50 protein-coding genes, 1 rRNA gene and 1 pseudogene are annotated in these 56407 nt (G+C 72.7%); 38 read left to right on the forward strand and 14 right to left on the reverse strand.

What is annotated here, in order from left to right; translation table 11 throughout:
* From rrf to ACZ4VK_RS19845, 3 genes and pseudogenes are all read left to right on the forward strand, one after another.
* Positions 1–105, forward strand: a 5S ribosomal RNA gene (rrf, locus tag ACZ4VK_RS19835); the annotation flags it as partial.
* Between the two features lie 139 nt (positions 106–244).
* A pseudogene (locus ACZ4VK_RS19840) lies at positions 245–1189 on the forward strand (hypothetical protein); the annotation flags it as partial.
* A 438-nt stretch (positions 1190–1627) separates the two neighbouring features.
* Positions 1628–2419: a tetratricopeptide repeat protein gene (locus ACZ4VK_RS19845; protein ID WP_468354316.1), complete on the forward strand. Its 792-nt coding sequence runs from the start codon at positions 1628–1630 to the stop codon at positions 2417–2419.
* A 67-nt stretch (positions 2420–2486) separates the two neighbouring features.
* Here ACZ4VK_RS19845 and ACZ4VK_RS19850 read toward each other — a convergent pair whose 3' ends face one another.
* Positions 2487–3782: a DUF1015 domain-containing protein gene (locus ACZ4VK_RS19850; protein ID WP_468353674.1), complete on the reverse strand. Its 1296-nt coding sequence runs from the start codon at positions 3780–3782 to the stop codon at positions 2487–2489.
* Between the two features lie 84 nt (positions 3783–3866).
* On the opposite strand from ACZ4VK_RS19850, the gene ACZ4VK_RS19855 reads away from it, so the two are divergent.
* The gene (locus ACZ4VK_RS19855) at positions 3867–4946 is read left to right on the forward strand and encodes an HAD hydrolase-like protein (RefSeq protein WP_468353675.1); all 1080 of its coding nucleotides are present in this window, start codon (positions 3867–3869) and stop codon (positions 4944–4946) included.
* Between the two features lie 54 nt (positions 4947–5000).
* Positions 5001–5858 (forward strand): ABC transporter ATP-binding protein, encoded by an 858-nt coding sequence (locus tag ACZ4VK_RS19860; protein WP_468353676.1) that lies wholly within the window; start codon positions 5001–5003, stop codon positions 5856–5858.
* On the opposite strand, the gene ACZ4VK_RS19865 is transcribed toward ACZ4VK_RS19860, so the two are convergent.
* Complete coding sequence (locus ACZ4VK_RS19865) at positions 5847–6194, reverse strand: SCP2 sterol-binding domain-containing protein (protein ID WP_468353677.1); 348 nt, start codon at positions 6192–6194, stop codon at positions 5847–5849. The two genes, ACZ4VK_RS19860 and ACZ4VK_RS19865, sit on opposite strands and share 12 nt — an antisense overlap.
* Positions 6195–6237: 43 nt before the next feature.
* Between ACZ4VK_RS19865 and ACZ4VK_RS19870 the strand changes: the two genes are divergently transcribed.
* The 6 genes from ACZ4VK_RS19870 to ACZ4VK_RS19895 all read left to right on the forward strand — a co-directional run bounded on the left by ACZ4VK_RS19870 (position 6238) and on the right by ACZ4VK_RS19895 (position 11999).
* The gene (locus tag ACZ4VK_RS19870; protein ID WP_468353678.1) at positions 6238–6507 is read left to right on the forward strand and encodes a hypothetical protein; all 270 of its coding nucleotides are present in this window, start codon (positions 6238–6240) and stop codon (positions 6505–6507) included.
* Between the two features lie 7 nt (positions 6508–6514).
* Complete coding sequence (locus tag ACZ4VK_RS19875) at positions 6515–7330, forward strand: TlyA family RNA methyltransferase (protein ID WP_468353679.1); 816 nt, start codon at positions 6515–6517, stop codon at positions 7328–7330.
* Positions 7327–8250, forward strand: coding sequence for an NAD kinase (locus ACZ4VK_RS19880; protein WP_468353680.1), 924 nt, complete (start codon positions 7327–7329; stop codon positions 8248–8250). Before ACZ4VK_RS19875 ends, ACZ4VK_RS19880 begins: the two co-directional genes overlap by 4 nt.
* Before the next feature lie 89 nt (positions 8251–8339).
* Positions 8340–10082, forward strand: coding sequence for a DNA repair protein RecN (gene recN / locus ACZ4VK_RS19885; RefSeq protein WP_468353681.1), 1743 nt, complete (start codon positions 8340–8342; stop codon positions 10080–10082).
* The gene (locus ACZ4VK_RS19890; RefSeq protein ID WP_468353682.1) at positions 10079–10798 is read left to right on the forward strand and encodes a hypothetical protein; all 720 of its coding nucleotides are present in this window, start codon (positions 10079–10081) and stop codon (positions 10796–10798) included. The genes recN and ACZ4VK_RS19890 overlap by 4 nt, the downstream gene beginning before the upstream one ends.
* A gap of 109 nt (positions 10799–10907) precedes the next feature.
* A complete protein-coding gene (locus tag ACZ4VK_RS19895; protein WP_468353683.1) occupies positions 10908–11999 on the forward strand; it encodes a glycosyltransferase family 4 protein in 1092 nt (363 codons plus the stop codon).
* A gap of 64 nt (positions 12000–12063) precedes the next feature.
* On the opposite strand, the gene ACZ4VK_RS19900 is transcribed toward ACZ4VK_RS19895, so the two are convergent.
* On the reverse strand, positions 12064–13686 hold the full coding sequence (locus ACZ4VK_RS19900) for a PucR family transcriptional regulator (RefSeq protein WP_468353684.1): 1623 nt from the start codon (positions 13684–13686) through the stop codon (positions 12064–12066).
* 161 nt (positions 13687–13847) lie between these two features.
* Here ACZ4VK_RS19900 and ACZ4VK_RS19905 point away from each other — a divergent pair, with 161 nt between their 5' ends.
* Positions 13848–15368 carry an APC family permease gene (locus tag ACZ4VK_RS19905; protein WP_468353685.1) on the forward strand — a complete coding sequence of 507 codons (1521 nt, stop codon included), beginning with the start codon at positions 13848–13850 and terminating at the stop codon, positions 15366–15368.
* A 28-nt stretch (positions 15369–15396) separates the two neighbouring features.
* Positions 15397–17037 (forward strand): flavin monoamine oxidase family protein, encoded by a 1641-nt coding sequence (locus ACZ4VK_RS19910; protein ID WP_468353686.1) that lies wholly within the window; start codon positions 15397–15399, stop codon positions 17035–17037.
* A 20-nt stretch (positions 17038–17057) separates the two neighbouring features.
* Here ACZ4VK_RS19910 and ACZ4VK_RS19915 read toward each other — a convergent pair whose 3' ends face one another.
* Both ACZ4VK_RS19915 and ACZ4VK_RS19920 read right to left on the reverse strand, forming a co-directional pair.
* Positions 17058–18446, reverse strand: a complete 1389-nt coding sequence (locus ACZ4VK_RS19915) for an FAD-binding oxidoreductase (RefSeq protein WP_468353687.1) — start codon at positions 18444–18446, stop codon at positions 17058–17060.
* A 69-nt stretch (positions 18447–18515) separates the two neighbouring features.
* Positions 18516–20318 carry a glycoside hydrolase family 15 protein gene (locus tag ACZ4VK_RS19920; RefSeq protein WP_468353688.1) on the reverse strand — a complete coding sequence of 601 codons (1803 nt, stop codon included), beginning with the start codon at positions 20316–20318 and terminating at the stop codon, positions 18516–18518.
* Positions 20319–20860: 542 nt separating this feature from the next.
* Between ACZ4VK_RS19920 and ACZ4VK_RS19925 the strand changes: the two genes are divergently transcribed.
* The 14 genes from ACZ4VK_RS19925 to ACZ4VK_RS19990 all read left to right on the forward strand — a co-directional run bounded on the left by ACZ4VK_RS19925 (position 20861) and on the right by ACZ4VK_RS19990 (position 36524).
* Positions 20861–22510, forward strand: a complete 1650-nt coding sequence (locus ACZ4VK_RS19925) for a CTP synthase (protein WP_468353689.1) — start codon at positions 20861–20863, stop codon at positions 22508–22510.
* Between the two features lie 80 nt (positions 22511–22590).
* On the forward strand, positions 22591–23217 hold the full coding sequence (locus ACZ4VK_RS19930) for an NUDIX domain-containing protein (RefSeq protein WP_468353690.1): 627 nt from the start codon (positions 22591–22593) through the stop codon (positions 23215–23217).
* A 282-nt stretch (positions 23218–23499) separates the two neighbouring features.
* Positions 23500–25485: a tetratricopeptide repeat protein gene (locus ACZ4VK_RS19935; protein WP_468353691.1), complete on the forward strand. Its 1986-nt coding sequence runs from the start codon at positions 23500–23502 to the stop codon at positions 25483–25485.
* A 149-nt stretch (positions 25486–25634) separates the two neighbouring features.
* On the forward strand, positions 25635–26750 hold the full coding sequence (gene ald, locus ACZ4VK_RS19940; RefSeq protein WP_468353692.1) for an alanine dehydrogenase: 1116 nt from the start codon (positions 25635–25637) through the stop codon (positions 26748–26750).
* Between the two features lie 447 nt (positions 26751–27197).
* Positions 27198–28223 carry a ParA family protein gene (locus tag ACZ4VK_RS19945; RefSeq protein ID WP_037637819.1) on the forward strand — a complete coding sequence of 342 codons (1026 nt, stop codon included), beginning with the start codon at positions 27198–27200 and terminating at the stop codon, positions 28221–28223.
* Positions 28220–28705: a hypothetical protein gene (locus ACZ4VK_RS19950; RefSeq protein ID WP_468354319.1), complete on the forward strand. Its 486-nt coding sequence runs from the start codon at positions 28220–28222 to the stop codon at positions 28703–28705. The genes ACZ4VK_RS19945 and ACZ4VK_RS19950 overlap by 4 nt, the downstream gene beginning before the upstream one ends.
* 45 nt (positions 28706–28750) lie before the next feature.
* The gene (locus tag ACZ4VK_RS19955) at positions 28751–29953 is read left to right on the forward strand and encodes a segregation and condensation protein A (RefSeq protein ID WP_468353693.1); all 1203 of its coding nucleotides are present in this window, start codon (positions 28751–28753) and stop codon (positions 29951–29953) included.
* On the forward strand, positions 29950–30555 hold the full coding sequence (gene scpB / locus ACZ4VK_RS19960; RefSeq protein WP_468353694.1) for an SMC-Scp complex subunit ScpB: 606 nt from the start codon (positions 29950–29952) through the stop codon (positions 30553–30555). The genes ACZ4VK_RS19955 and scpB overlap by 4 nt, the downstream gene beginning before the upstream one ends.
* Entirely contained in the window at positions 30555–32027 is a 1473-nt protein-coding gene (locus ACZ4VK_RS19965; RefSeq protein ID WP_468353695.1) for a pseudouridine synthase, read from the forward strand. The genes scpB and ACZ4VK_RS19965 overlap by 1 nt, the downstream gene beginning before the upstream one ends.
* A 123-nt stretch (positions 32028–32150) precedes the next feature.
* A complete protein-coding gene (pnuC, locus tag ACZ4VK_RS19970) occupies positions 32151–32804 on the forward strand; it encodes a nicotinamide riboside transporter PnuC (protein ID WP_468353696.1) in 654 nt (217 codons plus the stop codon).
* 116 nt (positions 32805–32920) lie between these two features.
* Complete coding sequence (locus tag ACZ4VK_RS19975; RefSeq protein ID WP_468354321.1) at positions 32921–34000, forward strand: AAA family ATPase; 1080 nt, start codon at positions 32921–32923, stop codon at positions 33998–34000.
* A complete protein-coding gene (locus ACZ4VK_RS19980) occupies positions 33997–34734 on the forward strand; it encodes an NUDIX hydrolase (protein ID WP_468353697.1) in 738 nt (245 codons plus the stop codon). Before ACZ4VK_RS19975 ends, ACZ4VK_RS19980 begins: the two co-directional genes overlap by 4 nt.
* Positions 34731–35762 carry an ADP-ribosylglycohydrolase family protein gene (locus ACZ4VK_RS19985; protein WP_468353698.1) on the forward strand — a complete coding sequence of 344 codons (1032 nt, stop codon included), beginning with the start codon at positions 34731–34733 and terminating at the stop codon, positions 35760–35762. Before ACZ4VK_RS19980 ends, ACZ4VK_RS19985 begins: the two co-directional genes overlap by 4 nt.
* A 3-nt stretch (positions 35763–35765) precedes the next feature.
* A complete protein-coding gene (locus ACZ4VK_RS19990) occupies positions 35766–36524 on the forward strand; it encodes a nucleotidyltransferase domain-containing protein (RefSeq protein WP_468353699.1) in 759 nt (252 codons plus the stop codon).
* Here the strand turns inward: ACZ4VK_RS19990 and ACZ4VK_RS19995 are convergent.
* Both ACZ4VK_RS19995 and ACZ4VK_RS20000 read right to left on the reverse strand, forming a co-directional pair.
* On the reverse strand, positions 36521–37210 hold the full coding sequence (locus ACZ4VK_RS19995; RefSeq protein WP_468353700.1) for a nucleotidyltransferase domain-containing protein: 690 nt from the start codon (positions 37208–37210) through the stop codon (positions 36521–36523). The genes ACZ4VK_RS19990 and ACZ4VK_RS19995 overlap by 4 nt on opposite strands.
* A 10-nt stretch (positions 37211–37220) precedes the next feature.
* Positions 37221–37688, reverse strand: a complete 468-nt coding sequence (locus tag ACZ4VK_RS20000; RefSeq protein WP_468353701.1) for a Rieske (2Fe-2S) protein — start codon at positions 37686–37688, stop codon at positions 37221–37223.
* Positions 37689–37979: 291 nt separating this feature from the next.
* Here ACZ4VK_RS20000 and aroH point away from each other — a divergent pair, with 291 nt between their 5' ends.
* The 5 genes from aroH (at position 37980) to der (ending at position 42745) form a co-directional block, all read left to right on the forward strand.
* Positions 37980–38342, forward strand: a complete 363-nt coding sequence (aroH, locus tag ACZ4VK_RS20005) for a chorismate mutase (RefSeq protein WP_468353702.1) — start codon at positions 37980–37982, stop codon at positions 38340–38342.
* Positions 38339–39427 carry a prephenate dehydrogenase gene (locus ACZ4VK_RS20010; RefSeq protein ID WP_468353703.1) on the forward strand — a complete coding sequence of 363 codons (1089 nt, stop codon included), beginning with the start codon at positions 38339–38341 and terminating at the stop codon, positions 39425–39427. Before aroH ends, ACZ4VK_RS20010 begins: the two co-directional genes overlap by 4 nt.
* A 483-nt stretch (positions 39428–39910) precedes the next feature.
* Complete coding sequence (gene cmk, locus ACZ4VK_RS20015; protein ID WP_468353704.1) at positions 39911–40585, forward strand: (d)CMP kinase; 675 nt, start codon at positions 39911–39913, stop codon at positions 40583–40585.
* Positions 40540–41226: a lysophospholipid acyltransferase family protein gene (locus ACZ4VK_RS20020; protein WP_468353705.1), complete on the forward strand. Its 687-nt coding sequence runs from the start codon at positions 40540–40542 to the stop codon at positions 41224–41226. The genes cmk and ACZ4VK_RS20020 overlap by 46 nt, the downstream gene beginning before the upstream one ends.
* 70 nt (positions 41227–41296) lie before the next feature.
* Positions 41297–42745: a ribosome biogenesis GTPase Der gene (der, locus tag ACZ4VK_RS20025; RefSeq protein WP_468353706.1), complete on the forward strand. Its 1449-nt coding sequence runs from the start codon at positions 41297–41299 to the stop codon at positions 42743–42745.
* 73 nt (positions 42746–42818) lie between these two features.
* Here the strand turns inward: der and ACZ4VK_RS20030 are convergent, their stop codons facing one another.
* Together ACZ4VK_RS20030 and ACZ4VK_RS20035 are read right to left on the reverse strand one after the other, a co-directional pair.
* Entirely contained in the window at positions 42819–43148 is a 330-nt protein-coding gene (locus ACZ4VK_RS20030) for a hypothetical protein (RefSeq protein ID WP_468353707.1), read from the reverse strand.
* Positions 43149–43312: 164 nt separating this feature from the next.
* Complete coding sequence (locus tag ACZ4VK_RS20035) at positions 43313–44095, reverse strand: hypothetical protein (RefSeq protein WP_468353708.1); 783 nt, start codon at positions 44093–44095, stop codon at positions 43313–43315.
* 216 nt (positions 44096–44311) lie between these two features.
* Here ACZ4VK_RS20035 and ACZ4VK_RS20040 point away from each other — a divergent pair, with 216 nt between their 5' ends.
* Complete coding sequence (locus ACZ4VK_RS20040; protein ID WP_468353709.1) at positions 44312–44914, forward strand: LysM peptidoglycan-binding domain-containing protein; 603 nt, start codon at positions 44312–44314, stop codon at positions 44912–44914.
* 51 nt (positions 44915–44965) lie between these two features.
* Here ACZ4VK_RS20040 and ACZ4VK_RS20045 read toward each other — a convergent pair whose 3' ends face one another.
* The 3 genes from ACZ4VK_RS20045 to ACZ4VK_RS20055 are packed head-to-tail and all read right to left on the reverse strand — an operon-like array spanning position 44966 to position 48683.
* The gene (locus tag ACZ4VK_RS20045) at positions 44966–45646 is read right to left on the reverse strand and encodes an ATP-binding cassette domain-containing protein (RefSeq protein WP_468353710.1); all 681 of its coding nucleotides are present in this window, start codon (positions 45644–45646) and stop codon (positions 44966–44968) included.
* Positions 45643–48288, reverse strand: a complete 2646-nt coding sequence (locus tag ACZ4VK_RS20050; protein ID WP_468353711.1) for an ABC transporter permease subunit — start codon at positions 48286–48288, stop codon at positions 45643–45645. Before ACZ4VK_RS20050 ends, ACZ4VK_RS20045 begins: the two co-directional genes overlap by 4 nt.
* Positions 48276–48683, reverse strand: a complete 408-nt coding sequence (locus tag ACZ4VK_RS20055) for a hypothetical protein (protein ID WP_468353712.1) — start codon at positions 48681–48683, stop codon at positions 48276–48278. Before ACZ4VK_RS20055 ends, ACZ4VK_RS20050 begins: the two co-directional genes overlap by 13 nt.
* Before the next feature lie 136 nt (positions 48684–48819).
* Here ACZ4VK_RS20055 and ACZ4VK_RS20060 point away from each other — a divergent pair, with 136 nt between their 5' ends.
* The 4 genes from ACZ4VK_RS20060 to ACZ4VK_RS20075 all read left to right on the forward strand — a co-directional run bounded on the left by ACZ4VK_RS20060 (position 48820) and on the right by ACZ4VK_RS20075 (position 53028).
* Positions 48820–49350, forward strand: coding sequence for an MTB12 C-terminal domain-containing protein (locus tag ACZ4VK_RS20060; RefSeq protein WP_468353713.1), 531 nt, complete (start codon positions 48820–48822; stop codon positions 49348–49350).
* On the forward strand, positions 49328–50620 hold the full coding sequence (locus tag ACZ4VK_RS20065; RefSeq protein ID WP_468353714.1) for an ABC transporter substrate-binding protein: 1293 nt from the start codon (positions 49328–49330) through the stop codon (positions 50618–50620). The genes ACZ4VK_RS20060 and ACZ4VK_RS20065 overlap by 23 nt, the downstream gene beginning before the upstream one ends.
* Before the next feature lie 90 nt (positions 50621–50710).
* A complete protein-coding gene (locus tag ACZ4VK_RS20070) occupies positions 50711–51985 on the forward strand; it encodes a glycosyltransferase family 4 protein (RefSeq protein ID WP_468353715.1) in 1275 nt (424 codons plus the stop codon).
* Positions 51986–52041: 56 nt separating this feature from the next.
* Positions 52042–53028: a helix-turn-helix transcriptional regulator gene (locus ACZ4VK_RS20075; protein WP_468353716.1), complete on the forward strand. Its 987-nt coding sequence runs from the start codon at positions 52042–52044 to the stop codon at positions 53026–53028.
* Here ACZ4VK_RS20075 and ctaD read toward each other — a convergent pair.
* Entirely contained in the window at positions 52967–54679 is a 1713-nt protein-coding gene (gene ctaD, locus ACZ4VK_RS20080; protein ID WP_468353717.1) for an aa3-type cytochrome oxidase subunit I, read from the reverse strand. The two genes, ACZ4VK_RS20075 and ctaD, sit on opposite strands and share 62 nt — an antisense overlap.
* Positions 54680–54998: 319 nt before the next feature.
* Here ctaD and ACZ4VK_RS20085 point away from each other — a divergent pair, with 319 nt between their 5' ends.
* On the forward strand, positions 54999–55214 hold the full coding sequence (locus ACZ4VK_RS20085; RefSeq protein ID WP_468353718.1) for an I78 family peptidase inhibitor: 216 nt from the start codon (positions 54999–55001) through the stop codon (positions 55212–55214).
* 71 nt (positions 55215–55285) lie between these two features.
* Here the strand turns inward: ACZ4VK_RS20085 and ACZ4VK_RS20090 are convergent, their stop codons facing one another.
* Positions 55286–56101, reverse strand: a complete 816-nt coding sequence (locus tag ACZ4VK_RS20090; protein WP_468353719.1) for a phosphatase PAP2 family protein — start codon at positions 56099–56101, stop codon at positions 55286–55288.
* Positions 56102–56407 lie beyond the last annotated feature (306 nt).

Here is a 56407-nt window from a genome sequence, read left to right on the forward strand (position 1 = left end):
AGCGTTAGGGAAACGCCCGGTTACATTCCGAACCCGGAAGCTAAGCCTTTCAGCGCCGATGGTACTGCAGGGGGGACCCTGTGGGAGAGTAGGACACCGCCGAACAATTCTTCAGGACCCCTGGTCCCAGCGTTCACGCTGGGACCAGGGGTCCTTTTGTTTTTTGCTCGACTTTTTTCCGATGCGCGGCAGAGTGCCGGCTGCGCGAGAATGACTGCAGTACCCGAAGACAGGAGTCACGTCGATGTCCACCAACTCTCCCGACGACCGTCCGGAGCGCGAACCGCGACGCAGGGACGGTGCCGGCGGTGACCGGGGCGGCTTCCGTGGACCGCGCCGGGACGACAACCGTGGTGGCGGCGGTGGTTTCCGCCGTGACGACCGTGGCGGTGACAACCGTGGCGGCGGTGGCTTCCGTCGCGATGACAACCGTGGTGGCGACAGCCGCGGCGGTGACACGCGTGGCGGTGGCGGTTTCCGTCGCGATGACAACCGTGGTGGCGACAGCCGCGGCGGTGACACGCGTGGCGGCGGTGGCTTCCGTCGCGATGACAACCGTGGCGGTGACAGCCGCGGCGGTGATACGCGTGGCGGTGGCGGTTTCCGTCGCGATGACCGTGGTGGCGACAACCGTGGTGGCGTCGGCGGTTTCCGCCGTGACGACCGTGGCGGTGACAACCGTGGTGGCGGCGGTGGCTTCCGTCGCGATGAGCGGCCTTCGTTCCCGCGTGACGATCGCGGTGGCGACAACCGTGGTGGCGGCGGCTTCCGCCGTGACGACCGTGGTGGCGACAACCGTGGTGGCGGCGGCGGGTTCCGGCGCGATGAGCGGCCCTCGTCGTTCCGTCGCGATGAGCGGCCTTCGTTCCCGCGTGATGACCGTGGTGGCGACAACCGTGGTGGTGGCGGTGGTTTCCGTCGCGATGACCGTGGTGGGGACAACCGTGGTGGTGGCGGCGGTTTCCGTCGTGACGACCGTGGTGGGGACAACCGTGGTGGCGGCGGTGGTTTCCGTCGCGACGACCGTGGCGGTGACAACCGTGGTGGTGGGTTCCGTCGCGATGAGCGGCCTTCGTTCCCGCGTGACGATCGCGGTGGCGACAACCGTGGTGGCGGCGGCTTCCGCCGTGACGACCGTGGTGGCGACAACCGGGGTGGTGGCGGCGGTTTCCGTCGCGATGACCGTGGTGGGGACAACCGGGCTGGCGGCGGTGGTTTCCGCCGTGACGATCGCGGTGGTGACAACCGTGGTGGTGGGTTCCGTCGTGATGAGCGTCGTGATGAGCGGCCTTCGTCGTTCCGTCGGGACGACCGGCCTTCGTTCCCGCGTGATGACCGCAGCGGCGGCTTCCGTCGCGACGAGCGGCGTGACGACCGCCCCTCCTTCCCGCGTGACGACCGTGGCGGCAGCGGGTTCCGTCGGGACGATCGCGGTGGCGACAACCGGGGTGGTGGCGGTGGTTTCCGCCGTGACGACCGTGGTGGGGACAGCCGTGGCGGTGGGTTCCGTCGCGACGACCGCGGTGGCGAGCGCGGTGGGTTCCGGGGCCGGGACGACCGGGGTGGATACGCGCGCCGTGACGACCGTGGGGACCGGGAGCGGAGTGACCGCGCGCCCATCAAGCGGCTGCCGATCCCGCCGGAGGTCACCGGTGAGGAGATCGACCCGGATGTGCGCCAGGAGCTCATGAGCCTGCCCAAGGGTCTCGCCGAGGACGTCTCCCGCAACCTCGTCATGGTCGCCCAGCTGATCGACGAGGACCCGGAGAGGGCCTACGGGTACTCCAGGGTCGCCCTGCGGCTCGCGTCCCGTGTCGCCGCCGTGCGCGAGGCCGCCGGCTTCGCCGCGTACGCGACGCAGAAGTACTCCGAGGCGCTGGCCGAGTTCCGTGCCGCCCGCCGGATGAGCGGTGGTGTCGAGCTGTGGCCCGTCATGGCCGACTGCGAGCGCGGTCTCGGCCGCCCCGAGCGTGCGCTGGCCATGGCCGGTGAGGCCGAGGTGCAGAAGCTGGACAAGGCCGGGCAGGTCGAGATGCGCCTCGTGGCCGCCGGCGCCCGCCGGGACCTGGGGCAGCTCGACGCGGCCATCGTGACGCTGCAGAGCCCCGAGCTCGCCTCCAGCGCCGTTCACCCGTGGACCGCGCGTCTGCGGTACGCGTACGCCGACGCGCTGCTCGCCGCCGGCCGTGACCGCGAGGCGCGGGAGTGGTTCGCCAAGGCCCTCGAGGCCGACAAGGACGGGGCGACGGACGCCTCGGACCGGCTGGCCGAGATGGACGGTGTCGAGTTCGTCGACGCGTTCGACGACACGGACGAGGAGTCGGACGACGTCGTCGCGGTCGAGGACGACCTTGACGATGACGATGACGAGGACCTCGACGAGGACGACAGCGACGACAGCGTCGGCGACAAGGGCTGACTCGTTGATGTGTGAATGAGAAAGGCGGCACCCTCCGGGTGCCGCCTTTCTTCGTTCTCCGTGGGTCTCAGTCCAGCGCCAGGCTTCGCAGGACCAGGCCCGTCGCCGGCTTCGGGCCGAAGGAGGTCGACTTACGGGGCATCGTGACGCCCTGCCGGGCGAGGTCCCGTACGACCTCCTCGCGCACCGGGTGCATGAGGACCGCCGTACCGCCGCGGCGTTCCGCCTGGGCGACCGCGGCCTCCGTGTCGTGGATGTAGCTGATGTCCTCGGAGGCGTCCGGGATCTGCCAGACGTGCTCCAGGAGGGTGGAGTGCAGGACCGTCGCGTCCAGGGTGCGCCAGGCCTCGGGGCGGTCCGTGCGGATCGTCCGGTCGAGGAGGGCGGGGTCCGGCCTGTCGACGAGGTGGAATCCGCCGTCTCCGGCCAGGAGGAAGGCGTTTCCGTCCGCCGTGGCGGCCGCCAGGGACTCCATGGCCGTCGGGAGGGGGCGGTCGACGCGGCGTACCCGGAAGCGGCCGTCGAGGGCCGCCAGGGCGTCCGACAGCGGCAGACGGTTGAGGAGACGGTGGATCGCGCGGACCCGGAGGGGGTAGCGGGCGCTGTCGATGAGGAGGACCAGGCCGTAGTTCCACGGGCCCGGCGTGGGGTGTTCCTCGCGGAGGCGGAGGTACGTCGCCCAGCGGTGGTGGCCGTCGGCGATGAGGGCCTGGTGGCGGGAGAGGCCGCCCGCGATCGTGGCGAGCTCGGCGGGGTCCGTGACCGACCAGAGGCGGTGGTGGAAGCCGTCCTCCGTGGTGGTGGAGAGCAGCGGGGTGCGCTGGACGGTCCGCTCGATGACCGCGTTGGCGCCGTCCTCGTCCCCGTCCACGTACGTGAGGAGCAGGGGTTCCAGGTTCGCGGCCGTGGTGCGCATCAGGGCGGCGCGGTCCTCGACGACGTGCGGCATGACGTCCTCGTGGGGGAGGACGACTCCCTCCGCCGGGGTGGAGAGCTCCAGGGCGCCGATGATGCCGCGCTGGAGGATGCCGTCGCCGCGCTGCTCGTACACGTAGAGCGCGGGTTCCGGGTCCGGGGCGAGCACGCCGTCCGCGAGCCAGCGGTCGAGGGTGACGGCGGCCTTGCGGTGGCGGGTCCCGGCGGTGATGGCCTGCGGGAGGATCAGCCGGACGATGTTGTGGGGATCGGCCGATTCCAGATGCAGCAGTCCGTCAGGTCGTACGACGACGTCATAGGGCGGAGACGTCACCGCGGCGAGACTGCCGACGCGTTCGGGGACGTAACGGAGTCCGCGGAACGGGGCCAGGCGCAGCCCGGCGGCGGCGTCGCGGACGTCAGCGGCCGCGTGACCTGAGGTGTTCATCTCGTCATCGTAAGTGGGCGGTGGTGATGAGCGATGATCGGGGGAGCGGGGGAGTTTTCCACCCGGTGAGGCGAGGAGTGTGCGGTGACGGTGCGGAGCGGCCAGGGACAGCAGGGCGGCGGCAGGAAGCGGCCTGGCGGGAGCGCGGCGCCGCTGAGCGAGGCGTACGACACGGCGCTCCTGGATCTGGACGGTGTCGTGTACGCGGGCGGGGTGGCCGTTCCGTACGCCGTGGAGGCGCTGGGGGCGGCACGGGCCGGTGGGATGCACCTGGCGTACGTCACCAACAACGCGCTGCGGACGCCGGGCGCGGTGGCGGAGCACCTCACGGAGCTCGGGGTGCCGGCGGAGGCCGGGGACGTGATCACCTCGGCCCAGGCGGTGGCCCGGCTGATCGCCGACGAGGTGCCGGGCGGCTCGCGGGTGCTGGTCATCGGCGGCGAGGGGCTGCGGGTGGCGCTGCGCGAGCGGGGTCTGGTGCCGGTGGAGTCGGCGGACGACGAGCCGGCGGCGGTCGTGCAGGGGTACGGGGGGCCGGAGATGCCGTGGGGGCGGTTCGCGGAGGCTGCCTACGCGGTGGCGCGGGGGGTGCCGTGGTACGCGTCCAACACGGACCTGACGATTCCCGGGGCGCGGGGGATCGGGCCGGGCAACGGCGCGGCGGTCGAGGTCGTGCGGATCGCCACGGGCGGCCGGGTGGAGCCGAAGGTCGCGGGGAAGCCGCTGCCGCCGATGCACCGGGAGACGGTGCTGCGGACGGGGGCGCGGCGGCCGCTCGTGGTCGGGGACCGGCTGGACACGGACATCGAGGGCGCGTTCAACGGTGGGGTCGACTCGCTGCTCGTCCTGACCGGAGTGACCGATGTGGCGCAGCTGTTGGCGGCGGTGCCGGAGCACCGGCCGACGTATGTGGCGGCTGATCTGCGGGGGATGCTCGTGGGGCAGCCGGAGGTCGTCGCCGACGGGGACGGGTTCGTGTGCGGGGTGTGGCGGGCGTCGGTGAGCGGCGGTTCGCTGGTGCTCGAGGGGCCTGAGGGTTCGGCGGTCGGCGCGGGGGACGTGATGGACGGGGTGCGGGCCCTGTGCGGGGCGGCCTGGTCGGCGGCGGACGCCGTCGGAGCCGTACCGGACGCGGAGAAGGCCCTCGCACGGCTCGGGATCTGAAATTGGGTAGGCTAACCTAACTTCATTTGGGCTGAGGGCACGGGAGTACGGGTCATGGACGGTCGGCAGCAGCGGCTGAGCGCGGAATCGGTCACCCTGGCGTACGAGCAGCGGGTCATCGCCCGCGAGCTGTCCGTCCAGATCCCCGACAACTCCTTCACCGTCATCGTCGGGCCGAACGCCTGTGGCAAGTCCACGCTGCTCCGCGCCCTCTCCCGGATGCTGAAGCCCAGCGAGGGGCGCGTGCTGCTCGACGGGCAGTCGATCCACTCCCTGCCCGCCAAGAAGGTCGCCAAGACCCTCGGCCTGCTGCCCCAGACCTCCGTGGCGCCCGACGGCATCACCGTCGCCGACCTCGTCGCCCGTGGCCGCTACCCCCACCAGGGGCTGCTGCGCCAGTGGTCGCCCGAGGACGAGCGCGTCACACGGGAGTCGATGGAGGCGACCGGGGTCGCCGAGCTGGCCGAGCGGTACGTGGACGAGCTCTCGGGCGGTCAGCGCCAGCGCGTCTGGATCGCCATGGCGCTCGCCCAGCAGACCCCGCTGCTCCTGCTCGACGAGCCGACCACGTACCTCGACATCCAGCACCAGATCGACGTCCTCGACCTCTGTGCCGAGCTGCACGAGGACCAGGGGCGGACGCTCGTCGCCGTGCTGCACGACCTCAACCACGCGGCCCGGTACGCGACCCACCTCATCGCCGTCCGTGACGGCGAGGTGGTCGCCGAGGGAGCGCCGGCCGAGGTCGTGACCGCCGAGCTCGTGGAGCGGGTCTTCGGGCTGCGCTGCCAGGTCATCGACGACCCGGAGACGGGGACGCCGCTCGTCGTGCCCGCCGGGCGCAAGACCCGCGTCCCGCGGCCCGTGGCGACGCCCGAGGCGGCCGCGCAGGAGCCCGCGCTACAGAAGTGAGCGCAGCCGCAGCAGGTCGCGGAAGCCCGCCTCAAGCCTGACGCGGCCGGAGGCCCAGGCCTTCGCGAAGTTCAGCCGCCCGTCCACCATCGCCACCAGGTCGTCGCCGGTCATCGCGAGCCGGATCTGCGCCTTGGCCGACGGGGGGCCGTCCGCCGTGGACTCCACCAGGATCCGGCCGTCCGCGAGACGGCCGGTGAACGTGGTGTCCAGGTCGGTGATGTGGCAGCTGAGGGTGCGGTCGAGCGCCGCGGCCCCGCGCACGTCGCCGTCCGCCCGCGCGAGGCCGTCCGAGAGTCTGTCCAGTGCCGTGCGGCACTCCGTGATCGTCGCCATCGCCGTCGACCGTACCCCAGGCGTTCGCGGTAGCGTCGGGTGCATGAACGACGCGCTTCCCGAACCGGAGCCCGCGGACCCGGCGGCTCCGCAGGGCGCCCACGAACCCGCCGCGCCGGCGCCGCTCGGGGTCGGGCGGGAGCCCACCGGGCATCCCGGCGTCGACGCCCGTCTGGAGCGTCTCGCCGAGGTGGACCACCTCCCGGCGGACGGACACCTGGAGGTGTACGAGGATGTACACCGTGGACTGCGTGCGGAGCTGACCTCGCTCGACGCGCACCCCGCCCCTCGTCCGTACGACAACAGGAGCTGAACCCACCGTGGCAGGAGTGGCACGTCGCCGTCTCGACGCCGAGCTGGTCCGGCGCAAGCTCGCGCGCTCGCGCGAGCACGCCGGCCAGCTGATCGCCGCGGGCCGGGTGACCGTCGGCAAGACCGTCGCCACCAAGTCCGCCACCCAGGTCGAGACCGCCGCGGCCATCGTCGTCGTCCCGGACGACTCCGACCCCGACTACGTCTCGCGCGGCGGCCACAAGCTCGCCGGAGCCTTCGCCGCCTTCGTCCCCCTGGGGCTGAAGGTCGAGGGCCGGCGCGCCCTGGACGCCGGAGCCTCCACCGGCGGCTTCACCGACGTCCTGCTGCGCGCGGGCGCCGCCCACGTGATGGCCGTGGACGTCGGCTACGGACAGCTCGCCTGGTCGCTGCAGAGCGACGAGCGCGTGACGGTGAAGGACCGCACGAACGTGCGCGAGTTGACACTCGAAGCGATCGACGGCGTCCCCGTCGACCTCGTCGTCGGCGACCTGTCCTTCATCCCGCTCGGTCTCGTCCTGCCCGCCCTGGTCGCGTGCACGGCGCCGGGCGCCGACCTCGTGCTGATGGTGAAGCCGCAGTTCGAGGTGGGCAAGGAGCGGCTCGGCACCGGCGGAGTCGTCCGTTCCGCCGAACTCCGCGCGGACGCCGTGAAGAACGTGGCCCGGCGGGCCGCCGAGCTCGGGCTCGGTGTCCTGGGCGTCACCGCCAGCCCGCTGCCGGGACCCTCGGGCAACGTCGAGTACTTTCTGTGGCTGCGGGCAGGCGCGCCCGCGCTGGATCCGGCGGATGTCGACCGCGCCGTGGCGGAAGGACCTCGTTGAGCTCAACGGCAGCAGCATCAGAGACCGCACCACGTACCGTCTTCCTGCTCGCGCACACCGGCCGGCCGGCCGCCGTGCGCAGTGCCGAACTGGTCGTCCTCGGACTGCTGCGCTGCGGCATCGGCGTCCGGGTCCTGGAGGCCGAGGCCGCGGACCTGCCGCTGCCGCCGTCCGTCGAGAAGGTCCCCGAGGCCTGTTCCGACGCCCTCGACGGCTGTGAACTCCTCGTCGTCCTCGGCGGCGACGGCACGCTGCTGCGCGGCGCCGAGTTCTCCCGCGCCTCCGGCGTCCCGATGCTCGGGGTCAACCTGGGCCGCGTCGGCTTCCTCGCGGAGGCCGAGCGCGACGACCTCGACAAGGTCGTCGACCGTGTGGTGACGAGGGCGTACGAGGTCGAGGAGCGGATGACCCTCGACGTCGCCGTCTACGAGAACGGCGACGTCCTGTACCGCGACTGGGCCCTCAACGAGGCCGCCGTGCAGAAGGTGTCCCCGGAGCGGATGCTGGAGGTCGTCCTCGCGATCGACGGGCGCCCGGTGACCGGCTTCGGCTGCGACGGGGTGATCTGCGCGACACCCACGGGATCCACCGCGTACGCCTTCTCGGCCGGCGGCCCGGTCGTCTGGCCGGAGGTCGAGGCGCTGCTCATGGTCCCGATCGGCGCCCACGCCCTCTTCGCCAAGCCCCTGATCACCACCCCCCAGTCGGTCCTCGCCGTCGAGGTCGAGCCGCACACACCGCACGGGGTGCTGTGGTGCGACGGGCGGCGGACGGTGGAACTCCCCGCGGGCGCGCGGGTCGAGGTGCGGCGGGGTGCCGTGCCGGTCCGGCTCGCCCGGCTCCACCACGCCTCCTTCACGGACCGGCTCGTCGCCAAGTTCGCCCTGCCCGTCTCCGGCTGGCGCGGCGCCCCGCACTGATCCCGCTCGGGGAGGGCACGCCGTCAACGATCGGCGCGCCGGAGGGTGACGTCCGGGGGCGATGTCGCGTCGCGGCAGGGAAACCTCGTATGGTCTGGGGCGTGCTGGAGGAGATGCGGATACGGTCGCTCGGGGTCATCGACGACGCGGTGGTCGAGCTGTCGCCCGGCTTCACCGCGGTGACCGGTGAGACCGGTGCGGGCAAGACCATGGTGGTGACCAGCCTCGGGCTGCTGCTCGGCGGCCGGGCCGACCCGGCCCTGGTGCGGATCGGCGCGGCCTCGGCCGTCGTCGAGGGGCGGATCAGCGTGCCCGCGGGCTCGCCCGCCGCCGTACGCGCCGTGGAGGCCGGGGCGGAGCTCGACGAGGGCGTCCTGCTCGTCAGCCGTACCGTCTCGGCCGAGGGACGCTCACGGGCCCACCTGGGCGGGCGCTCCGTGCCCGTCGGGCTGCTCGCCGAGCTCGCCGACGAACTCGTCGCCGTCCACGGCCAGACCGACCAGCAGGGCCTGCTCAAGCCCGCCCGGCAGCGCGGTGCGCTCGACCGGTACGCGGGCGAGGCCGTCTCCGTACCGCTCGCCGCCTACGGCGAGGCGTACCGGCGGCTGCGCGCCGTCACCGGAGAGCTGGACGAGATCACCACCCGGGCCCGGGAGCGGGCCCAGGAGGCCGATCTGCTGCGGTTCGGGCTCGGCGAGATCGAGGCCGTCGCCCCGCGCGCCGGGGAGGACGTCGAACTCGCCGCCGAGGCGGAGCGGCTCGGGCACGCCGAGGCGCTCGCCTCCGCCGCCGCGCTCGCCCACGCCGCGCTCGCGGGCGTGCCCGAGGATCCCGAGTCCATCGACGCCACGACCCTGGTCGCGGGCGCGGGACGGGCCCTGGAGGGCGTACGGGCGCACGACCCGGCGCTCGCCGCACTCGCCGACCGGATGGGGGAGATCTCCATCCTGCTCGGTGACGTGGCCACCGAGCTCGCCGGATACGCCGACGACCTGGACGCCGATCCGCTGCGGCTCGCCGCCGTCGAGGAGCGGCGCGCGGCCCTCACCCAGCTCACCCGGAAGTACGGCGAGGACATCGCCGCGGTCCTGGCGTGGGCCGAGGAGAGCGCGGGCCGGCTCGGCGAGCTGGACAGCGACGACGACCGCATCGAGGAACTCACCGCCGAGCGGGACCGGCTGCGCGACGACCTGTCGGTGCTCGCGCAGCGGCTCACCGACGCCCGTACGGAGGCGGCCGACCGGTTCGCCGGGGCGGTCACCGCCGAACTGGCCTCGCTCGCCATGCCCCACGCGCGCGTGTCCTTCGACATCCGGCAGGCCGAGGACCCCGAAGGCGTCGAGGTCGGCGGCCGCCGGGTCGCGTACGGTCCGTCCGGGGCCGACGAGGTCGAGCTGCTGCTCGCCCCGCACCCCGGCGCCCCGCCGCGGCCCATCGCGAAGGGCGCGTCCGGCGGTGAGCTGTCCCGGGTGATGCTCGCGGTCGAGGTCGTCTTCGCCGGGGTGGATCCGGTGCCGACGTACCTCTTCGACGAGGTCGACGCCGGTGTCGGCGGCAAGGCGGCCGTGGAGATCGGCCGCCGGCTCGCCAAGCTCGCCAGGACCGCCCAGGTCGTGGTCGTCACCCACCTCCCGCAGGTCGCGGCCTTCGCCGACCGTCAGCTGCTCGTGGAGAAGACCAACGACGGGTCCGTGACCCGGTCCGGCGTCACCGTCCTGGAAGGCGAGGAGCGGGTGCGGGAGCTGTCCCGGATGCTCGCCGGCCAGGAGGACTCGGAGACGGCCAGGGCCCACGCGGAGGAGCTGCTCGCGACGGCGCGGGCGGACGCGTGAGACGCCTCGCCGCCCTCGGCATCGCCGCGGGCGTGAGCCGGGCGGTGTACGAGGGGCTGCGGCGGGCCCCGGAGAACGACCGGTGGACCCGGACGAACCACGCGGGGCGGAGCGTCGACCTGTACGCCGGACCCGCCGTCGCCTTCGGTGCGGCGCTCGGGACCGGGAGCGGGCCCGCCGCGTTCGCCGTGCTGGCCGCCGGGGCCTGCGGGGCGTACGACGACGCAAGGAAGGACCACCGGCGGGGCTTCCGGGCGCACCTGGCGGCGCTGCGGGACGGCGAGGTGACCAGCGGGGCCGTCAAGCTCCTCGGCATCGGCGCCGCCTCGCTCGTGGCCGGGGCGCTGCTCAAGGAAAGGGCCGTGGACAAGGTCCTCGCGGGTGTCGTCATCGCCGGCACCGCCCATCTGGTGAACCTCGTGGACGTACGGCCGGGGCGCGCGGGTCTCGCCGTGCTCGCGATCGGCGCGCCGGGGCTGCTGCGCGGTCCGCTCGCCGCCGCACCGATGGGTGCCGCCGCGGCGGTCCTCGGGGACGACCTCGGTGAGCGCACCATGCTCGGCGACACGGGCGCGCACGCGCTGGGTGCCGCCCTCGGCAGCGCCATCGCCGTCGGGAACGGGCGGCTCGGACTCGCCGCGCACGCGGCCGCGTTGATCGCCGCCGCTACCTGGGGGGAGTGCGAGGCCGTCTCGCGCGCTCACCCGAGTGAGTGAACCCGTGGGGTGAGTCCCGGAGCGGTACGCCTCCCGTGCGGGGGAACGACGCCATTTCGCTGCCGGAACGTGCGTACGGTCAGGGGTTCGTGCTGGCATCCTTGGGCGCGTGACACAGCTCCGTACGGTCCAAGTGCTGGGCGGCGACAGCGCGGGCAGCAGCGCTCACGTCCGATCACTTGCCTCGGGGCTCGTGGCGAGGGGCGTGCGGGTGACCGTGTGCGCCCCGGCCGAACTCGACCGCGTCTACGACTACCTGGGCGTCGGCGCGCACTTCGTGCCCCTGCCGCGCCTCGGCGACCCAGCGACGGTCACCGCCCTCCGTAACGCCTGCATCGGGGCCGATGTCGTCCACGCGCACGGGCTTCCGGCGTCCGTACGGGCCGCGCTCGCGCTGTCCGGCGTGGGCGGGAGCGGCGGTCGCGCGCCGCTCGTCACGACCTGGGACAGCCGGGTCCACGTGGACGGGGCGCGCGGCGGGATGCTGCGGCTCCTGGAACGCAGGACCGTACGGGCCGCGACCGTCGTCCTCGCCACCTCCTCCGAACTCGTCGACCGGGCCCGGCGGCGCGGGGCCCGGGACGCCCGGCTCGCACCCGTCACCGTGCCCGCCGCGCGGGGGCCCGTCTGCCTCCACGACGGCAAGGCCCGCGCTGAACTCGGCGCCGTCGACCGGCCGTTGCTGATGGCGGTCGGCGCGCTCGAACGGGGCCGGGGCTACCGGACGCTGCTCGACGCGGCCCGGGAGTGGCGGGAGCTCGACCCGCAGCCGCTCCTCGTCATCGCGGGTGAGGGGCCCGCGCGGGCCGCCCTCCAGCGGCGGATCGCCGAGGAGGATCTGCCGGTGCGGCTGATCGGACGGCGTGAGGACGTGGCGGAGCTGCTCGCGGCGGCGGACGTGGCCGTGCTCCCGTCCCGCTGGGAGGCGCGGTCCCTGCTGGCGCAGGAGGCGCTGCGGCTCGGTGTGCCGCTCGTCGCCACGGCGGTCGGAGGCGTACCGGAACTCGTCGGGGACGCCGCGGAGCTGGTGCCGTACGGGGACGCGGCGGCGCTCGCGGGGGCGGTGCGGGGGCTGCTCGAGGACGTGGAGCGGCGGATGGATCTGGCGGCGGCGGGGCGCGTGCAGGCGGGGACGTGGCCTACGGAGGACGAGACCGTGGCGCATGTGTTGAGCGTGTACGACGAGGTGGTGGGGCGGTGAGGGGGGCCAGGAGCCGAATGGTTCGCGGGCGGGCGTTCCGCCCTGCGGAACGCCCGCCCACCTCCTAGGGCGTGTGGCGGCGGGCCCTCAGGGCCAGGGAGAGGGCCAGGACCGTCTGGGGGTCGTCCAGGTCCGTGCCCAGGAGTTCGGAGATGCGGGCCAGGCGGTTGTAGAGGGTCTGGCGGTTGAGGTGGAGTTCCCTGGCCGTCTCCGCCTTGCGGCCCGCGTGCGCCAGATACGTCTCCAGGGTCGGCAGGAGCGGCGGGCGGGACGTCCGGTCGTGGTCCCTCAGGGGGCCGATCGCGCGGTCCACGAACGCCGCCAGGTCCGGGTGCTCGCGCAGCCGCCAGAGCAGCAGGTCGATGTCGAGGCGGCGGGCGTCGTACCAGGGAAGCTCCGAGAGGCCCTGCGCCGCCGTCGCCGTCTCCGCCGCGTGCCGCAGGCCCGCCGAGGCCGCCGCCCAGCTGCCCGCGACGCCCACGACGACGACCGGCGGGTGCACCCCGGCGCGTTCGAGGCCGGCCCGCTCCACGCCCGCGCGCAGCGCCGCCGCGACCCGGTCCGCTACCGCCGTGCGCTCCGACTCCGAGCGGAGACCCAACAAAAGAGGCACTCGGCCTTCCACCGGGCGGACGCCCAGGAGCGCCGGGACGCCGACGGAGGCCAGTTCCTCCAGGACCGCACGGGCGAGGAGCGCCCAGTTGCCCGAGGGGAAGAGCTCGGAGGCCAGCCGCATCACCACCGGCAGGAGCGGGCCTTCGCCCGGCTTGAAGCCGAGGACCCGGGCCTGCGCCGGGGCGTCCTCGGCCGCGATCCTGCCCTCGGCCAGGTCGGTGAGGAAGTCGCCCCGGCCGCGCGCGGCCAGTTCCTCCTCCTGGCGGGCCTGCATGAGGACGACCGCGAGGAGACCGGCCGCGCGTTCGGCCGCCATCCGGTGCACGGGGGAGAGGGGCCCGGAGACCGAGAGGAGCACGAGGCGGGCCCGCACCGAGCCCGTACCGGGGCCGCCGCCGGGCACGTCGACGAGGACCGTGCCGGTGGGCGGGCCGGACTCGCGGGCCGCCCGCTGACCGCGCAGCCCGTCCCACACCTGGAGCGGGTCGGCGGGAGCGGACTCGGTGCCCGCCGCGTACAGCAGCTGTCCGTCGGCGGTCTCCAGGAAGACCGGGTTGGCGGCGAAGTCGGAGAGGATGCGCAGCACCTGCGGAACCCCACCGCCGCCGAGCAGCGCCTCCGTGCACTGCCGGTGGACCTCCTCGGCCTGCCGCTGGAGTGCGTAGTGGCCGTTGACGATCTCGGTGTGGATCTCCTCCGTGACGGCGACGAACGGCACCTCGCGGTGGAGCTGCACCAGGGGCAGCCCGGCCGCCCGCGCGGTCTCCACTATCGTCGCCGGGAGGCGCGCGAACCGCGGGCCGAGTTCGACGACGAGCGCCGCGATGCCCCGGTCCGCGAGCCGGCGGACGAAAGCGCGTTGTTCGGCCGGGCGCGTGCCCAGACCGAGCCCCGTCGTGAGCAGCAGTTCGCCGCCCTTGAGCAGCGACGCGATGTTCGGCACCTCACCCGCGTGCACCCAGCGCACCGTGCGGTGCAGCCGGTCGGCGCCGGTGACGACCTCCGGGAGCCCGCCGCGCAGCCCCGGGAGTTCGAGCGCCCGCTGCACGGTGATCCCGCCCTGACTGTCCATGGGGCCGGACGCTACCCGCGTCCGTGTTGCGGGGACATCACCCCACGGTCACGGGACCGGACACTTCGCACACCAGGGCGACAACTCGTCGTGCCCTGGCCTGAATTGCGCGACCGCCTGTCGATTGTGGCCTGCGTCACTCGCGAGGATGCTCTCGCGCCATGGCAGAGAACTCCACCCCAGAGGTCCACCGGCTGAAGGCCAACTCGGTCGGGCTCGTCGGCGTCGTCTTCATGGCCGTGGCCACCGCGGCCCCGATCACCGCGATGACCGGCAACCTCCCCATCGCCGTCGGCTTCGGCAACGGCACCGGCGCACCCGCCGGCTATCTCTTCGCGACGCTCGTCCTGACCGTCTTCTCGGTCGGCTATGTCGCCATGGCCAAGCGGATCACGGCCGCCGGCGCCTTCTACGGCTACATCTCGCACGGCCTCGGCCGGATCGCCGGCATGGCGTCCGGCATGCTCGCGGTCCTCGCGTACATCGTCTTCGAGGCCTCCATCGTCGGCGTCTTCGCGTACTTCGCCCAGACGACGGTCGCCGACCAGCTCGGCGTGGACGTGCCGTGGATCCTGTACGCGGCCGTCATGCTCGCCGTGACGGCCGTCCTGTCGTACTTCGACATCAACCTGACCGCCAAGGCGCTCGGCGTGATGCTGATCGCCGAGATCGCCGTCCTCTTCGCGGTCGCCACCGCCGTCCTCATCGCCGGCGGCGGCCCCGAGGGCATCCCCGTCGAGCCGATCAACCCGATGAACGCCTTCACCGGCACCTCCGCGGGCCTCGGTCTCTTCTTCGCCTTCTGGTCCTGGGTCGGCTTCGAGTCGACCGCCATGTACGGCGAGGAGTCGCGCGACCCCAAGAAGGTCATCCCGCGCGCCACCCTCATCTCGGTCATCGGCGTCGGCGTCTTCTACATCTACGTCTCGTGGATGACGATCGCCGGCAACGGCCTCGCCGGGTCCGTGAAGCTGTCCGCCTCCTCCTCGCCGCTCGACCTGTTCTTCGCGCCCACCCAGAGCTTCATCGGCGCCTGGGCCGTCGACGCCTTCCAGTGGCTGCTGCTCACCGGCTCCTTCGCCTGCGGAATGGCTTTCCACCAGTGCGCCTCGCGCTATCTGTACGCCATCGGCCGTGAGGGCTTCCTCCACCCGGCGCTCGGCCGGACGCACGCCAGGCACGGCTCGCCGTACATCGCCTCGTACGTGCAGAGTGCGATCGCCGTCGGCCTCGTCGCCGCCTTCTGGCTCACCGGCCAGGACCCGTACATCCACCTCTACACGCTGCTCGCGATCCTCGGCACGATGGCGATCCTCATCGTCCAGACGCTCTGCTCCTTCGCCGTCATCGGCTACTTCCGCAAGAACCACCCCGAGGACCGGCACTGGTTCAAGACCCTCACCGCCCCGCTCCTCGGCGGCGTCGGCATGATCGCGGTCGTCGTCCTGCTGGTCATCAACATGGAGACGGCGGCCGGTCTCGCCGCCGACTCCCTCTTCTTCAAGGCGATCCCCTGGATCGTCGGCCTCGTCTTCTTCGGCGGTCTCGGCCTCGGCTTCTACCTCAAGGCCAAGCGGCCCGAGCGGTACGAGATCATCGGCCGGATCGTCCTGGAGGACGCCGCCGAGCGCGACGACGAACCCCGCCCGGAACCCGCCGCCGCCCCCGTGTCCCAGAGCTGAATCCCCCTCCCTCCTCCAGGAGCGCCCCATGGCACGCACCAACCCGATGCACCTCCTGAAGCGCCTCGCCGCCGAGCACGTCGACGCCCGACGGCTCCGCCTCCCCGTCGACGAGCTCCGCGGCATGAGAGCCGACGCCCCCGGGCGCCGGACCCTGCTCAAGTACGCCGCGGCGGCCGGTGTCGCCGTCGGCGTCGGCGCCGGCGCCGCCGTCCCCGCCCATGCCACGACCCCCGACCGGCCCCTCGACAGCACCGCCCGGGTCGCGGTCGTCGGGGCCGGGATCTCCGGCCTCACCGCCGCCCTCACCCTCCAGGACGCCGGCGTCAGCCCCGTCCTGTACGAGGCCAACCCGTCCAGGGTCGGCGGCCGCATGTGGACGCAGCGCGCCCACTGGGCGTACGGCCAGACGTCCGAGATCGGCGGCGAGCTGATCGACACCAGCCACAAGAAGATCCTCGAACTCTGCCGCCGCTTCGGCCTCGACGTCGAGGACTTCCTCGGCGGCGGACCCATCGGGGCCGAGGAGGTCCTCTGGTTCGACGGCGCCTACTACCCGCGCCACCAGGCCGACGAGGACTTCAAGGCGGTCTACCAGGCCCTGCGCCGCGACCTCTCCGAGGCGGGGGAGGTCCTCTGGAACCAGACCACTCCCACCGGCACCGCACTCGACAACATGTCGATATACGAGTGGATCGAGACCCGGGTGCCCGGCGGCCACGCCTCCCCGCTCGGCCAGTTCATCGACGTCGCCTACAACGTCGAGTACGGCGCCGACACCACCGAACAGTCCTCGCTCGCCCTCGTCCTGCTCATGGGCTACCAGACCAATCCCGGCAACTTCAACATCTGGGGCCTGTCCAACGAGCGGTACCACATCATCGGAGGCAACGACCGGCTCCCGAACGCCATCGCCGGGGCGCTCGCCCCCGGCACCCTGCGCCAGGGCTGGTCCCTGACCGCCGTACGGGCCAACGCGGACGGCACCCAGACGCTGACCTTCACCGAGGCCGGCGCCACCAGGACCGTCACCGCCGACCACACGGTCCTCTGTCTCCCGCTGCCGATCCTCAAGCAGCTCGACCTCTCCCTGGCCGGCTTCGACCCACTCATGAGGAACCTGCTGCGCGACGCGCGGATGGGGCACTGCACCAAGCTGAACATGCAGTTCGGCACCCGCCCCTGGCGCGGCACCGGCGCCTGGCCCGGCGTCTCCGCGGGCGACTGCTTCACCGACACCGAGGTCCAGCAGACCTGGGACACCACCAAGATCCAGGGCGGCACCGGCGGCATCCTCATCCAGTACGGCGGAGGCAGCCTGGCCAAGGCACTGAACCCGGCCGGGCCGTTCTCCACGGAGTCCGATCCGTACGTACGGAGCCTCGTCACCCGCTACCTGGCGGGCATCGACGCCTTCTTCCCCGGCACCTCAAGGGCGTACACGGGCCGGGCCCAGCTCTCCGCCTGGCACAAGAACCCGTACTCGCTCGGCGCGTACTCCTGCTGGCCCGTCGGCTACCTCCACCGGTACGCCGGCTACGAGGGCACCGCCCAGGGCAACGTCCACATCGGCGGCGAGCACTGCTCGTACGACTTCCAGGGCTTCATGGAAGGCGGGGCGACGGAGGGCGAGCGGGCCGCGCGGGAGGTGATCGACGCGCTGAGGTGACCCGCTGACGGGTCATGCCCTCAGGCGGCCGGTGCGATGTTGTGGTTGAAGCGGAAGACGTTGTCGGGGTCGTAGGCGGCCTTGACGGCGGCGAGCCTGCGGTAGTTCTCGGCACCGAAGCCGGCGACGACCCGCTCCTCGCCCTCGGAGCCGATGAAGTTGAGATAGACGGCTCCGGTCGACCACGGCCTCGCATCGGCCCGCACGTCCCGCACCCACCGCACGGCGCGCTCGTCATCGGCCGGGTCCACCCAGGTCGCGAAGGGGTGGACGACCCAGGGGGCGGAGCGCCACGGGACCGGGTAGTCGGTGGGGCCCGACGCCACCGCGCCGCCCATCATGAACAGCACGTGCTGGGTGGCGGTCGGCATCGGGATCTGCTCCGCGCGTGCGCAGAAGAGGTCCACGGCCTCGTCGGGGAAGCCGGTCAGATACTCCGCCGACCAGTAGTTCCGCAGCCCCGGCGGGTCGTCGATCATGCACTGCAGATCCGCGTACGAGACGTCCGCGACCATCTCGATCGCGGGCTTGAGCGCGAACAGCGGCGCCGCGAGTTCACGCACCTCGGCGACGGGACCGGCGCAGGTGAGCATGGTGCCGCAGACCAGCTCGCCCACCAGGTGCTCCGGGACGAACGGCTCGGGCGGTGCGGGGAAGTAGATGACTCCGCCGCCCACCTCGTCGGGCGCGGACGATGCCAGGTCACGGAAGACACGGACCACCTCGGGGGCCTGCTCGGGCAGGAACAACAGCAACGCCATGCTCATCGCCGGCAGCTCGTGCAGACGCAGCGTCAGCGAGGTGGCCACCCCGAAGTTCCCGCCGCCACCGTGCAGCGCCCAGAACAGTTCGGGGTTCGTCTCCGCGTCGGTGTGGACGTGCTTCCCCTCGGCGGTGATCAGCTCCGCCGCCACGAGGTTGTCGCAGGCGAGCCCGAACTTCCGCTCCAGCCACCCCGAACCACCGCCGAGCGTGAAACCCCCGACGCCCGTGGTGGACACCCGGCCGCCGGTCGTCGCCAGACGGAACGGCTGACAGGCGCGGTCGAGATGGCTCATGGTCGCGCCGCCCTCGACCCGTACCGTCATGTGCTCGGGATCGGCCACGACCGCGTGCATCCGGCGCAGGTCGACGACGAGACCGTCGTCGACGACGGACGTGCCGGCGACACTGTGCCCGCCGCCGCGCACCGCGATCGGCAGCCCGGTCTCCCGGCCGAAGACGATCGCGTTGGAGACGTCCTCCTGGCTCGCGCACTGCGCGATGACCGCCGGACGCCGGTCGATCATGCCGTTGTGGACCGTCCGCGCCTCCTCGTACCCCGGATCACCGGGGACGAGGACCGCACCGGCCAGATCCTCGCGGAGTCCGGCGAGAGCTGACTGCGGGACGCTGATCTGGGGAGCCATGGGGAAGCCCCCCTTTCCGAGGGGGGACAGGGCTCTTCCAGCGTATTCCCGCGGGCGGCTCCCGTCGCCTCAGCCGCCGTACGCTCCGCTCGCCGTCAGCCGCAGCGCCGTGTCGATCAGCGGGACGTGGCTGAAGGCCTGCGGGAAGTTGCCCACCTGCCGCTGGAGCCTCGGGTCCCACTCCTCCGCGAGCAGCCCCAGGTCGTTGCGGAGCGCGAGCAGCTTCTCGAAGAGGGTGCGGGCCTCGTCCACCCGGCCGATCATCGCCAGGTCGTCCGCCAGCCAGAACGAGCACGCGAGGAACGCGCCCTCGTCGCCCTCCAGACCGTCGACCCCGGCCTCCTCGCCGGCCGTCGGATAGCGCAGCACGAACCCGTCCTCCGTGGACAGCTCCCGCTGGATCGCCTCGATCGTGCCGATGACCCGCTTGTCGTCCGGCGGCAGGAAGCCCATCTGCGGGATCAGCAGCAGCGAGGCGTCCAGCTCCCTGGAGCCGTACGACTGTGTGAAGGTGTTCCGCTCGGGGTCGTAGCCCTTCTCGCAGACGTCCCGGTGGATCTCGTCGCGCAGCGCGTGCCAGCGCTCCAGGGGGCCGTCGGCGTCCCCGGACTCGATGAGCTTGATCGTGCGGTCGACGGCCACCCAGGCCATCACCTTCGAGTGGACGAAGTGCCGGCGCGGACCGCGGACCTCCCAGATGCCCTCGTCGGGCTGGTCCCAGTGCTTCTCCAGGTAGTTGATCAGCTTGATCTGGAGGAGCGAGGCGTAGTCGTTGCGGGAGAGGCCCGTCATGTGCGCGAGGTGGAGGGCCTCGGTGACCTCGCCGTAGACGTCCAGCTGGAGCTGGTTGGCGGCGCCGTTGCCGACCCGGACCGGGCCGGAGTTCTCGTATCCCGGCAGCCAATCCAGCTCCGCCTCGCCGAGTTCCCGCTCGCCCGCGATGCCGTACATGATCTGGAGGTTCTCCGGGTCGCCCGCGACCGCGCGGAGCAGCCAGTCCCGCCAGGCGCGGGCCTCCTCGCGGTAGCCGGTGCGCAGCATCGACGAGAGGGTGATCGCCGCGTCCCGCAGCCACGTGTAGCGGTAGTCCCAGTTGCGGACGCCGCCGATCTCCTCGGGGAGCGAGGTGGTCGGCGCGGCCACGATCCCGCCGGTCGGCGCGTACGTCAGCGCCTTCAGGGTGATCAGGGAGCGGATCACGGCCTCCCGGTAGGGGCCGTGGTACGTGCAGTGCTCGACCCACTCGCGCCAGAACTCGGCGGTGGCCTCCAGGGAGCCCTCGGGGTCGGGCAGCGCCGGCGGCTCGCGGTGGGAGGGCTGCCAGGAGATCGTGAACGCGATCCGGTCACCGGGATTGACGGTGAACTCGGAGTACGTCGTGAGGTCCTTGCCGTGGGTCTCGGCCTCGGTGTCCAGCCACACGGAGTCGGGCCCCGCGACGGCGACCGTGCGGTCGCCGACCTTGTGGACCCACGGCACGATCCGGCCGTAGCTGAACCGCATCCGCAGCGCCGAGCGCATCCGCACCCGGCCGGAGACGCCCTCCACGATCCGGATGAGCTGGGGCGCGCCGTCGCGCGGGGGCATGAAGTCGGTGACCCGGACCGTGCCGCGCGGGGTGTCCCACTCGGATTCCAGGATCAGCGAGTCGCCGCGGTAGCGACGCCGGTCGGCCGCGGGCGGTTCGGCGTCGGCGGGCCCGGCGGGGCCCACCCGCCAGAAACCGTGTTCCTCGGTGCCGAGCAGTCCGGCGAAGATCGCGTGCGAGTCGAAGCGGGGGAGACACAGCCAGTCGACGCTGCCGTCGCGGCAGACCAGTGCGGCGGTCTGCATGTCTCCGATGAGTGCGTAATCCTCGATGCGCCCGGCCACGTGCTTCACTCCAGTCGAACGGCCACGTCCGCCCCGCAGGGCGCTTGCTCCAGATGCTCCGGCTGGTGTCGGCCGGGTCTGCGTGTGTCAGCGGTCAAGGTCTTCGACGAGCTCTTGGTCCGGATGACGGGCGGGATGGTTCCGCTGGCCGGCCGGCTCGGCGGGCTATGTCCGAGCAGGATACGTCGGACCCCGCCGCGGCGGTGATCACGTCCGTGACGGCATTGCTCCGTTCGGGTGAACGGGGCCTCCTCCCCGTCCCCCGTACCACCGGGAGGCCCGTTCCGTCCCTGATCAGAGCTCCTCCCCTTCGCCGTGGGAGTGTCCGCCCCCACCCTCGCGTCGCCGTCCGTGAACACCCGACTGCCCCGTGTGGCCGGAAGCGGTCTCCCGATCTCGCTGATACCCTGGTACCCCGTGGACCGGTGGGAAACGGCGACAGCCGAGGACCCCGAAACCGCAGCGACGGCACCCCCCGATTCTTCCGGAGGGCACGCCGGTACGCACCTCCAGAACGCGACCACGGGAGCCCCCTCTTGGCGATGCCGCCCAAAACCACGACGACCAAGCACATCTTCGTCACCGGGGGTGTCGCCTCCTCCCTCGGCAAGGGCCTGACCGCCTCCAGCCTGGGTGCGCTCCTCAAGGCCCGGGGCCTGCGGGTCACGATGCAGAAGCTCGACCCGTACCTCAACGTCGACCCGGGCACGATGAACCCCTTCCAGCACGGCGAGGTGTTCGTCACCAACGACGGCGCCGAGACCGACCTGGACATCGGCCACTACGAGCGCTTCCTCGACGTCGACCTCGACGGCTCGGCCAACGTCACCACCGGCCAGGTCTACTCGCAGGTCATCGCCAAGGAGCGGCGCGGCGAGTACCTCGGTGACACCGTGCAGGTCATCCCGCACATCACCAACGAGATCAAGTCCCGCATCCGCCGCATGGCGACCGACGACGTGGACGTCGTCATCACCGAGGTCGGCGGCACCGTCGGCGACATCGAGTCCCTGCCGTTCCTGGAGACCGTCCGCCAGGTCCGCCACGAGGTCGGCCGCGACAACGTCTTCGTCGTGCACATCTCGCTGCTGCCCTACATCGGCCCCTCCGGCGAGCTGAAGACCAAGCCGACCCAGCACTCCGTCGCCGCCCTGCGGAACATCGGCATCCAGCCCGACGCGATCGTGCTGCGCGCCGACCGCGAGGTCCCGACCGCCATCAAGCGCAAGATCTCGCTGATGTGCGACGTCGACGAGGCCGCGGTGGTCGCCGCGATCGACGCCAAGTCGATCTACGACATCCCGAAGGTGCTCCACACCGAGGGCCTGGACGCCTACGTCGTCCGCAAGCTCGACCTGCCGTTCCGCGACGTGGACTGGACCGTCTGGGAGGACCTCCTGGACCGCGTCCACAACCCGGAGCACGAGGTCACCGTCGCGCTCGTCGGCAAGTACATCGACCTGCCCGACGCCTACCTCTCGGTCACCGAGGCCATGCGGGCCGGCGGCTTCGCCAACAAGGCCCGCGTCAAGGTCAAGTGGGTCACCTCCGACGACTGCAAGACCCCGGCCGACGCCGAGAAGCAGCTCGTCGACGTCGACGCGATCCTCGTCCCCGGCGGCTTCGGCGACCGTGGTGTGAGCGGCAAGGTCGGCGCGATCCGGTACGCCCGCGAGAACAAGGTGCCGCTGCTCGGCATCTGCCTCGGCCTCCAGTGCATCGTCATCGAGGCCGCCCGGAACCTGGCCGACATCCCCGAGGCCAACTCCACCGAGTTCGACCCCGCCACCGCGCACCCCGTCGTCTCCACGATGGAGGAGCAGCTCGCGTACGTCGAGGGCGCCGGCGACCTGGGCGGAACGATGCGCCTCGGTCTCTACCCGGCGAAGCTCGCCGAGGGCTCGATCGTCCGCGAGGTCTACGACGACCAGCCGTACGTGGAGGAGCGTCACCGTCACCGCTACGAGGTGAACAACGCCTACCGCGCGGAGCTGGAGAAGAAGGCCGGTCTGGTCTTCTCCGGCACCTCCCCGGACAACAAGCTCGTCGAGTACGTCGAGTACCCGCGCGAGATCCACCCCTACCTGGTCGCCACCCAGGCGCACCCGGAGCTGAAGTCCCGCCCGACCCGCCCCCACCCGCTGTTCGCGGGCCTGGTCAAGGCGGCCGTGGAGCGCAAGACGGCGAAGTAGTACGGCGCGTTAACGTTGCCGGGGTACGGGTCCCTTTCCGGGGCGCGTACCCCGGCTTTCGCATGTACGGAGGACTTCTGATGCAGGTGCAGGACACCCCGGAGGAGTGGCGGGTCGTCGCGACGGCGACCCCCTTCCAGGGCAACAAGACCAGCGTCCGCACGGACGACGTGGTCATGCCGGACGGCACGGTCGCGCGCCGCGACTACCAGGTCCACCCCGGCTCGGTGGCCGTCCTCGCCCTCGACGAGCAGGACCGGGTCCTGCTGCTCAAGCAGTACCGGCACCCGGTGCGGCAGAAGCTCTGGGAGATCCCGGCGGGACTCCTCGACGTGCCCGGTGAGAACCCGCTGCACGCGGCGCAGCGCGAGCTGTACGAGGAGGCGCACGTCAAGGCCGAGGACTGGCGGGTCCTCGCCGACGTCTACACGACGCCCGGCGGCTGCGACGAGGCGGTACGGATCTTCCTGGCGCGGGACCTGTCGGAGGCGGAGGGCGAACGCTTCGAGGTCGCGGAGGAGGAGGCCGACATGGAGCTGGCGCGGGTGCCGCTCGCGGACCTCGTGCGGGGGGTCCTCGCGGGCGAGCTGCACAACAACTGCCTGGTGGTGGGGGTGCTGTCGCTGGCGGCGGCGCGGGTGGGGGAGGGGGTGGGGGCGCTGCGTCCGGCGGACGCGGAGTGGCCGGCCCGGCCGTTCGAGTCGTAGCCGAGCCTTGTGCGGGGCCTTCGGTCCGGGGCCTTCGCCGGCCGCGCGTGCGGGGCCTTCGGTCTAGGGCCTCCGCCGGCCGCGCGTGCGGGCAGCCGTCCCGCCGGGGCGGTGGCGCCGGGGGGCCACCGTGGGGGTGGTGTGACGATCTGTTGATCCGATTGGGGGACGTGTCCGTCGTGCTCCGACGGGTCCGTGTCGTGCCCTGAACTACGCTCGGGAACGCCCGTGCGGAGACCCCCGCGGGATCGGCTCGTGTGCAGGTGGACGGGAGCGTGGCCCGTGACGGATCAGGCGGTGGCGGCGGCCGGCAGCCGCCAGTTCTTCGGGCGGCAGCGGGAGTTGAAGGCCCTGCGCGCCGACATCGAGCGGACCGGCCTCGACACCCTCACCGGCCGCAAGGCCCCCCGCGCCCGGGTCCTGCTGATCGCCGGCAAGCCCGGCTCCGGACGTACCGCCCTCGCCGAGGAACTCGCCGCCGGCCTCGCCGACCGCTACCCCGACGGGATCTTCCGGGCCCGGCTCACCGAGCCCGGCGGCACCCCCGTGCCGACCGCCCGGGTCGCCCAGGAGCTCCTCGCCGCGCTCGGCGTCGCCGAACCCCCCGGGGCCGGTGAGGACGAGCTGACCGAACTCGTCAGGAACGCCCTGGGCGAGCGCCGGGCCCTCCTCGTCCTGGACGACGCCGTCGACGCCGAACAGGCCGACCCGCTGATCCCCGACAACCCCGCCGTCCTGGTCGTGGGCGTCGCCCGCGGACCGCTCACCGGCATCCCCGACGTACGGCCGTGCACGCTGGGCGGGCTCGACCCCAAGTCGGCCATCGAACTGCTCACCGCCTTCACCGGCTCCGTACGCATCACCGTCGATCCCCAGGCCGCCGAGACCCTCGTCGAGGAGTGCGGCGGGCTGCCCGGCGCGGTCGTCCTCGCCGGCGGCTGGCTCTCCACCCACCCCAAGGTCTCCGTCGCCGATCTCGCGAAGAGGCTGCGCGGGCTCTCCGGCGACCCCCTCACTCGGGCCTTCCTCCTTGTCCACGAGGCGCTGCCCGCCACCGCCGCCCGGATACTGCGATTCCTCGCGCTCGCCCCGCTCGGCCGGGCCGACGCCCACACCGCCTCCGCCCTGGCCGGCTGTTCGGTGTCGGCTGCCGCCACCACCCTCGCCGACTTCGCCGCCCTGGGGCTCGTCTTCCACGGCGAGGACGGGCAGTACGAGGTCCCCGGCCATCTCGTCCCCCTCCTGCGCGACCGGCTCGAGGAGTGCGACCGGCCCGCCGAGGTGCAGCTCGCGCGGGCCCGGATGCTGGAGCGGACCGTACGGCTCCTCCAGTCCTGCCGTGCGGTCACCGAGCCCGAGGGCTCGGCCGCGCGCCGGAAACTGGCCGGCCTGCCGCGCGCCCTGCGCTTCCCCAGCGCGGCCGAAGGGGCCGTCTGGCTCCGCTCACGGCAGCCCGTCCTCCTCGCCTCCGCCCGGCTCGCCGTCGCCGACGGGGAGCTCGACACCCTCGCACGGCGCCTCGTCGCGTCCCTGGTGCGGGCGCTCGCCGCGCACCGGGGGGCCGAGGCCGCGGCGCCCGAGCTGTACGGCCTGCATCAGCTGGTCCTGGACGTGGCCGAGCGGCGCGGACTGCACCGGGAGCGGGCCGCCGCCCTGCTCAACCTGGCCGATCTCGACGCCCGCACCGGACGGACCAAGGACGCTCTGCTGCGATATCGGTCGGCTTTGGACGCAGGACGCGCAGCAAATGACCCGTACGCCACCGGCCGCGCGATGGAATCCGTAGGAGGGGCGTATCAGGAACTGGGGGACTGGCAGCGGGCCGGTGACTGGTACGGGAGGGCGCTCGCCCAGCGCCTCGCCCGCGACGAGCGGGCCGACCAGGCCCGGCTCTACACGCGCCTCGGCGCCGTACAGACCTACGCGGGCCGGTACGGCGAGGCCCTGCGGAACTGGCGTGCCGCCGCGGCCGGCTATCGGCGGCTCGCCGATCTCCCGGGCTACGCACGGTCGTTGAGCGAGGCGGCCCGGGTCCAGGAGTACGCCGGACGGCCCGAGGAGTCCCTGCGGACCTGCGAGGAGGCGGTGGAGTGGGCGCGGCGGGCGCAGGACACCCGGCTCCAGGCCGCGCTCCAGCTGCGCCTGGCCGACACCCTCGACCGGCTGGGCGACCCGGCTGCGGCCCGGCTGCGCCGGGCCGCAGCGGAGAGACTGTTGGAAACGGAAAGATCCGCCTACGAAATCCGCAGTGTCTCCGTCGAAGATTAGTACTTTGAAAGGCTAGACAGAGGGAACTCCTTCATTAGACTGGGTTGCGCCGCGTTCGAACGTGGTCTGCCCCGGTGCGCCCCCGTGCATCCGGGTATGTATCGCAGTGCCCCATGTATCCCTCCCTGATTCAAGGACCGTGATCGACGATGAAGGTCGGCATCCCCCGCGAGGTCAAGAACAACGAGTTCCGCGTGGCCATCACCCCCGCCGGTGTCCACGAGCTCGTCCGCCACGGCCACCAGGTCTTCATCGAGCAGAACGCCGGTGTCGGCTCCTCGATCACGGACGAGGAGTACGTCGCCGCCGGCGCCGAGATCCTCCCCACCGCCGACGAGGTCTGGGCCACCGCCGACCTGCTGCTCAAGGTCAAGGAGCCGATCGCGGAGGAGTACCACCGTCTCCGCAAGGACCAGACGCTCTTCACCTACCTGCACCTCGCCGCCTCCAAGGAGTGCACGGACGCGCTCCTGGCCTCCGGCACCACCGCCATCGCCTACGAGACGGTCGAGACCGCGAACCGCGCGCTCCCGCTGCTCGCCCCGATGTCCGAGGTCGCGGGCCGGCTGGCCCCGCAGGTCGGCGCGTACCACCTGATGCGCTCGGTCGGCGGCCGCGGTGTCCTCCCCGGCGGCGTCCCCGGCACCCACGCCGGCGAGTGCGTCGTCATCGGCGGCGGCGTCTCGGGCTGGAACGCCACCCAGATCGCCGTCGGCATGGGCTTCCACGTGACCCTGCTCGACCGTGACATCAACAAGCTCCGCGAGGCCGACAAGATCTTCGGCACCAAGGTGAAGACGATCGTCTCCAACGCCTTCGAGCTGGAGAAGGCCGTCGTCGAAGCCGACCTCGTCATCGGCGCCGTCCTCATCCCGGGCGCCAAGGCCCCGAAGCTGGTCACCAACGAGCTCGTCGCCAAGATGAAGCCCGGAAGTGTCCTTGTCGACATCGCGATCGACCAGGGCGGCTGCTTCGAGGACTCGCACCCGACCACCCACGCCGAGCCGACCTTCCAGGTCCACGACTCGGTCTTCTACTGCGTCGCCAACATGCCCGGCGCGGTCCCGAACACCTCCACCTACGCCCTCACCAACGCCACGCTGCCCTACATCGTGTCGCTGGCGAACAACGGCTGGGTCGAGGCGCTGCGTCGCGACGCCGCGCTCGGTCTGGGCCTCAACACCCATGACGGCAAGGTGGTTTACAAGGAGGTCGCCGAGGCGCACGGTCTCGAGCACGTCGAGCTGGGCACCCTCCTGGGCTGACCCTCACGGCACCGCCGTCAACGCGTGCCGTCAATCCGCGCACCGGCCGGACCTTGTTCGACAAGGTCCGGCCGGATGCGTGTCCGGACCCGGAGGAACGTTCGGCCAACTCGCCTCGAACGTAACTGTTTAACCGTTTCGCACACCCCTGAAACGTGTGGATGCATGCCTGCGCGCCCTTGACAGAGACGTGTTCGGTTGCCGACACATCGGGCCGGGTCCGGCGGATTGTGTTGCTGCGGAGCGGTGACACGCCATAGAGTCGCCAACCGTCGGCATGGTGCCACGCTGACCTATCGATAAATGTTCCTGGTGACATCCAAGGAGGTAAGACGACTTGTGAATGAGTCGACAATTACTCCCGGGAGCGGTGCGCCAGGTGCTCCGATCGGCTCCGTCGCGGTGCGGACCTTCGCGACGCACCAGCCCATGACGACAGCCCACACGATGAAGACGATGGACGGCCTACACGTGAACGCCACGGCCGGCAACGAGATGGGCCGAGAGTCCACCCACTTCGCCGCCTTTGACGAGGTGCCCGAGGGGCACTTCTACGACCCCGACGCCGAGTACGAGCCCGACCCGGAGTACGCGGCCACCCTCGCACCCGACGCTGCCCGGCAGCGCCGCGAGCGGATCGGCCCCACCGGACGGCCGCTGCCGTACTTCCCGATCCCGGGTCCCCTGACCGACCACGGACCCGCGAAGATCATCGCGATGTGCAACCAGAAGGGCGGCGTCGGCAAGACCACGTCGACCATCAACCTGGGTGCCGCGCTCGCGGAGTACGGACGACGGGTGCTGCTCGTCGACTTCGACCCGCAGGGAGCCCTGTCGGTCGGCCTCGGCGTGAACCCGATGGAGCTCGACCTCACCGTCTACAACCTGCTCATGGAGCGGGGCATGTCGGCCGACGAGGTCCTCCTCAAGACCGCCGTGCCCAACATGGACCTGCTGCCGAGCAACATCGACCTCTCGGCCGCCGAAGTCCAGCTCGTCAGCGAGGTCGCGCGCGAGTCCACGCTCCAGCGCGCCCTGAAGCCGCTGATGAACGACTACGACTACATCGTGATCGACTGTCAGCCCTCGCTCGGCCTGCTGACCGTGAACGCCCTGACGGCGGCTCACAAGGTCATCGTGCCGCTGGAGTGCGAGTTCTTCGCGCTGCGCGGTGTGGCCCTGCTGACCGAGACCATCGAGAAGGTCCAGGAGCGGCTCAACCCCGAGCTCGAACTCGACGGCATCCTCGCCACGATGTACGACTCGCGGACCGTGCACAGCCGTGAGGTCCTCGCGCGCGTCGTCGAGGCCTTCGACGACCACGTGTACCACACGGTCATCGGGCGGACCGTGCGCTTCCCGGAGACCACGGTCGCCGGCGAGCCCATCACCACCTACGCCTCCAACTCCGTGGGCGCCGCCGCCTACCGTCAGCTCGCCAGGGAGGTGCTCGCCCGGTGTCACGCCGAGTGAGTCTGCCCGGCGCCGACGAACTCTTCCGTACGACCGGGGGGACGGCGCTCCAGGCGTCCGCACCCCGCCGGGCCGTTCCGGCCCCCGCGGGCGAGCGGGACCCGGGGGCGGCCGAGAGCTCCGCGGAGCACACGGCGGCGGACTCCGAGGCGGCGGAACCGCTGGCCCGTACGGCGGAGCCGGAGAGCGCGTCCAAGGCCCCGCCCTCCGCCGCGGTGCCCGCACCGGCGGCGCGGCGGCGCGGCGGCCGTACTCCGAACCGGCGGCCCAGCGGCCGCGAGCGCCACGACGAGAAGATCACGGTCTACGTCTCCGCCGAGGAGCTGATGGACCTGGAGCACGCGCGGCTCGTCCTGCGCGGCGAGCACGGCCTCGCCGTCGACCGGGGCCGGATCGTGCGGGAGGCCGTCGCGGTCGTCCTGGCGGACCTGGAATCCCGCGGCGACGCGAGCATCCTCGTCCGCCGTCTGCGCGGCCGCTGACGGTAGCCTGCGGGCTGCCACGCTCCTCGTTCCCCCTGGACCACCATGCACCACACGCCCGACGAAACGTCCCGCCCACCGCGCCGCCGCGTCCTGGGCCGGGGGCCGGGCGAGGGGGAGGGGCAGCCGGAGACGGCGCCACCCGCCACCGGGCCGGCAGTGCCCGCCGGGCCCGCGGAGGCCGGGGAGGCGGTGCCACCCGTCGCCGAGCCCGGGGTGCCGGCCGCTGGGTCCGCGGTGCCTGCGGTGTCCGCTGGGCCTGCGGCGCCTGCTGGGCCCGCGGAGGTCCGGGAGTCCTGCCACGAGGCCGCTGGGGACCGTGAGACCTGGCGGAGCCCTGAGGCCGCTGGGGCGCGTGGGACGGAGCCCGGGGCCGCTGCGGAGAGCGAGACGGGGCCGGAGGTCGGGGCCCGGCCGGAAGCCCGGTCGGAGCCCGGGGCCGTCGCCGAGGGCGGTGACGGGCGGTTCACCGTGCGGCTCGCGAACTTCGAGGGGCCCTTCGATCTGCTGCTCCAGCTGATCACCAAGCACCGGCTCGACGTCACCGAGGTCGCCCTCTCCCAGGTCACCGACGAGTTCATGGCCCATCTGCGCGCCCTCGGGCCCGACGGCGACCTCGACCAGACCACCGAGTTCCTCGTCGTCGCCGCCACCCTGCTCGACCTCAAGGCCGCCCGGCTGCTGCCCGCGGCCGAGGTGGAGGACGAGGCCGACCTCGCGCTCCTGGAGGCGCGCGACCTGCTCTTCGCCCGGCTCCTCCAGTACCGGGCGTACAAACGCGTCGCGGCGATCTTCGAGGAGCGCTGGGAGGCCGAGGGCCGCCGCCATCCCCGTACCGTCGGACTCGAACCGCACCACGCCGCACTGCTCCCCGAGGTCGTCATCTCCCTCGGCGCCGAGGGATTCGCCCGGCTGGCCGCCAAGGCCATGCAGCCGAAGGCCGCGCCGCAGGTGTACGTCGACCACATCCACGCCCCGCTCGTCAGCGTCCGCGAGCAGGCCGCCGTCGTCGTCGCGCTGCTGCGGGGGCGCGGGACGGCGCTCTTCCGGGAGCTGATCGAGGACGCGGGCGACGACACCCTCACGGTCGTGGCCCGATTCCTCGCCCTCCTGGAGCTCTACCGGGAGAAGGCCGTCGCCCTCGACCAGGAGACCGCCCTGGGGGACCTCACGGTCTCCTGGACCGGCGGGGAGGCGGACCCGTCCGGGGCCGTGACCGACGAATTCGACCAGGAGGCCACCCCGTGAGCGACCTCAAGCCCGCCCTCGAAGCCGTCCTCATGGTCGTCGACGAGCCCGCCACCGAGGCCCATCTCGCCAAGGTCCTGGAGCGCACCCCCCAGGAGGTGGCCGAGGCCCTGCGCGAGCTGGCCGACGAGTACACCGCCCAAAGCCGCGGATTCGAGCTGCGCCACGTGGCCGGCGGCTGGCGGTACTACACCCGCCCCGCGTACGCCCCGGCCGTCGAGGCCTTCGTCCTGGAGGGGCAGCAGGCCCGCCTGACCCAGGCGGCTCTGGAGACGCTCGCGGTCGTCGCGTACCGCCAGCCGGTCAGCCGTTCGCGGGTCTCCGCGGTCCGCGGGGTCAACTGCGACGGGGTGATGCGGACCCTCCTGCAGCGGGGTCTGGTGGAGGAGACGGGCGCGGAACCCGAAACAGGTGCGATCCTGTACAGGACGACGAACTATTTCCTGGAGCGGATGGGCCTGCGCGGCCTGGACGAGCTCCCCGAGCTCGCGCCCTTCCTCCCCGAGGCGGAGGCGGTCGAGCAGGACTCGCTCGAAGGGGTTCCGTCGTTCGATCCGGATGCACCGGATCGTGAGGACGACGACGACAAGACGGAAGTTTGATGCGAAGCAGCAGCGGCAGGAACAGCAGCGGAAACAACGGCGGGAGCCGTGGTGGCAACAGCGGCGGCCGCGGCGGCAGCAGCGGTGGCGGCCGTGGTGGCAGCGGCGGCGCGGGCGGCGGTGGCGGTTACCGGGGCTCCGGTGGCGGCAGCGGCTCCGGTGGCGGTGGCTACCGGGGCGGCAGCAGCTCCGGTGGCGGCGGTGGCTACCGCGGTGGCAGTGGCTCCGGCGGCAGCGGCGGCGGTGGGTACCAGGGCGGCGGCGGTGGCCGTGACGGTGGCCGTGGTGGCTCCGGTGGCGGTTACCAGGGTGGCCGTGACGGTGGCCGTGGTGGCTCCGGCGGCGGTTACCAGGGCGGCGGCGGTGGCGGCTACCAGGGTGGCCGTGACGGTGGCCGTGGTGGCTCCGGCGGCGGTTACCAGGGTGGTGGCGGAGGCGGCTACCAGGGTGGCCGTGACGGCCAGAAGAGCCCGGACAACCCGCGCCGGCCTCGCCCCGAGGAGCGCTCCTACGACGTGAGCCCCCCCGCCGAGGCCCCCAAGAAGGGTCGCGGCTCCGCGGCCCGTGGAGGCGCCAAGGGCGGCCCCAAGGCCCCCCAGGGCGGTACGCCGCCCCGTCGCGGCCCGCACGGGCAGCGACAGGCCCCGGCGCGTTCGCGCGAGCTCGACGCCAAGATCGAGCAGCGCAACCGGGAGCGGTACGAGGGCCGGCCGGAGATCAAGACCCCGAAGACCTTCCCCGGCGCCGAGCAGGAGGGCGAGCGGCTGCAGAAGGTCCTCGCGCGGGCCGGCATGGGCTCGCGGCGTGCCTGCGAGGAGCTCATCGAGCAGGCCAGGGTCGAGGTCAACGGCGAGATCGTCATGGAGCAGGGCAAGCGGGTCGACCCGGAGAAGGACGAGATCAAGGTGGACGGCCTGACCGTCGCCACCCAGTCGTACCTCTTCTTCGCGCTGAACAAGCCCGCCGGCGTCGTCTCCACCATGGAGGACCCGGACGGCCGTCAGTCCCTGGGCGACTACGTCAACAACCGTGAGACCCGGCTCTTCCACGTCGGCCGGCTCGACACGGAGACCGAGGGCATCATCCTGCTCACCAACCACGGTGAGCTGGCCCACCGCCTCACGCACCCGAAGTACGGCGTGAAGAAGACCTACCTGGCGGCCATCACCGGCCCGCTGCCCCGCGAGGTCGGCAAGCGGCTCAAGGACGGCATCCAGCTGGAGGACGGCTACGCCAAGGCCGACCACTTCCGCGTGGTCGAGCAGACCGGCAAGAACTACCTGGTCGAGGTCACGCTGCACGAGGGCCGCAAGCACATCGTGCGCCGCATGCTGGCCGAGGCGGGCTTCCCGGTCGAGAAGCTGGTCAGGACCGCGTTCGGCCCGATCGCGCTCGGCGACCAGAAGTCGGGCTGGCTGCGCCGGCTCACCAACACGGAGGTCGGCATGCTGATGAAGGAAGTCGGCATGTAAGCCCCCCGCTCCACACGGCGAGGCCCGTGACCGCCCGGCGGTCACGGGCCTCGCCGCGTTTTTCGGTCTTGTGGCCGAAGGCCGTCCCCCTTTATAGTCAGGATGACTCTTAAGGAGGCGGGCGTGAGCCTCGCGGACATATTCGAACCGTTGCAGCAGCCGCTGTTCACGGTCCTGGACACCCCGGTCAGCTGGACCGAGGTCCTGGGATTCGGCAGCGGAGCGCTCTGCGTCTGGCTCGTCGCCCTGCAGCACCTCGCCAACTGGCCCATCGGCATCGCCAACAACCTGTTCTTCGTCCTGCTCTTCTCGCAGGCGGGGCTCTACGCCGACGCCGGCCTCCAGATCGTCTTCATCACCCTCGCCGTGTACGGCTGGTGGACCTGGACCCACGGGGGTGGACCAGGCTCCGACGCCCTCCCGGTGCGCCGCACCACGCGCACCGAGTGGACGTGGCTGCTCACGGCGGGGGTGGTGGGGACCCTCGCCCTCGCCCTGCTGCTCGACCGCGCCACCGACTCCACCGTCCCCTTCTGGGACGCCCTGACCACCGCGCTCTCCCTCATGGCGACCTACGGCCAGTGCCGCAAGCGCGTGGAGTCCTGGTGGCTGTGGATCGCCGCCGACGTGGTCTACATACCGCTGTACGCCCACAAGGAGCTGTACCTCACCTCCCTGCTGTACGTCGGCTTCCTGACGCTCTGCGTCCTCGGCCTGCGCGGCTGGACCAGGGACCTCGGCGCCCGGCGCGCCCTCCCGACGGAGGCGGCGGCGTGAAGCACCACGACACGGCGAACGGCGGCGTGCAGCGCTACGACACGGCGAACGGCGGCGTGCAGCGCTACGACACAGCGGACGGCGGCGTGAAGCACCACGACACAGCGGACGGCGGCGTGAAGCGCTACGGACACGGCCTCGTCCTCGGCAAGTTCTATCCGCCGCACGCCGGCCACCACCACCTCGTCCGCACCGCCCTCGACCGCTGCGAGCGCCTCACCGTCCTCGTCTGTGCCTCCTCCGTGGAGTCCGTCCCGCTCGACGAACGCGTCGCCTGGATGCGCGAGATCCACCCCGAAGCCCTCGTCGTCGGCGCCGTCGACGACATCCCCGTCGACCTCCACGACCCCGACGTCTGGGACGCCCACATGGCCGTCTTCCGGGCCGCCGTGCCCGAGCGCGTCGACGCCGTCTTCACCTCGGAGCCGTACGGGGAGGAGCTCGCCCGCCGCTTCGGCGCCGCATCCGTCTGCGTCGACCCCGACCGCACCCGCTTCCCCGTCTCCGGCACCGCCGTCCGCGCCGACCCCGCCGGCTGCTGGGACTTCCTCGCACCGCCCGTGCGGGCCGCGCTCACCCGGCGGATCGTCGTCCTCGGCGCCGAGTCCACCGGCACCACCACCATGGCCCTCGCCCTCGCCGACCACTACCGGCGGCGCGGCGGAGTCTGGGCCCGTACCCGGTACGTACCGGAGTACGGCCGTGAGTACAGCGAACTCAAGCTCGCCGAACTCCGCGCCGAACGCCCCGGGGCGACCTGGGCCGACGTCACCTTCCACTCCTCCGACTTCCCCGTCATCGCCCAGCGCCAGGCCGAACTGGAGGAGGAGGCGGCCCGCGACGGCTCGCCCGTGCTGTTCTGCGACACCGACGCCTTCGCCACGACCATCTGGCACGAGCGGTACATGGGCACCACCAGCCCCGCCACCGGCGAGATCGCCGCCCGCGGCCGGCAGCACCTCTGGCTGCTGACCGACCACCGGGGCGTCGGCTTCGAGGACGACGGACTGCGCGACGGGGAACACCTCCGGCCCTGGATGACCGCCCGCTTCCTCACCCAGCTCACCCACAGCGGCCGCCGTGCGGCCGTCCTCAGCGGCCCCCACGAGGAGCGGCTCGCGGCCGCCGTCGCCGCCGTGGACGCGCTGCTCGCCGAGGGATGGCACTTCACCGACCCCCTGCCGGAGCGCCGATGAGCGGCCACCGGGTGCCCGAGGGATACGACCCGTACGCCTTCGAACCCTTCGCGGTCACCGCCGACCTCGCCGTCCTCACCCTCCGCGAGGAACGCCTCCACGTCCTGCTCGTCGAGCGCGGCCAGGAGCCGTACGCCGGATCCTGGGCGCTCCCCGGCGGATTCGTACTGCCGCGCGAGTCCGCCGAGCGGGCCGCCCGCCGTGAACTCGCCGAGGAGACCGGCCTCTCCGAGGCCACCGTCGCCGGACTCCACCTCGAACAGCTCCGCACCTACAGCGAGCCGGACCGCGACCCGAGGATGCGGGTCGTCTCCGTCGCCTTCACCGCGCTCGTCCCGGACCCTCCCGAGCCGCGCGGCGGCGGCGACGCGGCCCAGGCCCGGTGGCTGCCGTACGACACCGTCAGGGGACTCGCCTTCGACCACGACCGGATCCTCGCCGACGCCCACGAACGGGTCGGCGCCAAGCTGGAGTACACCTGCCTCGCGACCGCCTTCTGCCCGACCGAGTTCACCCTCGGCGAGCTGCGGCAGGTCTACGAGACGGTCTGGGGCGTCGAACTCGACCGCCCCAACTTCCGGCGCAAGGTCCTCACCACGCCCGGCTTCGTCCAGGCCGTGGAAGGACCTCCGCGCCTCACCGGCGGACGGGGGAAACCGGCCGCTCTCTACCGGGCGGGCGGGGCCACCACCCTCCACCCGCCCCTCCTGCGACCGGAAGGACGATCCGCGTGAACCTCGCACGCACCGCGACCAAGCAGGCCGCGACCGGCTCCCTGATCGGGCTGGCGCTCGGCGACGCGCTGGGCTTCCCGACCGAGTTCAACGACGTGCCGTCGATCCTCGCCAAGGTCGGACCCTGGCGCGAGATGGCGCTGCCCGTCCGCAACGGCAGGGCGTACGTCACCGACGACACCCAGATGGCCCTCGCCTTCGCCCGGGGCATCCGCACCGCCATGGACCGGGGCGTGCTCGCCCCGCTGCGTCTCGCCAGGCCCGTCAGGGACGAGTTCGTCGACTGGTACCACTCGCCGGAGAACAACCGCGCCCCCGGCAACACCTGCCTCCGCGCCTGCCGGCTCCTCGACGGCGACCGGCCCTGGCAGGACGCCTCCCAGATCGACTCCAAGGGCTGCGGCGCCAACATGCGGGTCACCCCCATCGGCCTCGTCCCCGGCCTGAGCGAGGAGCAGCGGGCGGGCGCCGCGCAGCTCCAGTCCGGGCTGACCCACGGCCACCCCACCGCGCTCGCCGCCTCCGACCTCACCGCCCGGGCCGTGTACCTCCTCGCCCAGGGAGTGGAGCCCGCCGGACTCGTCGGGCAGCTGCGCTCGTACGCGTACGAGAACCGCTCCCGCTACCACGAGCACTGGCTCGGCGACCTCTGGACCCGCTCCCAGGACCCCTCCGCGCTCTCCTTCATCCAGCGAGGGTGGGACGAGTGCCTGGCGATCCTGGAGCGCCTGGACGCCGTCCAGCGCACCGCCGACCCGGAGCTCGACCCCTGCACGTACACCGGTGACGGCTGGATCGCCGAGGAGGCCCTCGCGACCGGGCTCCTCTGCTTCCTCCTCTTCCCCGAGCAGCCCCTCACCGTGCTGCGCCGCGCCGCCTGCACCCGCGGCGACTCCGACTCCATCGCCGCCCTCGCGGGAGCCTTCGCCGGCGCCCACCTCGGCGCCGACGCCTGGCCGAAGGAGTGGGCGGAGCGCGTCGAGTACCGGAGCGACCTGCTGACCCTCGGCGCGCTCTGGGACGCTTGATCCATGACGCTCTCCCTGGACCTGGACCTTTCCGCCGTCGTGGCGGAGCAGCCCGACCCCCTGCTCTTCGCGACCGTTACCGGCGCGCACCTGTACGGCTTCCCGTCCCGTGACTCGGACGTGGACCTGCGCGGTGCGCACCTGCTGCCCGTGGAGGCCCTCATAGGCCTCCGCGAGCCGGAGGAGACGCGCAGCAGGATGTGGGGCAGGGACGGCGTCGAGATGGACCTCGTCACCCACGACCTGCGGAAGTTCGCCCGGCTGATGCTCCGCCGCAACGGCTACGTCCTGGAGCAGCTCACCTCCCCGCTCGTCGCGCACACCACGGAGACGCACGCGGAGCTGATCTCCCTCGTGCCCGAGGTGCTCACCTCCCACCACGCCCACCACTACCGGGGCTTCGCCGGGACGCAGTGGCGGCTCTTCGAGAGCAGCGGGGAGCTCAAGCCGCTGCTCTACACCTACCGGGCGCTGCTCACCGGCATCCACCTGATGCGTTCGGGCGAGGTGCAGGCCCATCTGCCGACCCTGGTCGGGGAGGTGGCCGAGGCGCCCGCACGGCTGCCCGACCTCGTCGCGGCGAAGGCGGCGGCGGAGCATGGGCCCGCGGACGTGCCGGTCGAGGTCGTACGGGCCGAGACGGAGGCGCTGCACGGGGTCCTCGACGAGGCCCAGGCCGCGTCCGGTCTCCGGGAGGCGGCGGTCCGCGCCCACGACCTGCTGCACGACCTCGTCGTACGGGCGCGGTCGAAGAGCTGTTAGAGCGCGTCCGCCGCCGAGGCGCGGCGCGCGCGGATCAGGAAGTCCTGCACGCGCGCGTGGTCCGGCACGGCCGGGAGCGGGGTCGTGTCATGGGCGCGGTCCGCCTCCTCCTGGAGGCGGTCCATCCAGGACTCGACCTCCGGCCAGGAGACCTCGCCGCGCTTGACCGCGAGGAGACGTTCGCGCTCCTCGCCGACGTCGATCCTGAGCTCGCCCGTGCGCAGCAGGTCGCGGCAGCTGGTCAGCAGCCGCAGCAGATGCATGGCGTGTTTCCAGCGCGGATGGCCGTACTGGCGCACGTCCGCGTCGAGCTTGCGGCGCTGGCCTCCGGCGTACCGGACGAAGGTCTGATGGGCCTGCCGGGAGAGGAAGGCCCCGCGCAGCGAGAGCAGTTCACGGCCGAGCTCGTCGGCGTGCTCGACCAGGGGGGAGTGGAGGCACTCCAGGACGTTCGGGTTGTTGCGCAGGGCCAGCTCGCAGAATCGTTCCAGCTCCCAGCTGAACTGCTCCTCGCCGGGCCCCTCCACATGCGCGGGGGGCTTCTCGAAGTGCCAGAACAGCGGCGTCGGGGCGAGATAGACGCCCCGGACGTCCGTGTCACTGTCGTCGGTCGCGAGTCCGAAGGCACGCGAGCCCATGACACAGGAGTAGATCGTGTGTTCGCGCACCAGGTCGTCCGGAGTCATGCGGGTCAGGCTACGCGAGAGTGATCGTGTCCCCGGATACGGTGATCTGCTCGGCCGGCAGCGGGCGGGTGGCGGGCCCGTTCGCCACCGAGCCGTCGGCGATACGGAACTTGGAACCGTGGCAGGGGCAGTTGATGGTGCCGTCCGCGACCTTGTTCACCGTGCAGCCCTGATGGGTGCAGATCGCGGAGAAGGCCTTGAACTCCCCGGCCGTCGGCTGCGTGACGACGACCTTCTCCTCCGCGAAGACCGTGCCCCCGCCGACCGGGATCTCGGCGGTGCCGGCCAGGCGGGCGCCGGCCGAGGGGGAAGCGGGGGAGGGGGACGCCGCCGAGGCGGACGTGCCGGGCGGAGCGCTCGGCGTGGCCGGGGCGTCGGTCCTCGTACCGCCGTCACCCCCGCCGTCCGAGCCGCAGCCCGTCGTCAGGGCCGCGGCGGCGATCAGGACGGTACGGCGGGGGGTGGCGCGTGAAGTCATGCCGCCAGCTTGGCCGCGCGGCGCACCCGGGTCCCGCAACACGCCTGGACCCGGCGCCCGGCTCCCCCGCACGGCGGTCCCGGCCGGGCCCGTACGCCGAGTGGCGGAACACCCTGGATCGAGTGACATTGAGCCTGTCTCGAACCGGACGGAAGGCAGGACCATGGCGGGACACGACCTCGGCAGTGTCGGACCGCCCGCACTCCGTCTCGGAGGGCGGGCGCCGTCGACAAGCGCCCCCCGCCGCTGACTAGGCTGAACGGAGCACTGACGCAGGCGAAGGAGCACGACGTGGCGGTACGAGCGGTCCGAGGAGCCGTCCAGCTGGAGCGGGACGAGGCCGGACACATGCGCGAGCAGGTCGAGGAACTGCTCACCGCCGTCCTCGCGCGCAACGACCTCACCGCCGACGACCTCATCAGCATCTGGTTCACGGCCACGCCCGACCTCCACAGCGACTTCCCCGCCGCGGCGGCCCGGGGCACAGGGATCGTCGACGTCCCCCTGATCTGCGCCCAGGAGCTCGACATCGAAGGCGCGATGCCGAGGGTCGTCCGGCTCCTCGCCCACGTCGAGACCGATCTGCCCAAGTCCCGCATCGCGCACGTCTACCTCGGCGCCGCGGCCGCCCTCCGCAAGGACATCGCCCAGTGAGAACAGCGCTCGTCATCGGAACCGGACTGATCGGCACCTCCGCCGCGATCGCCCTCGCGGGCCGGGGCGTCACCGTCCACCTGCGCGACCACGACCCGGAGCGCGCCCACACGGCCGCCGCGCTCGGCGCGGGCACCGACGAGGCGCCCGAGGGACCCGTCGACCTCGCGATCATCGCCGTCCCCCCGGCCCACGTGGCCGCCACCCTCGCCGAGGCCATGACCGCCGGGCTCGCCCGCGGCTACCTCGACGTGGCCAGCGTCAAGGGCGGCCCCAAGCGGGAGCTGGAGGCACTGGGCCTCGACCTCACCGCGTACATCGGTACGCACCCGATGTCCGGCAAGGAACGCTCCGGCCCGCTCGCGGCGACCGCCGACCTCTTCGAGGGGCGCCCCTGGGTCCTCACGCCCACGCGGGACACCGACACCGAGGTCCTGAACCTCGCGCTCGAGCTCGTCGCCCTCTGCCGGGCCGTGCCCGTCGTCATGGACGCCGACGCCCACGACCGGGCGGTCGCCCTGGTCTCCCACACCCCGCAACTCGTGTCGTCGATGGTCGCCGCGCGCCTGGAGGAGGCCGACGAGTCCGCCGTACGCCTCTGTGGGCAGGGCATCCGGGACGTCACCCGGATCGCCGCCTCCGATCCGCGCATGTGGGTCGAGATCCTCTCCGCCAACCCCGGGCCCGTCGCCGACGTCCTCTCCGGCGTCGCCGCCGACCTCGACGAGACCGTCCGCGCGCTGCGCTCCCTGCAGTCCGCCGACGAGGACAAGCGCCGGGACGGGGCCTCGGGCGTCGAGGACGTGCTGCGGCGAGGCAACGCGGGGCGGTCCCGCGTCCCCGGCAAGCACGGGGCGGCGCCCACGGTGTACGAGACCGTCGCCGTCCTCATCAGCGACCGGCCGGGCGAGCTCGCCCGCATCTTCGCCGACGCGGGCCGGGCGGGGGTCAACATCGAGGACGTCCGCATAGAGCACGCGACGGGGCAGCAGGCGGGCCTGGTCCAGCTGATGGTGGAACCGTCGGCGGCGCCGGTACTGGGCGCGGCCCTCCAGGAACGAGGCTGGTCCCTCCGCACGAGCTGACCCCCAGCGGGGCGGTGCCCTCGCCCACCCTCGTTGTGGGCATCTGTTCCGCTGGGGCGGTGCCCACAACGTTGTGGGCAATCGTTCCGCTGGGGCGGAACGGGTGGGCACAACGGACGGCGCCCCTTGCCGGGCCCAGGCTTCCGCGCCCGAACCCGCACCCGGTGTGCGGCGCACAGTCGGTGCGGGTCCAGGCACAAGGGGCGGAGGCGCCCGCCGAAGGGCGCCGTCCCGTGTGCCCACCCGTCCCGCCCCAGCGGGACGATTGCCCACACGGGGGGGGTGGCGGGGACAGCGGGGCGGGTGTCGCCGCGTGAGGTGCGGTGGTGGGTGGTTCCCGGGGGCCGTACCGGGGTGGGCGGGGCCCGCAGACCTGGGGCTTTGGGGCGCTGGGCCGAATGGGTGCCGGGGACTCGGTAACCTTGTGGTGGCCCCCCGCATCTCCGCCGGGTCCCGCCACTCACCCAGGAAGGTGTTCCCACCGTGGAATCCGTGATCGTCGCCATTGACGGGCCCTCCGGCACGGGCAAGTCCAGCACCTCCAAGGCGGTCGCCGCCAAGCTGGGGCTGAGCTACCTCGACACCGGCGCCCAGTACCGGGCGATCACCTGGTGGATGATCAGCAACGGCGTGGACGTGACCGACGCCGAGGCCGTCGCCAACGCCGCCTCCAAGCCGGTCATCGTCTCCGGCACGGACCCGGGCCGGCCCACCATCACCGTCGACGGAGCGGACGCCGCGGGCCCCATCCGTACGGAGGAGGTCACCTCCAGGGTCAGCGCCGTCAGCGCCGTCCCCGAGGTGCGGGCGCTCATCACCGATCTCCAGCGGACCATCGCCAAGGGCGCCGGGCAGGGCATCGTCGTCGAGGGCCGGGACATCGGCACCACCGTCCTCCCCGACGCCGACCTGAAGATCTTCCTCACCGCCTCGCCCGAGGCCCGCGCCGCCCGCCGCTCCGGCGAGCTCAAGGGCGTCGACGTGCGCGCGACGCAGGAGGCCCTGATCAAGCGGGACGCGGCGGACTCCAGCCGTAAGACCTCCCCGCTGGCCAAGGCCGACGACGCCGTCGAGGTCGACACCACCGAGCTGACCCTCGACCAGGTCATCGAGTGCGTCGTCACCCTCGTGGAGGAGAAGCGGGCGGGCGCCAAGTGACCCTGCCCTCCGAGAAGGGCGCCGCCGTCGGCCGACGCATCGGCATCGGGCTGATGTACGGCTTCTGGAAGCCGCGCGTCCTCGGCGCCTGGCGGATGCCGGCCTCCGGCCCCGCCATCCTCGCCGTCAACCACGCGCACAACATCGACGGCCCCATGCTCATGGGCACCGCCCCGCGCCCCGTGCACTTCCTCATCAAGAAGGAAGCGTTCGTCGGGCCCCTCGGGCCCTTCCTGGAGGGCATCGGGCAGGTGAAGGTCGACCGCGAGAGCACCGACCGGAACGCGATAGGCAACGCCCTGGGCGTCCTGGAGCAGGGCGGCGTGCTCGGGATCTTCCCCGAGGGCACCCGAGGCGACGGCGACTTCGCCTCGCTCCGCGCGGGCCTGGCGTACTTCGCCGTCCGCAGCGGCGCGCCCATCGTCCCGGTCGCCGTCCTGGGAAGCACCGAGCGCCGGGGACGGTTGGTCAAGGCACTGCCTCCGCTGCGCGGCCGCGTCGACGTCGTCTTCGGCGACGCCTTCGAGGCGGGCGACGGCTCCGGCCGCCGCACCCGCAAGGCCCTCGACGAGGCCACCGTACGGATCCAGGGGAAGCTCACCGACCACCTGGAAAACGCCAGGCGCCTCACCGGGCGTTGAGCGAGACTTTCAGTAGTGGGCCCCGCGGCCCGGGGACCCACCGACCACGAATGATCAAGGAACGGACTTCATGAACGACCAGCACGACCACGGAGCACTTGGCGACGCCGAGTACGCGGAGTTCATGGAGCTCGCCTCGGAAGAGGGCTTCGACGTCGAAGAGGTCGAGGGCGCGATCGAGGAGGCCGGCCACGGCCCGCTCCCCGTCCTCGCCGTCGTCGGCCGCCCGAACGTCGGCAAGTCGACCCTGGTGAACCGCATCATCGGCCGCCGTGAGGCCGTCGTCGAGGACAAGCCGGGTGTCACCCGCGACCGCGTCACCTACGAGGCCGAATGGGCCGGGCGCCGCTTCAAGGTCGTCGACACCGGCGGCTGGGAGCAGGACGTCCTCGGCATCGACGCCTCCGTCGCCGCCCAGGCCGAGTACGCCATCGAGGCCGCCGACGCCTGCCTCTTCGTCGTGGACGCCACCGTCGGCGCCACCGACACCGACGAGGCCGTCGTCAAGCTGCTCCGCCGCGCGGGGAAGCCGGTCGTCCTCGCCGCCAACAAGGTCGACGGCCAGTCCGGCGAGGCCGACGCCGCCACGCTCTGGTCCCTGGGCCTCGGCGAGCCGTTCCCCGTCTCCTCGCTGCACGGCCGCGGCACCGGCGACCTCCTCGACGAGGTCCTGAGGAAGCTGCCCGAGGCCCCCGAGCAGCGCTTCGGCAACGTGGTGGGCGGCCCGCGCCGCATCGCCCTCATCGGCCGCCCGAACGTCGGCAAGTCCTCCCTGCTCAACAAGGTGGCGAACGAGGACCGCGTCGTCGTCAACGAGCTGGCCGGCACCACCCGCGACCCGGTCGACGAGCTGATCGAGCTCGGCGGCGTGACGTGGAAGTTCGTCGACACCGCCGGTATCCGCAAGAAGGTCCACCTCCAGGAGGGCGCCGACTACTACGCCTCCCTGCGGACGGCCGCCGCCGTCGAGAAGGCCGAGGTGGCCGTCATCCTCATCGACACCACCGACAACATCTCGGTGCAGGACCAGCGCATCATCACGATGGCGGTCGAGTCCGGCCGCGCCATCGTCATCGCCTACAACAAGTGGGACGAGCTCGACGAGGAGCGCCGCTACTACCTCGAGCGCGAGATCGAGACCGAGATGCAGCAGGTCGCCTGGGCGCCCCGGGTCAACGTCTCCGCCAAGACCGGCCGCCACATGGAGAAGCTGGTCCCGGCCATCGAGACCGCCCTCGCCGGCTGGGAGACCCGCGTCCCCACCGGCCGGCTCAACGCCTTCCTCGGTGAGATCGTCGCCGCCCACCCGCACCCGATCCGCGGCGGCAAGCAGCCCCGCATCCTCTTCGGTACGCAGGCGGGCACCAAGCCGCCCCGGTTCGTGCTCTTCGCCTCGGGCTTCCTGGAGGCCGGCTACCGGCGCTTCATCGAGCGCCGTCTCCGTGAGGAGTTCGGCTTCGAGGGCACGCCGATCCACATCTCGGTGCGGGTGCGCGAGAAGCGCGGCCGCAAGAAGTAGCACCCGCGAGGTGACACACGGCTGAGGGCCGGAGCATTCAGCTCCGGCCCTCAGCCGTGTCCCCCCGTACCGCCTAGATGCCCCTGCGGGGTCCCGGCGGCAGCGCCGCCTGCGTCTGCGTCGGGGGGTGCTGCGCCGACCACGCCGTCGGATACGCCGTCGCGTAGCGGTGTCCCTGCCCGTGTCCGTAGACGCCCGTGCTCACCGCCGTACCGAAGGCCCGGAAGGTCAGTTCCTCCTCGCCGCTGCGGTCACCCGGCAGCGTGCGGAACGACCTGCGGTACTCCGAGTACAGGGCGTCGTAGATCGGCGTGGGCGAAGAGCCCGCCGTGACGTCCTGCGCGGGGCGCATCGAAGGGATCTGACTCGGATACGGCTGGGGGAGGGGGTCGTATGGGTGCACGTAGGTGCCAACGACCCCGCCGCCCGTCGGATGCGGGCGGCTCTCCGAATGGGCGGCCCGCCGGGGACGCGGCACGGTCGGGGCCCCCGGCCCCGCGGGACCGGCGGATCCCGTCGGTACGCCGGTCACCCGCGCCCACCCTATGCCCGGCCGGGAGTCGTCCATCAGGTACCGGCCAGCGGCATCGCGGCGGCGACCAGGCGCCCGTTCGCCGCGGCCTTCTCCAGCGCGTCGCGCAGCAGGTCCTCACGCGGCTGCTGACCGATCGAGCCGACCGGGGCCGCGAAGACCAGCACCGTGTGCGACTTGTTGGCCGCGGCGCGCCAGCCCTCGGTGACCTGGAGCGGCTGGTGCGCCTGCCACCAGGCGGCCTGACCGGTGCCGTCGGGGCCGGGCTGGAGGACGGAGTGCAGCTGGCCCATGGCGACCAGGACCGACCAGCCCGGCAGCGCGGCCGGACGCTCGTTCAGGTTCATGACCTGCTGGAACCCCTGCTCGGTCAGGAGCGGGAGGAACTCGTCGGTGAGACCGTCGGAACCCGGCCGGGCGACCGGGGCGGTCGGCTCCACGACGAGCGCCGGGTGCAGCTCGCCCTCGATCAGGACGAGACCGCTGGTGACGCCGAGCACGGCCTGCTCCGGGTGGGCGGCGGAGAGCGCGTCGGCGGCGTCCGACGCGGTGATCGAGGCGACGGCGCCCTGGAGCTGCTCCTCCGCGACCCGGACGACCTGCGAGGGGATGCAGCTGGCGTGGGCGAACGCGAGGACGGCGGTCTCCTCGCCGACGAACAGCACCGTGCTGGTGCGCTCCTGCTCGGAGTCGCCCGGCGTGCGGCAGGAGGTGCAGTCGTAGCTGCCCGGGGCGTTGTCGCCGGCGACCAGCCGGTCCGCTTCTTCGTCGCCGATCTCGGCGCGTACGTCCTCGCTGACGTCGAGCATGCGCGGCACGGGGGGCTCCCTGGACTCGGTACGGGCGGACGCCGGGCCGTTCCCGGTCGTCTCATGCCGAGTTCAACGGGTCAGGCTCCGCCGGGGTCACGCGCGGAAGCGAGGCAAGTTGCCACCGGCTCGTGCGGCGGGGCCGGTGACTCCGACCGGGTGGGGTGTGAACAGTGTTCCGCGCGGCACGGACCGGGGGTGCCGGGGGCTGCCTAGCCTGCCTCGATGTCGAAGATCCGATTTTGGACGACCGGTTCCCTCGTTGCGGCGTCCGCCGCCGCGCTGCTGACCCTCGCTCCGGCGCCCGCCTCGGCGCGGGACGTGCCGGTGGGGGCCCGGGACGCGTCCGCCGTGCTGCGGGACGTGTCCGACGGGCTGCGCGCGGCCGCCGCCGTGCCCGCGTACGCCTGCGCGAAGGACCAGTGGCCGTGGGGCTGCGTCGCCGAGTGCGAGAGCAGCGGCCGCTGGCACATCAACACCGGGAACGGCTTCTACGGCGGGCTCCAGTTCTGGCAGCCGACCTGGGTCGAGCACGGCGGCCTGAAGTACGCCCCGCGCGCCGACCTGGCGACCCGCCCGCAGCAGATCTCCGTCGCGGAGGAGGTCCTCCGCACCCAGGGCTGGGGGGCCTGGCCGGTCTGCTCCAAGCGGTACGGCCTGAGCGGCCGCGTCCACACCGTCCAGCCCGGCGACACGCTCAGCTCCATCGCCCGCCGCTTCGGCGTCAAGGGCGGCTGGCAGGCGCTGTACGCGGCGAACCGAGGCCTGATCGGGGCCGACCCGAACCGGATCGTCGTCGGGACCATGCTGCGGTTCCACCCGCTCTGAGGCGCTCCTCAGCCGGGCGCGGCCGGTCGGGCGCGCTCGGTGCGGTGCTCCTCAGGTGGGCGCGGCCGGTCCTGCGCGCTCGGCCGCCTCCCCGCTGAACGCGAGGGAGCCGCGGCGCAGCTCGTGCACCAGGGAGCCGGGCGGCAGCCCGTCCGGTACGCGCTGCTCGGCCAGGACCACCGCGGCCCCGCCCTCCAGGGCGAGGCCCGCGAGCCTCCGGTACGTGCGGGCCGCGACCGGCGCGGCCAGGCCGAGCGACGGCTCGTCGACCAGCAGCACGCGCGCGGGTGCCGCGAGGAGGGCGCGGGAGAGGGCCAGCATGCGGCGCTCGCCGCCGGAGAGGGTGCCGGCGGTCCGGGACAGGAGCGGGACGAGTTCGGGGTACGGGGGAGGGGTCCCGCGTCCGGTCCCGGTCCCGGGTGCGGCCAGTGCGAGGTTCTCGGCGACGGTGAGGTGCGCGTACACCGCCTCCAGATCCGGTACGAAGCACAGCCCCCGGCGCGCCCGGTCGTGGGCCGGCAGCCGGGTCACGTCGGTGCCGCGCCACACGACCCGGCCCACGGAGAGGCGCACCGTGCCCGCGAGGGCGCGCAGGGCCGTCGTACGTCCCGAGCCGTTACGGCCCAGGAGGACGGTGACCGTACCGGCCGGCACGGGCAGGTCGAGGCCGTGCAGGGCCTCCAGGGGGCCGTAGCGGACCCGGGCGGCGCGCAGGGCGATCTCGACGCTCATGACACGATCCGGCCGCCTTCCATGGTGTGCACCGTGTCGGCGATCCCGGCGACGAGGTCCAGGTCGTGCTCGACGACCAGGACCGTCAGGCCGTCGGCGGCGAGCGCGGCGAGGATCCGGGCCAGCGCGGCCGTCTCGGCGGCGTCCAGACCGGCGGCGGGCTCGTCGAGCAGCAGCGTGTGAGGCTGCCCGGCGAGCGCGCGGGCCAGCTCGACCCGGCGCAGCGTCCCGGTGGGCAGCTCCGCCGCCGTCTCGTGCCGTACGGGCCCGGCGAGCCCGAGCAGCCGCAGACCGCGCTCGACGGCGGCGGGGTCGTTCCGGACATGGCCCTGCTCCTCGCCGAGGCGGACGTTCTCCTCGACGGTGAGGGAGGGGAAGACGGCGAGCCGCTGGAAGGTCCTGGCGATGCCGAGGCGGGTCCTGACGTGGGCGGAGCGTGAGGTGATGTCGGTTCCACCGAGCGTGATCCGCCCGCGACGGGGGCGGAGGGTGCCGGCGAGACAGTCGAAGAGGGTGGACTTGCCCGCGCCGTTGGGGCCGATGAGGGCGGTGATGCGGGAGGGGGCGAGGGTGAGGGTGACGTCGTCGAGAGCGGTGACCCCTCCGGGGTAGGTGAGGGTGAGGTGGTGGGCGTGGAGGGCCGGGATGGGTGCGGGCCGGTGAGCCCCCGTCCCACTTGTCGACAGAGGTGCGGGTTCTCCCGTGGGGGGCTCGGCGCCGTCGGCGGCCGACGGCGGGCGGGCGGGAGGACCGGCGCCCGTCCGGACCGGGCGGCGCGTCCTCGGCCCCGCTGGGCCCGGCGTAGTCGGCAGGCTTGCCCTGGGCTCTGCTGGGCCAGGCGTGGTCGGTCGGGTTCTCCTCGGCCCCTCGGCGCCCGGCCGTCTCCCCTGTGGCAGCAGGTTCGTCAGGGGTGGGATGCGGCCCGTGAGGGTGGTCAGAAGGCCCAGGAGGGCTGCCGCCGTGCCTGCGGCGGGGCCCGCGTCCAGGGTGGTCAGGAGGGCGGCCGCGGCCATCGGGGTGAGGAGGCTGTCGGCGCCGAGGACCAGGACCGCCGCGCACCAGAGCAGGCCGCGCACCGGGTCGTACGCCTCCGGGTCGAAGGCGCGCAGGCCCATGCCGAGGAGGCCGCCGCCGAGGGCCGCGAGGGCCGCGCCCAGGACGAAGGCGAGGAGCTTGAGGCGGGGTACGGCGACGCCCGCCGCCTCCGCGCCCGGCTCGTGGTCCCGCAGCGCGGCGAGCGCGCGGCCCGTGCGGCCCCGGCGGAGCGCCGCCACCAGGCCCAGGGAGCCCGCGAGGACGAGGAGTTCGAGGGCGTAGAAGGCGCGGTCGTCGGAGAAGCCCGCCGGGCGGTCGAGGGAGAGGCCGGCCGTCGCGTACGGCTGGGTGAGGACGAAGCGGCTCACCGCCACCCCGGTCGCCAGGGTCACGAGCGCCAGCGCGAGGCCGTGCCGCCGGATCGCGGGGCGGCCGGTCAGCAGGCCCACGACGGCCACCAGCGGCACCGCGAGGCCGAGCGCCACCAGACCGGGGACCCCGCGTGCCGTCAGGAGCGCCGTGAACAGGGCGCCCAGGCCCGCGTACGCCGCCTGTCCAAGGGCGATCTGGCCTCCCCGCCCCGCGACCACGACGAGGGACAGCAGGATCACCGACAGCGCCGGCACCTGGATGGCCGTGCGCAGGTCCGAGCCGGCGAAGCCGAGCGGGAGGAGGAACAGGACGCCGACGACGACCCACACTCCTCCCGGCACCCGCCCGGAGCGCACCGGCGGCGGCAGCGCGTCCACGCCCTTGCCGCCGATCCCCGGCAGGACGAGCGCCGCGGCCAGGAGCGCCACCACGAACAGGTTCGCCCCGAGGGCCTGCAGCAGCGGGCCCGCCCAGCCCTCCGGGTGCAGCCGGGTCAGCTGGGCCTGGGCCACGCCGATGACGAGCGCGGCCGCCACCGCGACCGGCAGCGACCGCATCCGGGCGATGACCGCGACCGCGATCACCTCGATGACGAGCAGCGGCATCCCGTACGGGTCGAGCCGTACGTACGGGGCGAGCAGGACGCCGGTGAGGCCGGCGGTGAACGAGCCGAACGCCCAGCCGGCCGCCGCGACCCGGTCCGCGTCGATCCCGGAGAGCACCGCGAGCGGCCGGTTGTCGACGACGGCCCGCAGTTCCCGTCCGAACCGGGTCCACCGGGTCACCGCCCCCACCAGGCAGGCGAGCGCCACCACCGCCCCGAGCTGCGCCCACGGGTCGTCGCCGAGGAGGACCGGCGCGTCGTCCCGCGCCCCCGGGCCCCAGAGCAGCACCGCCGCGCCGATGAGCAGCACGAAGACGCCGACGGAGGCCACGAGCGACTGCGCCGGGTTCGCCCCGCGCCGGGCGAGGGGCCGGAACACCGCGCGGTCCAGGACGAGACCGATGCCGGGGGCGACCACCAGGAGGGTGAGGAGGGCGGCGGGGAGCAGCGGCCAGCTGCCCTCGACCACCAGCTGGCGCAGCACGTACGCGCAGATCATGGCCACGGCGCCGTGCGCCAGGTTCAGCACGCCGGTCGTCCGGTGGGTGACGATCAGGCCGATCCCGGTGAGCGCGGCCGCGCTGCCGACCGCGAGGCCGGCGAGCGTCAGCTCGTACGTCAGGGAGGCCACGGCTCACACACCGGACAGGGCTTCAGGGACGGGTCGTCCGCCGCCTCCACGGCCGTCGCCCGGCCCGCGACGAGCGGGCAGTCCGGCCGGTGCGCGAGGGTCCCGCCCGGGACGCGGAGCGGCGGGCCGTCGGAGGAGGGGGCCGGGGGCTCCGGGGGAGGTTCCTCCGCCCCGCGCGGTTCGGGAGGGCGTACGGGAAGGGCGTACGCGGCGACGACGAGCACCGCTCCCGCCACGATCAGCGCCGCCCCCGGCACCGTGCACGAGGCCAGATAGGGCAGCTGCCGCTCCGCGAACCGCTCGCCGGAGATCCCGTACCAGCCGAGCACGCACAGGACCGCGCCCCCGACGGCCGCCGCGAGGCCGCTCCACAGCAGGATCCGGGATGTCGGCACGGAGCCTCCCTCGCCTCTTCCTTGCGCGATGCCCCCGATACTGCACTATGCCCCTGATCTTGCACTGTGCTCCGATCCGCCCCACTCTGGAAGCATCCGGCCATACGGCCCCGAGGGACACCCGGTGGTGAGCCAGATGGTTTTCGAACGACCCGGCAGACGTCCCCGGCTGGCGGCTCTCGCGGCCGCCGCCGTCCTCGTCCTGACACCCGCCCTCGCGAGCTGCGCCGACGACGGCGAGGGCCGCTCCGAGGAGATGGACACCTCGGCACCGCCCGGGATGACGGCCGAGCCCCCGGGCGCCGACGAGCCCGACGACCCCGCCGCGGCCGAGGCGGAGATCACCAGGAACTGGACGGCGTTCTTCAACCCGAAGACCCCCGAGGGCGAGAAGGTGAAGCTCCTGGAGGACGGGGAGCGGATGCGGGGAGTCCTCGGGGCCTTCGCCGGTGACAAGAACGCGGCCATGACCTCGGCGAAGGTCACGGGCGTCGAGTTCACCTCAGCCACCGGGGCCAACGTGACCTACGACCTGGTGGTCGGCGGAACCCCGGCCCTGCCCGGCGCGCAGGGCACCTCCGTGCTCCAGGACGACACCTGGAAGGTCTCCGTGAAGACCCTGTGCGGCTTGGTCGAGCTGAGCGGTGTCACCGTCCAGGGCTGCTGAGGCGGGAGCGGCGCTGCTCCTGGCGCTCGCACTCCTCCTCCTCGCGGCCTGCGGCAGCCGGCTCCCCGAGCGCGCCTTCGGGACGCGGCCCACCGCGCACCCCTCCGGCGGTGAGCCGCTCCGCGTCGGGATCATCACCAGCGCCACCAGCCCGGTCGGCGGGCAGGCGCTCACCGGGCCCCGCGACGGCGCCCGCGCCTGGTTCGCCGCCCTCAACGCCCGCGGCGGCCTCGACGGGCGCCGCATCGAGGTGGAGACCTGCGACGACGGCGGCAGCGGCGTCGGCAACAACGCCTGCGTGCACCGGCTCGTCGACGAACGCCGGGTCTTCGCCCTCGTCGCCACCACCGCCCTCGACTACGCGGGCGCCCCGCTCGTCGCCCGCGCCGGCGTCCCCGACATCGGCGGCCAGCCGCTCACCCCCGCGTACGACACGTATCCGCACCTCTACGGGATCTACGGCAGCTCCGCCCCGCGCACCGGCCGCGAACCCGGCTGGGGCGGGGTCCTGTACGGCGGGACCGAGGTCTACCGCTGGTTCGCGAAGGAGCGGGGCGCCCGCACCGCCGCCGTCGTCTCCTACAACCAGGCCGCGTCCGCCGCGTACGCCCGGCTCGTCACCCGGGGGCTGCGCGCCGAGGGCTACCGGGTCGTCGAGGAACAGGTGGACTTCGCCCTGCCCAACTTCCGCGCGGTCGCCGCCGATCTGCGCGCCCAGCACGTCGACGTCCTCTTCGACGCCATGGACACCCACGGCAACGTGCGCCTCTGCGAGGCGATGGAGACCCTCGGGGTACGGGTCGCCGCCAAGGTCACGAACGTACAGAACTGGTCCTCGTCCGTCGCCCGCGACTACGCCCGCGCCCCCGGCTGCCGGGACGCCCTGTGGGTGACCGGCGCCAGCCGCAACCACCAGGACACCGGACACCCGGCGGTCCGCGAGTTCCGCGCGGCCATGGGAGGGCGGCCGTTGTCCCAGTGGCAGCTGGAGGGATGGGCGGCGGCGATGTGGTTCACCGACGCGGCCCGCTCCTGCCTCGCCGGAGCCGGACTCACCCGGGCGTGTGTGGAGGCGTTCATGAACCGCCCGGAGCCGTACACCGCCCGTGGACTGCTGCTCCCCGTCCGCTACGAACACCTGGCGCGGCCGCCCGCGACACGGAACACCTGCCTGTCCGTGGCCCGTTGGCAGGACGGCCGGGGCTGGGTGAGCCAGGGCGAGATGACGGAGAACTGCGCGACCGTGCCCCAGCTCGGCTACCGCCCGTGACCCCCGCCGGGCCGCGCCCGTGAACGGCGGCCCGTCACCGGCAGTACAGTCGGGCGACCGATCAACTGACCGGGGGGAACCGGCAGCGCGATGCGTATCTCCTTTCTGCTCCACAACGGCTACCACTACGGCGGCACGATCCAGACGACCTTCACCCTCGCCGAGGAACTGGCGGAACGCCACGAGGTCGAGATCGTCTCCGTGTTCCGCCACCGCGACCGTCCGCGCCTCGGCCTGCCCTCCGGGGTGACCCTGCGCCACCTCGTCGACCTGCGCGAGGACAGCCCCGGGTACGACGGCGACCACCCCGACTACCACATGCCCGCCGAGGTCTTTCCGCGCGGCGACGGACGCTGGAAGCAGTACAGCGCGCTCACCGACGCCCGGATCGGAGAGCACCTGCGCGGCGTCGAGGCCGACGTCCTCGTCGGCACCCGCCCCGGGCTCAACGTCCACCTGGCCCGGCAGGCCAGGCGGGGACCGGTCCTCGTCGGGCAGGAGCACCTGATCCTGGACGGCCACAGCTTCCGGCTGCGCCGGGACATCGGCCACGAGTACCCGCTGCTCGACGCCGTCACGACCGTCACCGAGGCGGACGCCCGCACCTACCGACGCCTCGGCCTGCCCGGCGTACGGATCGAGGCCGTGCCCAACAGCGTGCCCGCGCCCTCCGTGCCGCCCGCCGACCCCGCGGCGAAGACCGTCGTCGCGGCGGGCCGGCTGACCCGCGTCAAGCGGTACGACCTGCTGATCGACGCCTTCGCCGAGGTGGCCGCCGACCACCCCGACTGGAAGCTGCGGATCTACGGCGCGGGCGACGCGGTCCAGAACGTCAAGGGAGCCCTCGCGCGGCAGATCAAGGACCGGGGCCTCGGCGGGCAGGCCTTCCTCATGGGCTCCGTGACCCCGATGGAACCGGCGTGGGCCAAGGGCTCGATCGCCGCCGTCACCTCGCAGCGCGAGTCCTTCGGCATGAGCATCGTCGAGGCGATGCGCTGTGGACTCCCGGTCGTCTCCACCGACTGCCCGCACGGGCCGCGCGAGATCATCGAGGACGGGGTCGACGGGCTCCTCGTGCCGGTCGACGACGTCGCCGCGTTCGCGCGGGCGCTGCGCCGGCTCGTCGAGGACGAGGAACTGCGCGCCAAGACGGCGCGGGCGGCGCTCGCCGCCTCCGAGCGCTTCGACCCGGCCCGGATCGCCGCCCGGCACGAGGCGCTCTGGACGGAGCTCGTCGAACGGGGCGCCGGCCGGCGCACCCACTCCCCGGGGAAGGCATCGCTCCACCGGGAGGTCGGCCGCGCCGTCGACGCGGTCTACACCCTGAAGGCGAAGGTGGGCCGGCTGGTCCGCCGCTTCCGCTGACGAGCGGTGACCCCTGCGGACAGAAGGTGTCCGCAAGGGCTGGCAGACTCGGCGGCATGGTGGAGACCTCCGCACGGCTCTTGCGTCTGCTCTCGTTGCTCCAGGCCCATCGCGAGTGGTCCGGCGCCGACCTCGCCGAGCGGCTCGGGGTCACGCCCCGCACCGTACGGCGGGACGTCGACCGGCTGCGCGGGCTCGGCTACCCCGTCAACGCCAGCCCCGGGACCGGCGGCGGATACCAGCTGGGCGCGGGGGCCGAGCTGCCGCCGCTGCTCCTCGACGACGAGGAGGCCGTCGCGGTCGCGGTCGGCCTGCGCGCCGCCGCCGGGCAGGGCGTCGAGGGCATCGGTGAGAGCTCCGTACGCGCCCTGGCCAAGCTGGAACAGGTGCTGCCGGGGCGGCTGCGGCGCCGGGTGAGCGCCCTGAACGCCTTCACCGTGCCGATGCTCCGCACCCCGCGCGAGCGGATCGACCCGGCCGTGCTCACCGAGCTCGCCAACGCCTGCCGCGACACCGAACGGCTGCGCTTCGAGTACCGCGACCACGGCGGGACGGCCACCCGCAGGACCGTCGAGCCGCACCGGCTCGTGTGCAGCGAGCGGCGCTGGTACCTGGTCGCCTGGGACGTGGACCGGGCCGGCTGGCGCACCTTCCGGGCCGACCGGATCACACCCACGCCGCCGCACGGCCCCCGCTTCACGCCCCGCGAGCCGCCCGCCGAGGACCTGGCGGCCTATGTGGCGAAGGGCGTGTCCACCGGCGCGTACGCGACCGAGGCGACGATCCGGCTGCACGTGCCGCTCGCCGAGGCCGCCGAGGCCGTCGGCGCCGCCGCCGGAGTCCTGACGGCGGACGGCGAGAACGCCTGTCTGCTGCGGACCGGCGCCCACAGCCTCGACGTGATGGCCATCCACGTGTCGATGATCGGCTTCGAGTTCGAGGTGCTCGACCCGCCGGAGCTGGTCGACCGGGTGCGGACGCTCAGGGACCTGTTGTCCCGCGCTCTCGACCGCCGGGCCGGCGCTCCGGCGGCGGACTCGTGAGCCGCAGCCGTTCGTACTCCACGAACTCCGGGTGGTGCAGGTCGAAGGCCGGGGCCTCCGAGCGGATCTTGGGCACGCTCGTGAAGTTGTGCCGGGGCGGCGGGCAGGAGGTCGCCCACTCCAGGGAGCGCCCGAACCCCCACGGGTCGTCCACGTCGACCTTCGCCCCGTACCGCCATGTCCGCCACACGTTGTAGAGGAACGGCAGTGTGGACGCGCCGAGCAGAAAGGCGCCGATCGTGGACGCGGTGTTGAGGGCGGTGAAGCCGTCCGCGTCCAGATAGTCGGCGTACCGCCGGGGCATCCCTTCCGCGCCGAGCCAGTGCTGCACGAGGAACGTCAGGTGGAAGCCGGTGAAGAGGGTCCAGAAGTGGATCTTCCCGAGCCGCTCGTCGAGCATCCGGCCGGTGAACTTCGGCCACCAGAAGGAGAAGCCGGCGAAGGTCGCGAAGACGACCGTGCCGAACACCGTGTAGTGGAAGTGGGCCACCACGAAGTACGAGTCGGTGACGTGGAAGTCCATCGGCGGCGAGGCCAGGATCACCCCGGTGAGACCGCCGAAGAGGAACGACACCAGGAAGCCGACGGACCACAGCATCGGGGTCTCGAAGGAGAGCGAGCCCCGCAGCATCGTTCCGGTCCAGTTGAAGAACTTCACCCCGGTGGGCACCGCGATGAGGAACGAGAGCATCGAGAAGAACGGCAGCAGCACCGCGCCGGTCGCGAACATGTGGTGGGCCCAGACGACCACCGAGAGGCCGGTGATCGCCATGGTGGCGCCGATCAGCGTCGTGTACCCGAAGATCGGCTTCCGGGCGAAGACGGGGATGATCTCGCTGACGATCCCGAAGAACGGCAGCGCGATGATGTAGACCTCGGGATGGCCGAAGAACCAGAAGAGGTGCTGCCAGAGCAGCGCGCCCCCGTTCTCGGCCTGGAAGACCACGGAGCCGAGGCGCCGGTCCGACTCCAGGACGAGCAGCGCGGCGGCGAGGACCGGGAAGGCCATCAGCACCAGGACCGCGGTGAACAGCACGTTCCAGGTGAAGATCGGCATGCGGAACATGGTCATGCCGGGCGCCCGCATCCCGATGATCGTCGCCAGGAAGTTCACCGAGGTGAGGATCGTGCCGAAGCCGGAGAGGGCGAGCCCGGTGATCCACAGGTCGGCGCCGATGCCGGGGGAGCGTTCGAGGCCGCTCAGCGGTGTGTACGCGGTCCAGCCGAAGGCCGGCGGCCCGCTGGGCACGAGCAGCGAACCGAGGACCATCAGGCCGCCGAGCAGGAACATCCAGTACGAGAGCATGTTCAGCCGCGGGAAGGCGACGTCGGGCGCGCCGATCTGGAGCGGCACCAGCTCGTTGGCGAAGCCGGCGAAGGTGGGGGTCGCGAAGAGCAGCAGCATGATCGTGCCGTGCAGGGTGAAGGCCTGGTTGAACTCCTGGTTCGAGACGATCTGGAGCCCCGGCCTGGCCAGCTCGGCCCGCATCAGCATGGCCATGAGCCCGGCGATCAGGAAGAAGACGAACGAGGTCCCCAGATAGAGGTGGCCGATCTTCTTGTGGTCGGTCGTGGTCATCCAGTCGATCAGCACGCGGCCGTGCCGCTGCCGGGCCGATTCGGCGGTCGCGGTCACTGTCCCGATGCCCATCCTGCCTCCGCCTCGCCGTCGTCCCGGCTCCGCGTCTCCGGGCGTCCGGACAGCGTAAGCATTGTGTAAGGGAAGAGTGAGCGGCTCGCGTGCGCGTCGCCGACGCAATTCGGGGCGGATGCGGGGGAAGAGGGAATGAGGCCTTTCCTGACGGCCCTTCCGTTCCCGCTTCCGGCCCCTTCGTGCGAACTGCCCGCGGTCTCGCGGAATTACTGGAGAAACGGCCGGAAACCGTCTCTCCGGGTGACGGTGATCATGGCAAACAGATGTCGGCGACTTGTGACACAAGCGTGACCGCGGAGGGACTAACGTGAGGCACATGGCACCCACATCGCGCACTCCCGAACCGCCCCGCGACAGCCCCGAGTCCTATGTGGGCCTCGACGCGGAAGGCGCCGCACAGCTCGCGAGGACAAGGGGCTGGAGCACGGTCAGGTCCCTGCCGCCCGGCTCGATCATCACGATGGAGTACCTCGTCGGACGCATCAACTTCGAGGTCGAGGACGGCACGGTCACCCGCTGCTGGGTCGGCTGACGGAGACACGCGAAGGGCCCCGGCCGATGACGGCCGGGGCCCTTTCGTCGTGCGTCGTGACGCGGCGGTGGTCAGCCGCGGGTCGCCGGGGTGCGGCGGGCGGCCACTCCCACGGCCTCCCGGACCGGCTCCTCCGAGCCGGCCGGACGCGGCGGGAAGAACCCCGGGCGCGGGCCGCCGGAGGCCACGGGCAGCGAGGGCACCAGACGGCGGCGGTCCCGCAGCCGCTCCCGCACCCGGTCGCGCACGGCGAGGATCCACGACTCCGCCACGGCGAGGACCGGCTCGCACCAGGGCAGCGCGAGCAGGATGAGGAGCCCCGCCGCCCAGCCGAGGAGGACGTCGCTCAGCCAGTGCGTGCCCAGGTAGACGGTGGTGAGTCCGACGCCGAGCGCGACCACGGCGGAGAGCGCCGACAGATAGCGCCTGGCCCTCGGCGTGGTCGCCAGATAGGCGAGGATGCCCCACGTCACCACGGCGTTGGCGGTGTGACCGGAGGGGAATATATCGCCGCCCGCGAAGAGCTCGGCGGAGCCGACCTGGGTCGCGTAGTGCGGTCCGAGGCGGCCGAGGCCGAGCTTGACCGCGCCGACCGACACGTTGAGCAGCAGGAGGGCGGCGCCGAGGCACAGCAGGGGGCGGAGGGTGTGCTGGCGCCAGGAGCGCCAGCCCAGCCAGGCGGCCACCATGACGGCCGTGGGACCGCGCTGACCGAGGACGACGTAGTAGTCGAGGAAGCCGTGGATCCCGGGCCACTGCTGGTACGGCCGGAAGAGCATGATCTTCCAGTCGAGGGTCACCAGCCAGGTCGACAGGAGCACGGCGACGACCATGGCGAGATAGAACGCCGACGTCCCGCCGAAGAGGGCGAGACGCGTGCGGGTCATCCGCGGGACCTCTATCTTCGGCGGTTCCGGCTCCCGGTCCAGCCGGGCAAAGATGTCGGTACGCACCCAATCGACGTTACAGGGAGTGAGAAGCAGACCCGGTCGATCCGCTCCCTTCGTGATGTTGATGTGATGTGGAGTAGGTCTCAGTGGGCGTCCTATTACCGACGTCCGTCGGGAAATCCGATGACCTTCCGCCCTATTGCCGCACGGGTCATTCCGGAAGGGTGTTTGAACGCGCGGGAATTGCGTCAAACAGACGTCCGTACGGAATTCCATGCGACGCGCGCGCCGCCCCGAGTGGCG

The sequence above is a fragment of the Streptomyces sp. NPDC028711 genome, from assembly GCF_055565415.1.

What these genes read in the sequence shown, in the direction of transcription:
- ACZ4VK_RS20070 (WP_468353715.1), top strand. Translation starts at nt 50,711, where the DNA reads ATGCGTATCTCCTTTCTGCTCCACAACGGCTACCACTACGGCGGCACG.
- recN (WP_468353681.1), top strand. Translation starts at nt 8,340, where the DNA reads ATGGTCTGGGGCGTGCTGGAGGAGATGCGGATACGGTCGCTCGGGGTC.
- ACZ4VK_RS20040 (WP_468353709.1), top strand. Translation starts at nt 44,312, where the DNA reads ATGTCGAAGATCCGATTTTGGACGACCGGTTCCCTCGTTGCGGCGTCC.
- ACZ4VK_RS19910 (WP_468353686.1), top strand. Translation starts at nt 15,397, where the DNA reads ATGGCACGCACCAACCCGATGCACCTCCTGAAGCGCCTCGCCGCCGAG.
- ACZ4VK_RS19930 (WP_468353690.1), top strand. Translation starts at nt 22,591, where the DNA reads ATGCAGGTGCAGGACACCCCGGAGGAGTGGCGGGTCGTCGCGACGGCG.
- ACZ4VK_RS20060 (WP_468353713.1), top strand. Translation starts at nt 48,820, where the DNA reads ATGGTTTTCGAACGACCCGGCAGACGTCCCCGGCTGGCGGCTCTCGCG.
- ACZ4VK_RS19915 (WP_468353687.1), bottom strand. Translation starts at nt 18,446, where the DNA reads ATGGCTCCCCAGATCAGCGTCCCGCAGTCAGCTCTCGCCGGACTCCGC.
- ACZ4VK_RS19945 (WP_037637819.1), top strand. Translation starts at nt 27,198, where the DNA reads ATGAAGACGATGGACGGCCTACACGTGAACGCCACGGCCGGCAACGAG.
- ACZ4VK_RS20090 (WP_468353719.1), bottom strand. Translation starts at nt 56,101, where the DNA reads ATGACCCGCACGCGTCTCGCCCTCTTCGGCGGGACGTCGGCGTTCTAT.
- ACZ4VK_RS20000 (WP_468353701.1), bottom strand. Translation starts at nt 37,688, where the DNA reads ATGACTTCACGCGCCACCCCCCGCCGTACCGTCCTGATCGCCGCCGCG.
- ACZ4VK_RS19995 (WP_468353700.1), bottom strand. Translation starts at nt 37,210, where the DNA reads ATGACTCCGGACGACCTGGTGCGCGAACACACGATCTACTCCTGTGTC.
- ACZ4VK_RS19965 (WP_468353695.1), top strand. Translation starts at nt 30,555, where the DNA reads ATGCGAAGCAGCAGCGGCAGGAACAGCAGCGGAAACAACGGCGGGAGC.
- ACZ4VK_RS20045 (WP_468353710.1), bottom strand. Translation starts at nt 45,646, where the DNA reads ATGAGCGTCGAGATCGCCCTGCGCGCCGCCCGGGTCCGCTACGGCCCC.
- ACZ4VK_RS19865 (WP_468353677.1), bottom strand. Translation starts at nt 6,194, where the DNA reads ATGGCGACGATCACGGAGTGCCGCACGGCACTGGACAGACTCTCGGAC.
- ACZ4VK_RS19980 (WP_468353697.1), top strand. Translation starts at nt 33,997, where the DNA reads ATGAGCGGCCACCGGGTGCCCGAGGGATACGACCCGTACGCCTTCGAA.
- ACZ4VK_RS19870 (WP_468353678.1), top strand. Translation starts at nt 6,238, where the DNA reads ATGAACGACGCGCTTCCCGAACCGGAGCCCGCGGACCCGGCGGCTCCG.
- ACZ4VK_RS20085 (WP_468353718.1), top strand. Translation starts at nt 54,999, where the DNA reads ATGGCACCCACATCGCGCACTCCCGAACCGCCCCGCGACAGCCCCGAG.
- der (WP_468353706.1), top strand. Translation starts at nt 41,297, where the DNA reads ATGAACGACCAGCACGACCACGGAGCACTTGGCGACGCCGAGTACGCG.
- ald (WP_468353692.1), top strand. Translation starts at nt 25,635, where the DNA reads ATGAAGGTCGGCATCCCCCGCGAGGTCAAGAACAACGAGTTCCGCGTG.
- ACZ4VK_RS19955 (WP_468353693.1), top strand. Translation starts at nt 28,751, where the DNA reads ATGCACCACACGCCCGACGAAACGTCCCGCCCACCGCGCCGCCGCGTC.
- ACZ4VK_RS19850 (WP_468353674.1), bottom strand. Translation starts at nt 3,782, where the DNA reads ATGAACACCTCAGGTCACGCGGCCGCTGACGTCCGCGACGCCGCCGCC.
- ACZ4VK_RS19990 (WP_468353699.1), top strand. Translation starts at nt 35,766, where the DNA reads ATGACGCTCTCCCTGGACCTGGACCTTTCCGCCGTCGTGGCGGAGCAG.
- ctaD (WP_468353717.1), bottom strand. Translation starts at nt 54,679, where the DNA reads ATGGGCATCGGGACAGTGACCGCGACCGCCGAATCGGCCCGGCAGCGG.
- ACZ4VK_RS19860 (WP_468353676.1), top strand. Translation starts at nt 5,001, where the DNA reads ATGGACGGTCGGCAGCAGCGGCTGAGCGCGGAATCGGTCACCCTGGCG.
- ACZ4VK_RS19925 (WP_468353689.1), top strand. Translation starts at nt 20,861, where the DNA reads ATGCCGCCCAAAACCACGACGACCAAGCACATCTTCGTCACCGGGGGT.
- ACZ4VK_RS20075 (WP_468353716.1), top strand. Translation starts at nt 52,042, where the DNA reads ATGGTGGAGACCTCCGCACGGCTCTTGCGTCTGCTCTCGTTGCTCCAG.
- ACZ4VK_RS19905 (WP_468353685.1), top strand. Translation starts at nt 13,848, where the DNA reads ATGGCAGAGAACTCCACCCCAGAGGTCCACCGGCTGAAGGCCAACTCG.
- ACZ4VK_RS19900 (WP_468353684.1), bottom strand. Translation starts at nt 13,686, where the DNA reads ATGGACAGTCAGGGCGGGATCACCGTGCAGCGGGCGCTCGAACTCCCG.